This is a genomic window from Faecalimonas hominis (assembly GCF_054660755.1).
Window position 1 is genome coordinate 1 of record NZ_BAAHSH010000044.1, and the last position, 55,426, is coordinate 55,426.

The 55,426-nt window shown below is 39.4% G+C and carries 73 protein-coding genes, 1 tRNA gene, 1 other RNA gene and 1 riboswitch (1 of these 76 cut by a window edge); of the genes, 70 read left to right on the forward strand and 5 right to left on the reverse strand.

The features are described from left to right. Positions 1–92 precede the first annotated feature (92 nt). Complete coding sequence (locus ACYQ35_RS07935; RefSeq protein WP_459832017.1) at positions 93–935, reverse strand: YitT family protein; 843 nt, start codon at positions 933–935, stop codon at positions 93–95. A 123-nt stretch (positions 936–1,058) separates the two neighbouring features. On the opposite strand from ACYQ35_RS07935, the gene eno reads away from it, so the two are divergent. From eno to ACYQ35_RS07980, 9 genes are all read left to right on the forward strand, one after another. Beyond that, positions 1,059–2,354, forward strand: a complete 1,296-nt coding sequence (eno, locus tag ACYQ35_RS07940) for a phosphopyruvate hydratase (protein ID WP_459832178.1) — start codon at positions 1,059–1,061, stop codon at positions 2,352–2,354. A gap of 51 nt (positions 2,355–2,405) precedes the next feature. Beyond that, a complete protein-coding gene (gene secG / locus ACYQ35_RS07945) occupies positions 2,406–2,648 on the forward strand; it encodes a preprotein translocase subunit SecG (protein WP_009461371.1) in 243 nt (80 codons plus the stop codon). Between the two features lie 85 nt (positions 2,649–2,733). Next, positions 2,734–4,860 carry a ribonuclease R gene (gene rnr / locus ACYQ35_RS07950; protein ID WP_459832022.1) on the forward strand — a complete coding sequence of 709 codons (2,127 nt, stop codon included), beginning with the start codon at positions 2,734–2,736 and terminating at the stop codon, positions 4,858–4,860. Between the two features lie 4 nt (positions 4,861–4,864). Next, positions 4,865–5,332 (forward strand): SsrA-binding protein SmpB, encoded by a 468-nt coding sequence (gene smpB / locus ACYQ35_RS07955; protein WP_459832025.1) that lies wholly within the window; start codon positions 4,865–4,867, stop codon positions 5,330–5,332. Positions 5,333–5,340: 8 nt separating this feature from the next. Beyond that, positions 5,341–5,574 (forward strand): hypothetical protein, encoded by a 234-nt coding sequence (locus ACYQ35_RS07960; protein ID WP_459832028.1) that lies wholly within the window; start codon positions 5,341–5,343, stop codon positions 5,572–5,574. A gap of 55 nt (positions 5,575–5,629) precedes the next feature. Then, positions 5,630–5,976, forward strand: a transfer-messenger RNA (tmRNA) gene (ssrA, locus tag ACYQ35_RS07965). A 132-nt stretch (positions 5,977–6,108) separates the two neighbouring features. Beyond that, positions 6,109–6,885: a shikimate kinase gene (locus ACYQ35_RS07970; protein ID WP_009461367.1), complete on the forward strand. Its 777-nt coding sequence runs from the start codon at positions 6,109–6,111 to the stop codon at positions 6,883–6,885. A 52-nt stretch (positions 6,886–6,937) separates the two neighbouring features. Continuing rightward, entirely contained in the window at positions 6,938–7,507 is a 570-nt protein-coding gene (locus ACYQ35_RS07975; RefSeq protein ID WP_009461366.1) for a Maf family protein, read from the forward strand. Between the two features lie 17 nt (positions 7,508–7,524). Continuing rightward, positions 7,525–8,187, forward strand: coding sequence for an HAD family hydrolase (locus ACYQ35_RS07980; protein WP_459832033.1), 663 nt, complete (start codon positions 7,525–7,527; stop codon positions 8,185–8,187). 43 nt (positions 8,188–8,230) lie between these two features. Here ACYQ35_RS07980 and ACYQ35_RS07985 read toward each other — a convergent pair whose 3' ends face one another. Further along, entirely contained in the window at positions 8,231–9,091 is an 861-nt protein-coding gene (locus ACYQ35_RS07985) for a class I SAM-dependent methyltransferase (protein ID WP_459832036.1), read from the reverse strand. A gap of 177 nt (positions 9,092–9,268) precedes the next feature. Between ACYQ35_RS07985 and yedF the strand changes: the two genes are divergently transcribed. The 19 genes from yedF to ACYQ35_RS08080 all read left to right on the forward strand — a co-directional run bounded on the left by yedF (position 9,269) and on the right by ACYQ35_RS08080 (position 28,124). Further along, positions 9,269–9,871 (forward strand): sulfurtransferase-like selenium metabolism protein YedF, encoded by a 603-nt coding sequence (yedF, locus tag ACYQ35_RS07990; protein ID WP_459832039.1) that lies wholly within the window; start codon positions 9,269–9,271, stop codon positions 9,869–9,871. A 25-nt stretch (positions 9,872–9,896) separates the two neighbouring features. After that, complete coding sequence (gene selD / locus ACYQ35_RS07995; protein ID WP_084667658.1) at positions 9,897–10,937, forward strand: selenide, water dikinase SelD; 1,041 nt, start codon at positions 9,897–9,899, stop codon at positions 10,935–10,937. A 12-nt stretch (positions 10,938–10,949) separates the two neighbouring features. Then, complete coding sequence (gene selA, locus ACYQ35_RS08000; RefSeq protein WP_009461361.1) at positions 10,950–12,362, forward strand: L-seryl-tRNA(Sec) selenium transferase; 1,413 nt, start codon at positions 10,950–10,952, stop codon at positions 12,360–12,362. Between the two features lie 30 nt (positions 12,363–12,392). Further along, the gene (gene selB / locus ACYQ35_RS08005; protein ID WP_009461360.1) at positions 12,393–14,306 is read left to right on the forward strand and encodes a selenocysteine-specific translation elongation factor; all 1,914 of its coding nucleotides are present in this window, start codon (positions 12,393–12,395) and stop codon (positions 14,304–14,306) included. Continuing rightward, positions 14,306–15,205, forward strand: a complete 900-nt coding sequence (locus ACYQ35_RS08010; RefSeq protein WP_459832046.1) for a selenium metabolism-associated LysR family transcriptional regulator — start codon at positions 14,306–14,308, stop codon at positions 15,203–15,205. The genes selB and ACYQ35_RS08010 overlap by 1 nt, the downstream gene beginning before the upstream one ends. A 134-nt stretch (positions 15,206–15,339) precedes the next feature. Continuing rightward, on the forward strand, positions 15,340–16,479 hold the full coding sequence (locus ACYQ35_RS08015; protein WP_009461358.1) for an aminotransferase class V-fold PLP-dependent enzyme: 1,140 nt from the start codon (positions 15,340–15,342) through the stop codon (positions 16,477–16,479). A gap of 15 nt (positions 16,480–16,494) precedes the next feature. Next, positions 16,495–17,592, forward strand: a complete 1,098-nt coding sequence (yedE, locus tag ACYQ35_RS08020; protein WP_009461357.1) for a YedE family putative selenium transporter — start codon at positions 16,495–16,497, stop codon at positions 17,590–17,592. 53 nt (positions 17,593–17,645) lie between these two features. Then, on the forward strand, positions 17,646–17,849 hold the full coding sequence (locus ACYQ35_RS08025) for a sulfurtransferase TusA family protein (RefSeq protein ID WP_009461356.1): 204 nt from the start codon (positions 17,646–17,648) through the stop codon (positions 17,847–17,849). 1 nt (position 17,850) lies between these two features. Continuing rightward, positions 17,851–18,087 (forward strand): DUF3343 domain-containing protein, encoded by a 237-nt coding sequence (locus ACYQ35_RS08030; protein ID WP_009461355.1) that lies wholly within the window; start codon positions 17,851–17,853, stop codon positions 18,085–18,087. Positions 18,088–18,324: 237 nt separating this feature from the next. Continuing rightward, positions 18,325–19,719 (forward strand): alanine/glycine:cation symporter family protein, encoded by a 1,395-nt coding sequence (locus ACYQ35_RS08035; protein ID WP_009461354.1) that lies wholly within the window; start codon positions 18,325–18,327, stop codon positions 19,717–19,719. Between the two features lie 26 nt (positions 19,720–19,745). Then, positions 19,746–19,845, forward strand: a riboswitch (glycine riboswitch). Between the two features lie 118 nt (positions 19,846–19,963). Continuing rightward, positions 19,964–20,347, forward strand: coding sequence for a GrdX family protein (locus tag ACYQ35_RS08040; protein WP_009461353.1), 384 nt, complete (start codon positions 19,964–19,966; stop codon positions 20,345–20,347). 68 nt (positions 20,348–20,415) lie between these two features. After that, the gene (locus tag ACYQ35_RS08045) at positions 20,416–21,699 is read left to right on the forward strand and encodes a glycine/sarcosine/betaine reductase component B subunit (protein ID WP_459832055.1); all 1,284 of its coding nucleotides are present in this window, start codon (positions 20,416–20,418) and stop codon (positions 21,697–21,699) included. Between the two features lie 19 nt (positions 21,700–21,718). After that, a complete protein-coding gene (grdB, locus tag ACYQ35_RS08050; protein WP_084667657.1) occupies positions 21,719–23,023 on the forward strand; it encodes a glycine reductase complex selenoprotein B in 1,305 nt (434 codons plus the stop codon). A 24-nt stretch (positions 23,024–23,047) separates the two neighbouring features. Continuing rightward, positions 23,048–23,995 (forward strand): thioredoxin-disulfide reductase, encoded by a 948-nt coding sequence (gene trxB, locus ACYQ35_RS08055; protein WP_009461349.1) that lies wholly within the window; start codon positions 23,048–23,050, stop codon positions 23,993–23,995. 19 nt (positions 23,996–24,014) lie between these two features. Continuing rightward, positions 24,015–24,332: a thioredoxin TrxA gene (gene trxA, locus ACYQ35_RS08060; protein ID WP_009461348.1), complete on the forward strand. Its 318-nt coding sequence runs from the start codon at positions 24,015–24,017 to the stop codon at positions 24,330–24,332. 127 nt (positions 24,333–24,459) lie between these two features. Beyond that, positions 24,460–24,933, forward strand: coding sequence for a glycine/sarcosine/betaine reductase complex selenoprotein A (gene grdA / locus ACYQ35_RS08065; protein WP_084667656.1), 474 nt, complete (start codon positions 24,460–24,462; stop codon positions 24,931–24,933). Positions 24,934–25,117: 184 nt separating this feature from the next. Further along, a complete protein-coding gene (gene grdC / locus ACYQ35_RS08070) occupies positions 25,118–26,650 on the forward strand; it encodes a glycine/sarcosine/betaine reductase complex component C subunit beta (protein WP_009461346.1) in 1,533 nt (510 codons plus the stop codon). A gap of 13 nt (positions 26,651–26,663) precedes the next feature. Then, a complete protein-coding gene (gene grdD / locus ACYQ35_RS08075) occupies positions 26,664–27,815 on the forward strand; it encodes a glycine/sarcosine/betaine reductase complex component C subunit alpha (RefSeq protein WP_459832076.1) in 1,152 nt (383 codons plus the stop codon). A gap of 15 nt (positions 27,816–27,830) precedes the next feature. Beyond that, a complete protein-coding gene (locus ACYQ35_RS08080; protein WP_009461344.1) occupies positions 27,831–28,124 on the forward strand; it encodes a hypothetical protein in 294 nt (97 codons plus the stop codon). Positions 28,125–28,168: 44 nt separating this feature from the next. On the opposite strand, the gene ACYQ35_RS08085 is transcribed toward ACYQ35_RS08080, so the two are convergent. After that, on the reverse strand, positions 28,169–28,756 hold the full coding sequence (locus tag ACYQ35_RS08085; RefSeq protein WP_009461343.1) for a TetR/AcrR family transcriptional regulator: 588 nt from the start codon (positions 28,754–28,756) through the stop codon (positions 28,169–28,171). A gap of 15 nt (positions 28,757–28,771) precedes the next feature. Further along, on the reverse strand, positions 28,772–29,803 hold the full coding sequence (locus tag ACYQ35_RS08090; RefSeq protein WP_459832085.1) for a proline racemase family protein: 1,032 nt from the start codon (positions 29,801–29,803) through the stop codon (positions 28,772–28,774). A gap of 331 nt (positions 29,804–30,134) precedes the next feature. Here ACYQ35_RS08090 and ACYQ35_RS08095 point away from each other — a divergent pair. The 8 genes from ACYQ35_RS08095 to ACYQ35_RS08130 all read left to right on the forward strand — a co-directional run bounded on the left by ACYQ35_RS08095 (position 30,135) and on the right by ACYQ35_RS08130 (position 36,410). Then, positions 30,135–30,232: transfer RNA gene (locus ACYQ35_RS08095), tRNA-Sec, on the forward strand. Between the two features lie 123 nt (positions 30,233–30,355). After that, on the forward strand, positions 30,356–31,672 hold the full coding sequence (gene prdC / locus ACYQ35_RS08100; RefSeq protein ID WP_459832088.1) for a proline reductase-associated electron transfer protein PrdC: 1,317 nt from the start codon (positions 30,356–30,358) through the stop codon (positions 31,670–31,672). A 19-nt stretch (positions 31,673–31,691) separates the two neighbouring features. After that, the gene (locus ACYQ35_RS08105) at positions 31,692–32,081 is read left to right on the forward strand and encodes a hypothetical protein (protein WP_009461340.1); all 390 of its coding nucleotides are present in this window, start codon (positions 31,692–31,694) and stop codon (positions 32,079–32,081) included. A gap of 68 nt (positions 32,082–32,149) precedes the next feature. Continuing rightward, the gene (gene prdA / locus ACYQ35_RS08110) at positions 32,150–33,979 is read left to right on the forward strand and encodes a D-proline reductase (dithiol) proprotein PrdA (protein WP_009461339.1); all 1,830 of its coding nucleotides are present in this window, start codon (positions 32,150–32,152) and stop codon (positions 33,977–33,979) included. A 15-nt stretch (positions 33,980–33,994) separates the two neighbouring features. Next, on the forward strand, positions 33,995–34,282 hold the full coding sequence (locus ACYQ35_RS08115) for a CBO2463/CBO2479 domain-containing protein (RefSeq protein WP_009461338.1): 288 nt from the start codon (positions 33,995–33,997) through the stop codon (positions 34,280–34,282). Then, the gene (gene prdB, locus ACYQ35_RS08120) at positions 34,282–35,007 is read left to right on the forward strand and encodes a D-proline reductase (dithiol) protein PrdB (protein ID WP_084667655.1); all 726 of its coding nucleotides are present in this window, start codon (positions 34,282–34,284) and stop codon (positions 35,005–35,007) included. Before ACYQ35_RS08115 ends, prdB begins: the two co-directional genes overlap by 1 nt. 159 nt (positions 35,008–35,166) lie before the next feature. Further along, complete coding sequence (gene prdD, locus ACYQ35_RS08125; protein WP_459832097.1) at positions 35,167–35,931, forward strand: proline reductase cluster protein PrdD; 765 nt, start codon at positions 35,167–35,169, stop codon at positions 35,929–35,931. Positions 35,932–35,942: 11 nt separating this feature from the next. Beyond that, entirely contained in the window at positions 35,943–36,410 is a 468-nt protein-coding gene (locus ACYQ35_RS08130; RefSeq protein ID WP_459832100.1) for a glycine/sarcosine/betaine reductase component B subunit, read from the forward strand. Positions 36,411–36,427: 17 nt separating this feature from the next. On the opposite strand, the gene ACYQ35_RS08135 is transcribed toward ACYQ35_RS08130, so the two are convergent. Further along, positions 36,428–37,525, reverse strand: coding sequence for a TSUP family transporter (locus tag ACYQ35_RS08135; protein ID WP_009461334.1), 1,098 nt, complete (start codon positions 37,523–37,525; stop codon positions 36,428–36,430). A 385-nt stretch (positions 37,526–37,910) separates the two neighbouring features. Here ACYQ35_RS08135 and rpsJ point away from each other — a divergent pair, with 385 nt between their 5' ends. From rpsJ to ACYQ35_RS08305, 34 genes are all read left to right on the forward strand, one after another. Then, positions 37,911–38,228, forward strand: coding sequence for a 30S ribosomal protein S10 (rpsJ, locus tag ACYQ35_RS08140; protein ID WP_459832104.1), 318 nt, complete (start codon positions 37,911–37,913; stop codon positions 38,226–38,228). A gap of 74 nt (positions 38,229–38,302) precedes the next feature. Next, complete coding sequence (gene rplC, locus ACYQ35_RS08145) at positions 38,303–38,983, forward strand: 50S ribosomal protein L3 (RefSeq protein ID WP_009461332.1); 681 nt, start codon at positions 38,303–38,305, stop codon at positions 38,981–38,983. A 28-nt stretch (positions 38,984–39,011) separates the two neighbouring features. Continuing rightward, positions 39,012–39,632, forward strand: a complete 621-nt coding sequence (gene rplD, locus ACYQ35_RS08150; RefSeq protein ID WP_009461331.1) for a 50S ribosomal protein L4 — start codon at positions 39,012–39,014, stop codon at positions 39,630–39,632. Beyond that, positions 39,632–39,931, forward strand: a complete 300-nt coding sequence (gene rplW / locus ACYQ35_RS08155; RefSeq protein ID WP_009461330.1) for a 50S ribosomal protein L23 — start codon at positions 39,632–39,634, stop codon at positions 39,929–39,931. The genes rplD and rplW overlap by 1 nt, the downstream gene beginning before the upstream one ends. 65 nt (positions 39,932–39,996) lie before the next feature. After that, the gene (gene rplB / locus ACYQ35_RS08160; RefSeq protein WP_009461329.1) at positions 39,997–40,839 is read left to right on the forward strand and encodes a 50S ribosomal protein L2; all 843 of its coding nucleotides are present in this window, start codon (positions 39,997–39,999) and stop codon (positions 40,837–40,839) included. 29 nt (positions 40,840–40,868) lie between these two features. Continuing rightward, on the forward strand, positions 40,869–41,150 hold the full coding sequence (gene rpsS, locus ACYQ35_RS08165; RefSeq protein ID WP_009461327.1) for a 30S ribosomal protein S19: 282 nt from the start codon (positions 40,869–40,871) through the stop codon (positions 41,148–41,150). Positions 41,151–41,180: 30 nt separating this feature from the next. Continuing rightward, complete coding sequence (rplV, locus tag ACYQ35_RS08170) at positions 41,181–41,567, forward strand: 50S ribosomal protein L22 (RefSeq protein ID WP_004611887.1); 387 nt, start codon at positions 41,181–41,183, stop codon at positions 41,565–41,567. An 11-nt stretch (positions 41,568–41,578) separates the two neighbouring features. Further along, entirely contained in the window at positions 41,579–42,235 is a 657-nt protein-coding gene (gene rpsC / locus ACYQ35_RS08175; protein WP_459832113.1) for a 30S ribosomal protein S3, read from the forward strand. Between the two features lie 2 nt (positions 42,236–42,237). Beyond that, on the forward strand, positions 42,238–42,675 hold the full coding sequence (gene rplP, locus ACYQ35_RS08180; RefSeq protein ID WP_009461320.1) for a 50S ribosomal protein L16: 438 nt from the start codon (positions 42,238–42,240) through the stop codon (positions 42,673–42,675). Next, on the forward strand, positions 42,665–42,871 hold the full coding sequence (gene rpmC, locus ACYQ35_RS08185; protein ID WP_009461318.1) for a 50S ribosomal protein L29: 207 nt from the start codon (positions 42,665–42,667) through the stop codon (positions 42,869–42,871). The genes rplP and rpmC overlap by 11 nt, the downstream gene beginning before the upstream one ends. Before the next feature lie 40 nt (positions 42,872–42,911). Further along, positions 42,912–43,166, forward strand: coding sequence for a 30S ribosomal protein S17 (gene rpsQ, locus ACYQ35_RS08190; protein ID WP_009461316.1), 255 nt, complete (start codon positions 42,912–42,914; stop codon positions 43,164–43,166). A 21-nt stretch (positions 43,167–43,187) separates the two neighbouring features. Then, on the forward strand, positions 43,188–43,556 hold the full coding sequence (gene rplN, locus ACYQ35_RS08195) for a 50S ribosomal protein L14 (RefSeq protein WP_009461314.1): 369 nt from the start codon (positions 43,188–43,190) through the stop codon (positions 43,554–43,556). A 12-nt stretch (positions 43,557–43,568) separates the two neighbouring features. Continuing rightward, the gene (gene rplX / locus ACYQ35_RS08200; RefSeq protein ID WP_009461312.1) at positions 43,569–43,880 is read left to right on the forward strand and encodes a 50S ribosomal protein L24; all 312 of its coding nucleotides are present in this window, start codon (positions 43,569–43,571) and stop codon (positions 43,878–43,880) included. 23 nt (positions 43,881–43,903) lie between these two features. After that, on the forward strand, positions 43,904–44,443 hold the full coding sequence (gene rplE, locus ACYQ35_RS08205; RefSeq protein WP_009461310.1) for a 50S ribosomal protein L5: 540 nt from the start codon (positions 43,904–43,906) through the stop codon (positions 44,441–44,443). 17 nt (positions 44,444–44,460) lie between these two features. Then, the gene (locus ACYQ35_RS08210; protein ID WP_009461308.1) at positions 44,461–44,646 is read left to right on the forward strand and encodes a type Z 30S ribosomal protein S14; all 186 of its coding nucleotides are present in this window, start codon (positions 44,461–44,463) and stop codon (positions 44,644–44,646) included. Positions 44,647–44,763: 117 nt separating this feature from the next. Beyond that, positions 44,764–45,165: a 30S ribosomal protein S8 gene (rpsH, locus tag ACYQ35_RS08215; protein WP_009461306.1), complete on the forward strand. Its 402-nt coding sequence runs from the start codon at positions 44,764–44,766 to the stop codon at positions 45,163–45,165. Positions 45,166–45,444: 279 nt separating this feature from the next. Beyond that, positions 45,445–45,987, forward strand: coding sequence for a 50S ribosomal protein L6 (rplF, locus tag ACYQ35_RS08220; protein ID WP_009461304.1), 543 nt, complete (start codon positions 45,445–45,447; stop codon positions 45,985–45,987). A gap of 17 nt (positions 45,988–46,004) precedes the next feature. Then, positions 46,005–46,373, forward strand: a complete 369-nt coding sequence (rplR, locus tag ACYQ35_RS08225) for a 50S ribosomal protein L18 (RefSeq protein WP_009461302.1) — start codon at positions 46,005–46,007, stop codon at positions 46,371–46,373. Between the two features lie 14 nt (positions 46,374–46,387). Further along, on the forward strand, positions 46,388–46,897 hold the full coding sequence (rpsE, locus tag ACYQ35_RS08230) for a 30S ribosomal protein S5 (protein WP_009461300.1): 510 nt from the start codon (positions 46,388–46,390) through the stop codon (positions 46,895–46,897). A 14-nt stretch (positions 46,898–46,911) separates the two neighbouring features. Then, positions 46,912–47,091 (forward strand): 50S ribosomal protein L30, encoded by a 180-nt coding sequence (gene rpmD / locus ACYQ35_RS08235; RefSeq protein WP_009461298.1) that lies wholly within the window; start codon positions 46,912–46,914, stop codon positions 47,089–47,091. A gap of 23 nt (positions 47,092–47,114) precedes the next feature. Continuing rightward, a complete protein-coding gene (gene rplO / locus ACYQ35_RS08240; protein ID WP_009461296.1) occupies positions 47,115–47,555 on the forward strand; it encodes a 50S ribosomal protein L15 in 441 nt (146 codons plus the stop codon). Further along, complete coding sequence (secY, locus tag ACYQ35_RS08245) at positions 47,556–48,872, forward strand: preprotein translocase subunit SecY (RefSeq protein ID WP_009461294.1); 1,317 nt, start codon at positions 47,556–47,558, stop codon at positions 48,870–48,872. It begins immediately after the preceding gene. Positions 48,873–48,978: 106 nt separating this feature from the next. Beyond that, positions 48,979–49,623 (forward strand): adenylate kinase, encoded by a 645-nt coding sequence (locus ACYQ35_RS08250; protein ID WP_009461292.1) that lies wholly within the window; start codon positions 48,979–48,981, stop codon positions 49,621–49,623. A gap of 4 nt (positions 49,624–49,627) precedes the next feature. Continuing rightward, positions 49,628–50,383 (forward strand): type I methionyl aminopeptidase, encoded by a 756-nt coding sequence (gene map, locus ACYQ35_RS08255; RefSeq protein WP_009461290.1) that lies wholly within the window; start codon positions 49,628–49,630, stop codon positions 50,381–50,383. A gap of 11 nt (positions 50,384–50,394) precedes the next feature. Further along, positions 50,395–50,646: an RNA-binding protein gene (locus ACYQ35_RS08260; protein WP_009461288.1), complete on the forward strand. Its 252-nt coding sequence runs from the start codon at positions 50,395–50,397 to the stop codon at positions 50,644–50,646. 1 nt (position 50,647) lies between these two features. After that, entirely contained in the window at positions 50,648–50,866 is a 219-nt protein-coding gene (gene infA, locus ACYQ35_RS08265; protein ID WP_004607275.1) for a translation initiation factor IF-1, read from the forward strand. Between the two features lie 118 nt (positions 50,867–50,984). Then, positions 50,985–51,098 carry a 50S ribosomal protein L36 gene (rpmJ, locus tag ACYQ35_RS08270; RefSeq protein WP_003497809.1) on the forward strand — a complete coding sequence of 38 codons (114 nt, stop codon included), beginning with the start codon at positions 50,985–50,987 and terminating at the stop codon, positions 51,096–51,098. A 301-nt stretch (positions 51,099–51,399) separates the two neighbouring features. Beyond that, positions 51,400–51,768 (forward strand): 30S ribosomal protein S13, encoded by a 369-nt coding sequence (gene rpsM, locus ACYQ35_RS08275; RefSeq protein WP_009461275.1) that lies wholly within the window; start codon positions 51,400–51,402, stop codon positions 51,766–51,768. A gap of 99 nt (positions 51,769–51,867) precedes the next feature. Continuing rightward, the gene (gene rpsK, locus ACYQ35_RS08280) at positions 51,868–52,263 is read left to right on the forward strand and encodes a 30S ribosomal protein S11 (protein ID WP_009461273.1); all 396 of its coding nucleotides are present in this window, start codon (positions 51,868–51,870) and stop codon (positions 52,261–52,263) included. Positions 52,264–52,280: 17 nt separating this feature from the next. Beyond that, positions 52,281–52,874: a 30S ribosomal protein S4 gene (gene rpsD, locus ACYQ35_RS08285; RefSeq protein ID WP_009461271.1), complete on the forward strand. Its 594-nt coding sequence runs from the start codon at positions 52,281–52,283 to the stop codon at positions 52,872–52,874. Positions 52,875–52,937: 63 nt separating this feature from the next. Then, positions 52,938–53,897 (forward strand): DNA-directed RNA polymerase subunit alpha, encoded by a 960-nt coding sequence (locus tag ACYQ35_RS08290; RefSeq protein WP_009461269.1) that lies wholly within the window; start codon positions 52,938–52,940, stop codon positions 53,895–53,897. A 162-nt stretch (positions 53,898–54,059) separates the two neighbouring features. Next, complete coding sequence (locus ACYQ35_RS08295; protein ID WP_009461268.1) at positions 54,060–54,587, forward strand: bL17 family ribosomal protein; 528 nt, start codon at positions 54,060–54,062, stop codon at positions 54,585–54,587. A 79-nt stretch (positions 54,588–54,666) separates the two neighbouring features. After that, positions 54,667–54,825: a hypothetical protein gene (locus ACYQ35_RS08300; RefSeq protein ID WP_459832157.1), complete on the forward strand. Its 159-nt coding sequence runs from the start codon at positions 54,667–54,669 to the stop codon at positions 54,823–54,825. Positions 54,826–54,880: 55 nt separating this feature from the next. Beyond that, a protein-coding gene (locus ACYQ35_RS08305) for a S41 family peptidase (RefSeq protein WP_459832161.1) crosses the window boundary here: on the forward strand, positions 54,881–55,426 show its 5' end (the start). 798 nt of this gene lie beyond the right edge of the window; only the first 546 of its 1,344 coding nucleotides appear in the window; it begins with the start codon at positions 54,881–54,883; the stop codon falls past the right edge of the window.

Genomic DNA, 55,426 nt, shown 5'->3' on the forward strand with positions numbered 1-55,426 from the left:
TTTTTTTCAAGCAGAAGACGTCATACGTGTTTGGCCTTAGTCTCGTGGGCTCGGAGTTGTGGTTAAGAGACAGGTTACTGCCTCCTCTATTTTTATACATAATGAAATCCTTTACCGATAATCTCACTTGTGTTAGAAATCAGAATAAATGCTCCCGGTTCCTGCTGTTTGATAAAGTTTCTTAATTTTACCGCCTGTGACCTGTTCAGTGCAGTGAAGATGATGTAACGGTCATCTCCCGAAAAAGCGCCTTTGGCAAGACAGGTTGTCGCACTTCGGTTCAATTCGTGAACGATAAAATCACAAATCGGTTCGGGATCGCTGCACACAACATTGAAATATTTGCTTAAATTCATACTTTCAATCACGTTGTCAATCATCAGTGAACGGACAGCGAGTCCGAGAACCGAATAAAGACCGGTCTTGATATCGAAAACAAAGAAACCTAATAAGGTGATCACGATATCGCTCAGAAGAAGAGCATTTCCGATATTAAAACTCGTATACTTCTTTACAATCATGGCAAGAATATCCGTTCCACCGCTGGACGCCCCCATATTGAAAAGTGCTGCTGATGCAATCGCCGGAAGTGCGATGGCAAAAATCAACTCCAACATCGGTTGATCCGTCATCGGTTTTGTCATTGGGAAAAGTCTTTCCAGTGTTGACAGTGCTACGGAAAGAAGAATACTGCAGTAGGCGGTCATAATACCGAAATCTTTTCCTAAAATAAGAAAACCGATTAACAGAAGTACCATATTCATAATGAAGGTAAAATCACCGGCGGACATAAATCCGGTTTTTGCGACGAGAACCGCAAGACCTGTAATTCCACCAAAAGTGAAGTTGTTTGAGAATTTGAAAAAATAAATTCCCACCGCCATTAAAAGAATACTTCCGGTTAGTAAAGAGAAAGATTTTAATTTTGTTTTCATTTGTATACCCCTTGATGTTTCTGTTTCTTTTTCTTATAAAATTGTAACGCTCTGAATATCAATTGTCAACGAATTAGAACATATATCTTGGTAATAATATGATACAGAAGGAGGAAAAATATGATGTATAAAAATTTGCCAATTCAAGATATATACGCACGAGAAATTTTAGATTCAAGAGGGAACCCTACAATTGAGGTGGAAGTTCTTGTGGGAGAGAATATTGTAGGGAGAGCGTCCGTACCTTCAGGCGCTTCCACAGGGAAATATGAGGCAGTGGAACTCCGTGACGGGGACGAGCGGTATAACGGACTTGGAGTGACAAGAGCGGTTCATCACGTCAACGATGCGATTGCGAGAGAAATTATCGGGATAAATGTTTTTGAGCAGGAAAAAATAGACGGTATCCTGTTGAAAATAGACAGGACAGAGAACAAATCGAATCTGGGGGCAAATGCGATGCTGGGCGTTTCGCTTTCGGTGGCGAAGACGGCAGCGAAAGCGCTTGATATTCCCCTTTACAGATATTTGGGCGGGGTAAATGCCGACACAATGCCGATTCCTATGATGAATATTTTAAATGGAGGACGCCATGCGGACAATTTGATTGATATTCAGGAGTTTATGATTATGCCTGCGGGTGCAAAATGTTTCCGAGAAGCATTGCGGATAGGTGCGGAAGTCTATCATCGTTTGAAACAAATTTTGAAAGAGGAAAAAAAGGCAACCGCAGTTGGAGACGAGGGAGGATTTGCCCCTGAACTTTCAGATGCAAAAGAGGCGTTGTTTTTCATCGTAAAAGCGATAGAAACAGCAGGATATAAAGCGGGAAAAGATGTCGTCCTCGCGTTAGATGTGGCGGCATCGGAGTTATATGATAAAAAACTAAATAAATATGTATTTGCCGGGGAGGGAAAAGTTTACTCGGCGGAAGAAATGATAGATTATTATGAGGAACTGTTGACGGAATTTCCGATTGTTTCCATAGAGGATCCGTTGGACGAGGGGGACTGGGAAGGCTGGGAACTGCTTACGACAAGACTTGGGCAGGACATTCAACTCGTTGGGGACGATTTATTTGTCACAAATACACAGAAACTAGAAAGAGGGATCAGGCAGCATATAGCAAACGCCATTTTAATAAAGGTGAATCAGATAGGAACACTTACGGAGGCGGTAAAAGCGGTGGAAATGGCGAAAAATGCAGGGTATAAGGCTATTATTTCCCACCGTTCAGGGGAAACGGAAGACAGCACAATCGCAGATATTGCGGTGGGACTTAATGCCGGTCAGATAAAGACGGGAGCGCCGTGCCGGTCAGAGAGAACTGCCAAATATAATCAACTGTTGAGGATAGAAGAAGAACTTGCAGAAACGGGAAAATACAAGAATCTTTTTAAAGAAAATCTTGCCATTTGACGGTGTTTGTGATACACTAATCCTAGTGTTATCCGTAGGAGGTGTATTTGAATGGAAATTTTAAAGATGGTAATTACAATTTTATTTGCAATAGACTGTATCGCATTGACAGCAATCGTACTACTTCAGGAAGGTAAATCTGCAGGACTTGGAACAATCAGTGGTGCTGCCGATACTTACTGGGGACAGAATAAAGGACGTTCTATGGAAGGTGCTTTAGTAAAATCAACAAAGTTCTTAGCAATTTTATTCGTTGTATTAGCAGCAGTTTTGAACTTAAAAGTATTTGCATAATGTATGATGGAAGAAAGTGGAACACTCTATTCAGGTAGGGTGTTCCTTTTTGATTGCCATGTATACGGAGAAAGGAAGTGAAAAGATGAATGAGATTTTTGAGAAAAGAAAAAAGATGATATATGATTTTATCTGTGATGAATTTTATGTGCCGATGAAGATAAAAGAATTTGCCATTCTTTTGCAGGTGCCGAAAGAAGAAAGAGGAGAATTGAAGAAGATTTTGGATTCCCTTGAGGCAGAGGGAAAAATCAGAGTTTCCAAGAAAGGAAAATATGTAAAGGGAGAGGCGAAAAGTCTTGTCGGAACGTATCAGGCACATCAGCGCGGATTCGGATTTGTCACAGTCGAGGGAGAAGATGAGGATATTTTTATTTCAGAGGACGATATTAACGGAGCATTCCACGGCGATAGCGTAGAAGTGGTTATTAAAGCCACACCGGAAGGAAAGCGAAGAGAAGGAAAGATTACGAAGATTCTCTCCCATGGGACGACACAGTTGGTCGGATATTTTCAGAGGAACAAAAATTTCGGATTTGTTATACCGGACAATGCGAAGTTTCTGCAGGACGTGTTTGTGCCCCTTGAGAGGTCTAAAGGTGCGGTGACCGGACATAAAGTTGTAGTGGAACTGACTTCTTATGGCAAATCGGGAAAGAAACCGGAAGGAAAAGTGGTGGAGATTATCGGGCATATCAATGAGCCGGGAACGGATATCATGTCGATTGTGAAAGACTTTGATTTGCCGGTGGATTTTCCGGAAAAGGTAATGAATCAGGCCGAGCGTGTCGGAGATAAGATTATTCCTGCGGATATGGCGGGCAGAATGGATATTCGTGACTGGGACATGGTGACGATTGACGGGGAGGACGCAAAGGACTTGGACGATGCCATTTCCATAAGAAGAGAGGGAAATAACTATTTGCTCGGTGTGCATATCGCAGATGTGGCAAACTACGTGCAGGAAAAAAGCGCGTTGGACAGAGAAGCGTATAAACGGGGAACGAGTGTATATCTGGCGGACAGGGTTATTCCGATGCTGCCACACGCTCTTTCAAACGGAATCTGTTCACTAAATGAAGGTGAGGACAGGCTTGCGCTCAGTTGTATTATGACGATTACTCCAAAAGGGGAAGTGATTGATCATAAGATTGCAGAAACGGTTATTTGTGTCAACAGACGAATGAGTTATACGAGCGTGAAAAAGATTTTGGAAGACAATGATGAACAGGAGATTGAGAAATATAAAGAATTTTGCCCGATGTTTAAACTGATGGAAGAACTGGCGGGCATTTTGCGGGAGAAACGTAAGAAACGAGGTTCGATTGATTTTGATTTTCCTGAAACAAAAATGGTACTGGACGAAAACGGTAAACCGTTGGAACTAAAACCGTATGACAGAAATGTGGCAACGAAAATCATTGAAGATTTTATGCTGATTGCAAATGAGACGGTGGCAGAAGATTATTTTTGGCAGGAAATACCGTTTGTATACCGTACCCATGAAACACCGGACGAGGAGAAAATCAAGAAACTGGCTATTTTCATCAACAATTTTGGATATTCTCTTCATATTGCGAACAATGAGGTGAGACCGAAAGAAGTGCAGAAACTTCTGACGAAAGTGGAGGGAACGCCGGAGGAAATGCTGATTAGCAGACTGGCGCTTCGTTCGATGAAGCAGGCAAAATATACTCCGGACAATACGGGACATTTTGGTCTTGCCGCGCCATACTACTGTCATTTTACTTCTCCGATCAGACGTTATCCGGATTTGCAGATTCACCGCATTATTAAGGAAAATATACGGGGACGTATGAATGCAAACCGCAGGGAACATTATGAAGGAATATTGACGGAAGTGGCGAAACATTCCAGCGAAATGGAAAGACGGGCGGAAGAAGCTGAACGCGAAACGGTAAAACTGAAGAAGGCGGAATATATGGAATCGCGCATCGGAGAGACTTTTGAAGGTGTGATTTCAAGTATAACAAAATGGGGAATGTACGTTGAACTGTCCAACACGATAGAAGGTCTTGTTCATGTGACAAATATGTGTGATGACCATTATAATTATTACGAAGAGAGATATGAGATGGTGGGTGAGCATACAAATAAAGTATATAAACTTGGACAGACTGTAAATGTTCGTGTGTTGGATGTAGACAAGTTACAGAGAACAATTGATTTTGAACTTGCAGAAGGAGAGTAGAACTATGGCAAAGACAGAGGGAAAATTAATTGCAAATAATAAAAAGGCGTATCATGATTATTTTATTTTAGACACCTATGAGGCGGGAATTTCCCTTCATGGAACGGAAGTGAAATCGCTCCGTATGGGAAAATGCAGTATCAAAGAATCATTTATCCGAATTGAAAATGGAGAAATGTTTATTTACGGAATGCACATTAGTCCGTATGAAAAAGGAAATATTTTCAATAAAGATCCTCTCCGTGTGAAGAAACTTCTTCTGCATAAGTCTGAAATTAACAAATTGCTTGGAAAGACAAAGGAAAAGGGAATGGCAATCGTTCCCTTGAAAGTTTATTTTAAAGGCAGTTTGGTAAAAGTAGAAATCGGACTTGCAAGAGGTAAGAAATTATATGATAAACGTGATGATATTGCAAAGAAAGATCAAAAGAGAGAGGCGCAGAGAGAATTTAAAATTCGTAATTTGGGATAGGAGGAAAAATGGTACCGACAACGAAAGAGGCATTGAGTAAATTGGTGACGGAAACAACAGTGGAAATTTATGAAGAACTGACGCCACAGTTAATCCAGTTGATTGACCAGACAAAACATAATGACAAATTAACGGAGGTTCAGAAACAGGACGAGATTTCTTTGCATATGATGGGATATGTGAAGTCATGCACAAATGAGATTATGATAGAAGTGTTGGCAGAGATTCTCGGTTTAGATTAGGGAGAGCCTTGACAAGTGTAAAACGCTACACTATAATGAATCTGTATAAAAACCAGGGCTTGTACTGGTTTCGACGGGGGTTCTGAAGTTTGGGAAGCCATCTGCGGTGCGGGACCGCATAACAATCCGCAAATTAAAATTAAACGCAGACGAAAATTTAGCGTACGCTGCCTAGTGGCAGCAGTCGGCCTTGAGTCACTCACTGCTTAAGTAACCGGCTTCGACGAGGTGAGGCACTTCATTTCCAATGCCTTGAGGGAATGGAAGAATCCATCAGGCTACTGAAACTGACAGTTCGTCATCAGACGGTCAGCGGAGGGAATGTTAAAATGATGACTGTGATGGGAGATGCCTGAATGGACGGGCTTTCGGACAGGGGTTCGATTCCCCTCAGGTCCATTTAAGAGACAGAGAGATGAAAGATAGAGAGTATATACTCTCTATTTTTTTGTTGCAGAATATGCAAGAGTTTTGTATACTCTGTATATGATTAAGTAGTAGCAATTTCCATAAAAGAGGAAAGGAAAGAAAAGTATGAATGATTTGGAACTTTACAGAGAACAACTTGCTTTGTGTGACGAAAAGCTGATTGAGGATTTAACAGAGAGAAGTGACATTTTTGAAAAAATGTTGGAATATAAAGAAGAACACGGAATGCTGATTTTACAGCCGATGCAGAGAGAGAAGAGAGTAAAAAGACTGGAAGAAAAGTTGAAAGGCAATCCATATAAAGAAGAGATTATGAATGTATTTTCATGTATTGCATGGAATTGGAAACGTATTCAAGGGAAGAAACTTTTCCCTCATAATATTGTTTTGACAGGATTTATGGGAACAGGAAAAACCACACTGGCAGAGTATATGGGCGAGAGATTTGCCATGGACGTGGTGGAGATGGATAAAGAGATTGAAAACAGGGCGGGTATGTCAGTGGAAGAAATATTTTCTCAATATGGAGAAGAACATTTTCGCCAACTGGAAACGGAATTGCTGGAAGAATTACAATCAAGAGAACATATCGTTATTTCCTGTGGAGGAGGAATCGTACTTCGGGAGGAAAACATTGACAAACTAAAGAAACAGGGGAAAGTTGTTCTTCTGACCGCATCTGCGGAAGTGATTTTAGAAAGAGTGAAGGAGAACGGAGAACGTCCGTTACTGAAAGGCAATAAAAATATAGAATGGATTTGTAAAATGATGGAAGAGCGCGCTGACAAATATGCAGAAGTGGCAGATGTTACAGTGAATACAGATGGAAAGACAGTTCTTCAGATTTGTGAAGAAATGATTCAAAAATTAGAAGAGAGATAAAACATTGAAAACACCTGCGATGCAGGTGTTTTTTGAACAGGGAGGAAAGAAAATGAAAAAGATTATTTTGGCATCGGCTTCTCCGAGAAGGAAAGAGATTTTGGAGCAGATAGGAATGCAGTTTGAAATTTTGGTCAGTGACAAGGAAGAAATTTATGAGAGCAGTGCGCCCGAGGAGATTGTAAAAGAATTATCTCTTTTAAAAGCAAACCATGTATCGGAAATGGTGGGGAAAAATGATATAATCATTATAGGAGCGGATACAATTGTGTCCCACGAAGGAAAGGTGTTGGGAAAACCTAAAAGCAGAGCGGAGGCCTTTCAAATGATTCAGGGCATTCAGGGAAAAGTACATAAAGTTTACACGGGCATTGCTATTTTGTGTTATGATGAAAGTGGAGAGAAGAAAATGATAAACGATGCGGTGGAAACAAAAGTATTTGTTTATCCGATGAGCGAGAAAGAGATAAATAACTATCTGGATACAGGCGAATATATGGATAAGGCAGGCGCGTATGCAATTCAGGGATTGTTTGCTCCTTTTATAGAGAAGATAGAAGGGGATTATTATAATGTGGTCGGTCTGCCGGTTTCCCGTATTTATCAGGCAATAAAATCATAAAGAAGCGAGGTGGGCGTATGCTGAAAGCACTACTGTTTGATATGGACGGATTGATTTTTGATTCAGAAAAAGTTGTACAGCGTTCATGGAATATGGCGGGAAATACTCTCGGATACGGAAATATTGGGGAGCATATTTATAACACGCTTGGAATGAATGCAAAGGGAAGGGGAGAATATTTTCAAAAGGTGTTCGGTGAAGATTTCCCAAATGACAGATTTCGTGATTTGGCGAGAGAGAATTTTTACGGTATTGTGGAAAAGGAAGGGCTGTCGGTGAAACCGGGAGCAAGAGAACTGATCCGGTATGCAAAACAGTTAGGGTATCGCATGGCAGTGGTTACTTCATCGAGAAAAGAATATGTCAGGGAGATGTTTCAAAGAGCAGGTCTGTATGAATATTTTGATTTGTTTGTCTGCGGAGATATGGTGACAAAGTCGAAGCCTGCTCCGGAGATTTATGAGAAAGCGTGCAAACTTTTGGAAGTCAGACCGGAATACTGTGTTGCTTTTGAAGATGCACCTGCCGGCGTGGAATCCGCGACGAAGGCGGGCGTAGATGTGATTATGGTTCCGGATTTGGTACAGCCGGATATGGAAACGCGCCGTCGGGCGTGGAGGGTAATCCGTACACTCGATGAGGCGATTGATATATTGAGAAGAGAAGCGAGAGAACAATAAAAAGAGGAGAAACTTGACGGGTTTCTCCTCTTTTGCATATGTTTTATTTTCTTTCCCAACGGCCTGATGCACCGCAAGGAAGAACAAGTCCGTTGCCGGAAACAGGAAGTCCGATTTCCTGTGAGTCTACAACTCCGTTGAATTTTTTTAATTCTGTCGCAAGCATATAAGTGAGGACGGAAGGCGCAAGACCTGTTGTGTATGAATTAATAAGGAAAAACAGAGGATCATCAGATAAAATCTGTGTGCAGAGTTTTATCAGCGGGTGAATGGCGTCCTCGATTTTCCATATCTCCCCTTTAGGTCCCCGTCCGTAAGAAGGGGGATCCATAATGATGGCGTCATAATGGTTGCCTCTGCGTATCTCTCTTTCTACAAATTTGACACAATCGTCCACAAGCCAGCGGATAGGCGCATCTTTAAGTCCTGAGGAAACTGCGTTTTCTTTTGCCCATGTAACCATACCTTTGGAGGCGTCCACATGGGTAACACTTGCTCCCGCGCTGGCAGCCGCAAGTGTAGCGCCGCCTGTGTAGGCGAATAAATTTAACACTTTAATCGGGCGTCCGGCATTGCGGATTTTCTCTGAGAACCAGTCCCAGTTAGTCGCCTGTTCAGGGAAAAGTCCCGTATGTTTGAAACTGAATGGTTTCAGATTAAATGTAAGGTCTTTGTAATGAATCTGCCACTGCTCAGGCAAATCAAAAAATTCCCACTCTCCGCCGCCTTTTTTGCTGCGGTGATAATGCCCGTTCATTTTTTTCCAGCTTTTGTGCGTCTTCGGGGTATCCCATATAACCTGAGGATCAGGTCTGACGAGAGTATAATTACCCCAGCGTTCTAATTTTTCTCCCTTTGAGGAGTCGATGACTTCATAATCTTTCCAGCCGTCTGCTATCCACATAATATTAAAATCCTTTCGTATCAATTTCAGTTCATATAAAGTTATTATACCAAGAATTAAAAAGGAAGTATAGACATTTTTAGGTTTACCTTTTGAAAAGGGAGTGATAAAATGTTTCTATAGGTGAAGAAATGTAAGGGACATTTAAATTTATCAAACGAGAAAGGTGATATAAGAATGATAAAAGTTAATGCAATGGGAGATAACTGCCCGATTCCGGTAATTAAAACAAAGAAAGCGATGCAGGAGGTTACAGGACCTGAAGTGATCGAGGTGGCGGTTGATAATGAAGTCGCCGTACAGAATGTGACAAAAATGGCATCTTCTGCCGGTGGAACAGTTACTTCTGAAAAGATTGCCGAGAAAGAATACAGAGTTACGATACAGATGAATGGAGCAATAAAAGAAGATGCGGAAGAAGCATGTTGCCCAACACAGCCGGAAGAAAATACGGTAGTTGTAATTTCTTCAGACCGTATGGGAAGCGGAAATGATGAACTTGGAAAAGTGCTTATCAAAGGATTTATTTTTGCGGTGACACAGTTGGATACTCTTCCAAAGACAATGTTGTTCTATAACGGAGGAGCAACACTTACGGCAGAAGGATCTGACTGTCTTGAAGATTTAAAACACCTTGCAGAGCAGGGAGTAGAGATTTTGACTTGCGGAACATGTCTGAACTACTATGGTCTGACGGAAAAGTTGGCGGTCGGCTCCGTGACAAATATGTATACAATCGTAGAAAAAATGGCGGGCGCATCAAAAATTGTGCAGCCATAATAGTAAAGGGGAAAGGAGAAGACAGATGAATTCAAACATGAAATTAACACAGATGACGAAGACAGCAGGGTGAGCCGCTAAAATAGGTCCGGAGACCCTTGCTCAAGTTTTGGGTAAGTTACCTAAGTTTCACGATGACAATTTATTGGTAGGAATTGAAACCTCCGATGATGCTGCCATCTACAAAGTAACAGATGATATAGCACTGATTCAGACAGTCGATTTCTTCACCCCGATAGTAGATGACCCTTATATGTTTGGACAGATTGCGGCAGCGAATTCTTTGAGTGATGTGTATGCGATGGGAGGAGAACCAAAGATTGCATTGAACATTGTCGGGTTCCCGAATTGTCTGGATCCTTCAGTGCTGGGAGAGATATTGGCAGGCGGTGCCGACAAGGTAAAAGAGGCGGGAGCGGTCTTAGTTGGCGGACATTCCGTGCAGGACGATGAGCCGAAATACGGCTTATGTGTGTCCGGTTTTGTACACCCTGACAAGATATTCAAAAATTACGGCTGTAAACCGGGAGATGTTCTTATTTTGACAAAGCAGATTGGAAATGGAATTGTCAATACGGCAATCAAAGCGGAGATGGCATCAGAGAGAGCCGTTAAAGAAGTTACGGTTGCGATGGCATCTTTAAATAAAAAGGCAAAAGAAGTTGTGGAAAATCATCAGGTCAATGCGTGTACCGATATCACAGGTTTCGGACTTCTGGGACATTGTGTTGAGATGGCGGTGGCAAGCGATGTGACATTTGAAATTAACGTTAAAGACATTGCCTATTTTGAAGATGCGATTTCTTATGCGAAAATGGGGCTTGTACCGGCAGGAGCATATAAGAACAGAGGATATTCAGGAAAACAGGTGGATATGTCGCAGGTGGAGGAACATTATGTGGATTTACTATATGATCCACAGACATCGGGAGGACTTCTGATTAGTGTTCCGCCGGAAGAAGTGGAAAGTATCATGAAAGAATTTGAAGAAAAGAAAATGGATACGAAAGTATCGATTATAGGAAAGGTAACAGAGAAAGGCGAAAAACTCATTCGTCTTCGTTAGCAGGAAAAAACAATGAACAAAAATCTTTTATATCGCAATATACCTAAGGTAGACATTCTTTTAGAAAATATAAAGATACAGGAATTGATTGAAACTTATGGGAGAGAGACGGTTGTGGAAACCATAAGGGAAGCATTGGAGTCGCTGCGGGCATATATTAAAGAGTGCGACGCGGAAGAAAATGCTTTGGAACGCATAAACTCTCTTGTATCAGATATAGAGAAAAAGGTTATTAGTATAAATACACCCGACATACGAAGCGTTATTAACGGTACGGGAACAATTTTGCATACGAATCTGGGGCGTGCTCCAATCAGCCCGAAACATATGCAGTATGTAGCAGAGATTGCAACAGGATATTCCAATTTGGAATATAATTTGGAGGAGGGGAAACGTGGAGAACGTTACTCACATTTTGAAAAACTGTTGTGTAAGATTACCGGTGCAGAGGCTGCGATGGCGGTAAACAATAATGCGGCAGCGGTTATGCTGATTTTAAATACACTGGGAAAAGGGAAAGAAATCATCGTATCCCGCGGTGAACTCGTGGAAATCGGCGGTAAATTCCGTGTGCCTGACGTGATGGAACAAAGTGGCGCGTCCCTTGTGGAAGTGGGTACGACAAACAAAACCCATTTTGCGGATTACGAGCAGGCGATTACAGAGGAAACAGGTGCATTATTGAAAGTGCATACGAGTAACTATCGTATTGTCGGATTTACGGATACGGTTTCCATAGAGGAACTTGTTCCGCTCGGAGAAAAATATCATCTTCCGGTCATCGAGGACTTGGGAAGCGGAGTGCTTATTGATTTGAGTAAATATGGTTTGACATATGAGCCGACCGTGCAGGATTCAATCCGTCACGGTGCGGATATTGTCTGCTTTAGCGGTGACAAACTGCTAGGTGGGGCGCAGGCGGGAATTATTGTCGGAAAGAAAGCGTATATCGACAAGATGAAGAAAAATCAGATGACAAGAGCGCTTCGTATTGATAAATTTACGGCGGCAACTTTGGACGTGATTTTGCACGAATATCTTTCAGAGGAGAGGGCGATTCAAAATATTCCGGCGCTTCACATGATTACGGAATCATTGGAAGATGTGACGAAAAGAGCGAAATCATTGCAGAGAATGTTGAGGCAGATGAAGCCGAAGGCAGAAATCGTACTGGAAAAATGTGAATCGCAGATTGGAGGGGGCTCGCTTCCTCTTGAGCGCATCGAAAGTATGGCGGTTACAATTAAACCGAACTGCATTACAACGGCAGAACTGGAAGAAAGAATGAGACACCTTCCGATTCCGATTATTCCGCGCACGATGAACGACAAAATTATATTAGATGTGAGAACGATTGAGCAGCGTTTTTTCAAAACGATTGTGCAGGAATTGAAAGAATCACATATTTTTGAGGAGAAAGCCTGATGGTAAGGCGATAAGAAAGGCTATACAGATATGAAAAATATCATTATTGGAACAGCAGGTCATATAGACCACGGGAAGACAACGCTGATAAAGGCTCTCACAGGGAGAAATACAGACCGTTGGGAAGAGGAACAGCGAAGAGGAATCACCATTGACTTGGGATTTACTTATTTTGATTTAAAAAGCGGTGACAGAGTTGGAATCATTGACGTTCCGGGACATGAAAAGTTTATCAATAACATGGTGGCTGGTGTTGTCGGAATGGATTTGGTTATGCTTGTGGTGGCGGCAGATGAAGGAATTATGCCGCAGACAAGAGAGCATATGGATATTTTAGGTGAACTCGGCATCGAGAAAAGTATACTGGTATTGAATAAATGCGACCTGGTTGATGAGGAGTGGCTTGAACTGGTGGAGGAAGAAATTCAGGAAGAATTGGAAGGAACTTTTCTTGAAAATGCACCGGTTGTGAAAGTTTCGGCAGCGACGGGGCAGGGGATTCCAGAGTTGATTGAAACAATAGAACGTTTGACGGCAGATGAGGTTGTGGAGAAAGATATACACACAATCCCGCGCCTTCCGATTGACCGTGTGTTTAGTCTGTCAGGATTTGGGACGATTATCACGGGTACACTTCTTGCGGGAACAATCTGCAAAGAAGATACTCTGCAGATGTATCCGATAGGAAAAGAATGCAAGATAAGAAGTATTCAGGTACATGGGGAAAATGTAGAAAAATGTTATGCGGGACAGCGTGTGGCAATCAACATTTCCAATTTGAAAAAAAGTGAGATACACAGAGGCTGTGTCCTCGCACCTCCGAATAATATGAAAAATACGATGCTTTTGGACGTGAAGATGAATATTCTTCCGTCTTCCATGCGTATTTTGACAAATCATACAAGACTTCATTTGTTCACGGGTACAAGTGAGATTTTATGCCGTGCGGTATTGCTCGATAAGGACGAAATCGGTCCGGGAGAAAGCGGATATGTGCAATTACGTTTGGAGGAAGAGATTGCGCTCAGAAGAGGCGATAAATTTATTGTGCGTTTCTACTCTCCGATGGAAACAATCGGTGGCGGAGTTGTCCTTGAACCGAATCCGACAAAGAAAAAACGTTTTCATGAGGAGACAATAGAAGAATTAAAGAGAAAAGAATCCGGTTCAACGGAAGATATTATTGAAATGCACATTAAAAACAGCAAAGACACTATGTTGACAGTGGCAGAACTTGCCAAAATGACAGCGTTATCCTCTGATGAAGTGAAGCAAGATGCGGAGTCTTTGGAAGAAAGAGGTATCATAAAGATATTCCATATGAAAAAAGACAGTTACACATGGCATAGAGAAAACGATAAGGCTCTTCAGGAAGATATGGCAAAGACACTTCAGGAATACCATAGAAAACATTTGTACCGATACGGAATGCAGAAGGCAGAAATACATATGACTTTTCTAAAAAAAGTAAAACCGAATGTGTTTGATTTATATCTGGAAAGTCTTGTGGAGGAGGGCGTGATGAAGAGAAGAAATGAATTTCTAAGCCTGCCTCAGCACGAGATTGTGAAAGATGAAGTCTATCAGAAAGTGGAGAGTAAACTGCTTACTACTTTTGAAAAAGCGGGACTGGACTTCCCTAAAGTTTCGGAGGTGGATTTTGGAACAGTGCCGTTTGAAACGGTGGAAGATATTCTGTTACTTCTTATGGAAGAGAAAAAGATTGTCAAATTAGGAGAAGAACTCTACACGCTGACTTCCTATATAGAGCATTCAAAAGAAATTATCTGTTCCATGTTTAAAGAAAAAGATTTAATTACAATGGCAGAAATTCGAGATGCTTTAGAAACAAGCAGAAAAAATGCTAAGTTGATTGTGGAATATATGGACAGCATTAAAATAACGAAGAGAAATGGGACAGAAAGCGAAAGGGTAGCATATTAATGAATTTAAAACAGTTAGAGGCTTTTGTATATGTCGCAGAAAAGAAAAGTTTTTCTAAGGCGGCGAGAGAATTGTTTTTGACACAACCGACAATCAGTGCCCACATATCTTCATTGGAAAAAGAACTGAACGTTCGGTTGTTTGTGAGAAATACAAAGGAAGTGAATCTTTCGGCCGAGGGTGAAAAACTGTATAAATGTGCGAAAAAGATGGTGGAATTGGAAAGGGAGATTGAGGAGACGTTTTTCCGCGAAGAAGGGGAGAAAGCGTGTATTACCATCTCCGCATCTACCATACCGGCACAGTATTTACTGCCGAAAATATTGGCAAAATTTAGTGACAAATATCCGGAAGAACAATTTAAAATAAAGGAAACAGACAGCGCGCAGGTTGTGGAACAGGTAGTAAACCGAATGATCGATATAGGATTTACGGGTACGATGCTGGATAAAAAGCACTGTGTATATCTGCCGTTTTATGAAGATGAATTAATTGTGATTACGCCAAATCAGGAGCGATTCAGAAAGTTGCAGAAAGACGATGAAAATGCTGAATGGATTCAAAGAGAACCGATGATTATGAGAGAAGAGGGCTCGGGAACGAGAAAAGAGGCAGAAAAGCAGTTGAAGAAAAAAGGGCTTAGTGTGGAATCTCTTAATATTGTTGCCAGTATAGAAAATCAGGAAACAATTAAGCGTTCTGTGGAGAACGGAATGGGGATTTCCATTATTTCCAAACTGGCTGCGAAACGTGAAATGGAAAGTGGAAAACTGTTAGGTTTTCCTCTGACTGAGGGCGATAGCGTCAGAAATATTTATATGATCTATAATAAAGACATCAGATTATCTCATATAACGGAAAAATTCATCAAAATGGTAAAAGAAATGTATCACTATTAATTTAAAAGCGGTGTAATCATAGAAAGTATCTATAATTATACCGTTTTTATTATGGTTTTCAATTAGACTGGGATATACAGGAGGAGTATAATTAAAATAATGACAGAAGAACGGAAGATGAGAGGAAAATAAACATGATATATATGGATAATGCAGCGACAACGATGCAGAAACCAAGAGAAGTTATCGATGCCGTTGTGGAAGCGATGAATTCCATGGGAAATGCAGGACGCGGAGCGCACAGCGCCTCCCTTGATGCTTCGAGAACAATTTATGGGGTGCGAGACATATTGGCGCATTTTTTTGGAGCGGAAAGTCCAAAACAGATTGTGTTTACCAACAATTCGACGGAGAGTTTAAATATTGCAATCAAAGGGCTTTTACAGCCGAAGGACCATGTGATCACAACGGAGATGGAACATAATTCGGTGCTGAGACCGCTGTATGAGATGGAAGAAAAAGGCGTGGAACTGACAATTCTTCCGGCGGACAAGAAAGGCATAGTCTCCTGCGAAGATTTTGAAAAGGAAATCCGCCCGAATACAAAAGCCATTATATGCACACACGGCTCCAATCTGACGGGCAATATGTTGAATATTAAACGAATTGGGGAAATGGCAAAAGAACACGGTTTGAGATTTGTTGTAGATGCTTCTCAGACTGCGGGAGTTTACCCGATTGATGTGCAGGAAATGAACATAGATATACTCTGCTTTACCGGACATAAAGGGCTTTTAGGACCGCAGGGGACAGGAGGAATGTATGTCAGAAGCGGTTTGGAACTGAAACCTCTCAAATGTGGTGGGAGCGGAGTGGATACATACAATAAGCATCACCCGAAAGAGATGCCTACCGCACTGGAGGCGGGAACACTTAACGGTCACGGCATAGCGGGGCTTGGAGCAGGTGTATCATATATACGGAAAACAGGCATGGAAACCATTCGGGAAAAAGAACTTGCACATATGTGGCGGTTTTATCATGGGGTAAAAGACATACCAAACGTGAAAATATATGGGGATTTTGAAACGGAAAAGCGTTGCCCGATAGTAACGCTGAATATTGGAGATTATGATTCTTCTGAAGTCAGTGACGAACTGCTTATGACATACAATATTTCCACAAGGCCGGGAGCACACTGTGCACCTCTTATGCACAGGGCGCTTGGGACGGTGGAACAGGGGGCTGTCAGATTCAGTTTTTCTCACTATAACACGGAAGAAGAAATAACAGTTGCAATCAAAGCAATTGAAGAATTAGCAAAGGAAGAGTAGCGAGGAGGAATGAAAATGAATTTATCAGATTCAAAAGTGAAATTGGGGATTGCCGGTGTCGTTTGCGGAATCGTAGCAGTTGTATTGGCGATGACAGGTAATCCGGGAAACATGGCAATTTGTATTGCCTGCTTTATCCGTGATACAGCGGGAGCATTGGGCATGCATCAGGCGGCAGTGGTACAGTATGCGAGACCGGAAATTATCGGTATTGTATTAGGAGCGTTTATTATTTCGGTTGTGACAAAAGAGTACCGTTCAACAGCAGGTTCATCACCAATGATTCGATTTTTATTGGGCATCATGATTATGATTGGATCTTTATTATTCTTAGGCTGTCCGCTTCGTATGGTACTGCGTATGGCATCAGGAGACTTGAATGCATATGTGGCATTGATCGGATTTGTTGCAGGTATCATAACGGGTTCTTTGGCATTGAAAAAAGGATTCAGTCTTGGAAGAGCGCATGAGACAAATAAGACAAGCGGTGCGGTTTTACCGTTGCTTATGGTAGGAATTTTAGTGCTTATTTTAGTAGGTTCATCACTTTTAATCAGTAGCAAAACAGGTCCGGGAAGCATGCACGCACCAATTTGGATTGCATTAATCGGCGGATTAGTATTCGGAGCATTTGCACAGAAATCAAGAATGTGTTTTGCCGGAAGTATCCGTGACATCTTTTTAATGAAAAACTTTGACTTATTTACAGTGATTGCGGGATTGTTCGTTGTTATGCTTGTTTATAATGTGGCAACAGGAAACTTTGCATTTAGTTTTACGGGAAAACCGGTGGCACATTCACAGCATTTATGGAATATTCTCGGAATGTATATTGTAGGATTTGCGGCAACGCTTGCAGGAGGCTGTCCTCTCCGTCAACTTGTTTTGGCAGGACAGGGTTCTTCAGATGCGGCAGTTACGGTAGCGGGACTTTTTGTAGGAGCAGCGCTCTGCCATAATTTAAAACTGGCATCGGCAGCGGCAGCGCCTGCAACAAAAGAAGCGGCAGCAGTTATCGGTGGACCGTCTGCGGAAGGAAAAATCGCAGCAGTCATTTGTATTATCTTATTATTTGCTATTGCATTTGTAGGAAACAAGAGAAAAACACAGTAGAATGGTAGAAATAAAAAGAGAAATATGTTACTCTAGGAAAGAAGGAAAAAAATATGAAAGAAGTAGATGCAAGAGGACTTTCTTGTCCTGAGCCGTTGATGCTGACAGCAGAAGCGTTAAAAACAGCGAAAGGACCAATCAAAGTGTTGGTAAGTGAACCACATCAGAAGACAAATGTGGAAAAATATGCAAAAGACCATGGGAAAAAAGCAATTTCCACACAGAAAGGCTCAGAATTCGAAATCGTAATTGAGTAAAATGAGAAAGAAAGAATTAAAATTAGTTGTAACATTTCACACAACGGCAGATGCGATGGCTATGGAAAAGGCATGCAAAGAACATCAGGTTTCAGGAAGATTAATTCCTGTACCGAGAACGATTTCAGCAGGGTGCGGACTGTCGTGGTGCGCAGAGTTGAGTGAATTGGAAAAAATCAAAAACATGATGCAGGAAGCAGGGATTGAAGAAGAAGAAATCCATGAATGCATGGTATAAGTTTTGCAGAAGAAGGAGGTGTGCACACCTCCTTTTTTGACTATGTGCAAAGTGCATAAATATAGAAAAAATCTATAACGATAAATCCGATAAAATGGTTTTTGCTTTGAAAGATAATGAAAAAATTAACAAAAAAAAGTGAATTTATTCAAGGTTATTGAAGTTTCCTCCAAAATAAAGTATTATATATAACATAAATAATGTCTATGGAAGACATTTATAAGAGGAGGGATTTGTTTGGATTTAAACAAAATTGTATTGGCGGTTCAGGGCGTGCTTGCAGATAAGATTCTTATCATTGCGCTCGTAGGCACAGGTTTATGGTTCACCTTCAATCTTGGTTTCATTCAGATCAGAGGATTTGGTGAAGGGTGGAAGAGAACGTTTGGCGGTTTGTTTAAGAAGAGCGGAAAAGCCGGCAAAGACGGAATGTCATCTTTCCAGGCATTAGCGACAGCGATTGCGGCACAGGTTGGTACCGGTAATCTTGCAGGTGCAGCAACAGCCATTGCTATGGGTGGACCGGGAGCAATCTTCTGGATGTGGGTAAGTGCCTTTTTAGGTATGGCAACCATCTATGCTGAAGCACTCATGGCTCAGAAGTACAAACAAGTCGGTGACGATGGTGTCGTAACAGGTGGTCCTGTATACTACATCAGAGCAGCATTTAAGGGAACATTCGGAAAAGTTCTTGCAGGAATCTTCGCAGTACTTATTGTATTTGCATTAGGATTCATGGGTAACGCGGTTCAGTCAAACTCTATCAGCGATGCGTTCGGAACAGCATTCGGTATTAATCCTTGGGTTGTTGGTATCGTTATTGCAGCAATTTCTCTATTCGTATTTGTCGGAGGAATTTCAAGAATTGCTTCTTTGACAGAGAAAATTGTTCCGATTATGGCAGGGTTCTATATCATCGGTGCTTTAATTGTTATTATTGCAAATGGTGATATGCTTCCAAAAGCATTCCATGATATCTTTGTAGGAGCTTTCAGTCCACAGGCAGTTGGCGGTGGTGTCCTTGGTTGGACAGTACAAAAGGCAATGGCTCGAGGCGTTGGACGAGGATTATTCTCTAATGAAGCCGGTATGGGTTCAACACCACATGCTCACGCAGTTGCGAAGGTAGATCACCCTGTAGAACAGGGATTTGTAGCAATGATGGGTGTATTTATTGACACATTTGTTGTTCTTACACTGACAGCACTTGTTATCCTTACAAGCGGTATGGTTGGAGAAATCGATCCGCTTACAAAGGCTGCTTACACAGGAACTGCTTTAACACAGGTTGGTTTCTCAAGCGTATTTGGAAAATTCGGAGAAGTCTTTATTGCAATTTGTATGTTCTTCTTCGCGTTTTCAACAATCATCGGTTGGTATTTCTTCGGTGAAGCAAATATCAAATATTTATTTGGCAGCAAAGCCGTAAAAATTTATGCCGTACTTGTATGTGTATGTATCGTAGTTGGTTCAGCACAGAGAGTAGACCTTGTATGGAACATGGCAGATTGTTTCAACAGTGCAATGGTAATACCTAACGTTATCGGTTTGTGGGCATTGAGCGGAATGGTTAAGAAAGTACATAAAGACTACTACCAGAATTTCAGACCAAATCAGATGAAGAAAAAATAGAATAATGAAGATTTAGAAATATGGGAAGATGTTTTTTGTGAGAGAGTCAAATGACCGCCGAAGATGCAAGCCTGACAATCGTCAGTGTTGGGTGAAACTTTCAGGCAAAAGGAGCAAAAGACGGACCATACTCTGAACTGTGTGTTGATTAATCAATACAGGAACAGGTGGGACGGCTTAAAGGCAATCAAAGTAGTATTGCATTAAACCGTCCCTTTTTTATCAAACAATGACAGGTGAAGACATGAAAGCAGAATTTATTATCATAACAAACAATCCTCTTATAGTAGAAAAATTAGGTCAGGAATATACAGTGGAATACGAAGATATTTCTTATGAAGACACATTAAAAAAAGTTCGGAACTATGTTTACAAGGGACATGAACTTTTGACACACCCTCTTTCAGGGAGTGTCAAACCGAACGAAACTCCGTATAAATCGGTTATGGTTTCCGAAAAAGCAACAGCGCTTAATTCGGAATCCGTAAAAATTATAGAGCAGGCAATTCAGTCCTGTGGTAAATTTGAATTCAAATCAGATAAATATGCACTGCATGTTTATGATGATTTCCAATATATTGATTATACACTGATCAGCAGTGCATTGCCGTCAGCAACGGCATGGTAACTAATTGTACTCTGGCACACAAAAGTGCTTAAAGTAATATAAACACATATAAAAGGAGGTAATTTACAGTGAGAAGATTAGAATTAGGGCACATTAACATTAAAGATATTCAATTTGGTCCAGAATCAAAAATTGAAGACGGAGTACTTTATGTTAATGAAGACGCTGTAAAAGCAATCGTTCTTGAGGACGAAAAAATCAAAAGTTGTAAATTGGATATTGCAAGACCAGGTGAAAGCGTAAGAATTACACCTGTTAAAGATGTTATTGAACCACGAGTAAAAGTTGAAGGAAGAGGCGGAGTATTCCCGGGAGTAATCAACAAAGTAGATACAGTTGGTGAAGGAAAGACATACGCATTAAAAGGAATGGCTGTTGTAACAGCAGGTAAAATCGTTGGTTTCCAGGAAGGTATCATTGACATGACAGGTCCTGGGGCAGATTACACACCTTTCTCAAAATTAAATAACTTAGTTGTTGTTTGCGAACCTGTTGATGGAATCAAACAGCATGACTATGAACCGGCAGTAAGATTTGCGGGATTCAGAGTTGCAGTATATCTTGGAGAATTGGCACGTGAATTAACACCTGATTCAACAGAAGTATTTGAAACATACGGAATTATGGAAGGTGCTGAAAAATTACCTGGACTTCCAAGAGTTGCATATGTACAGATGTTACAGTCACAGGGATTATTACATGACACATATGTATACGGCGTAGATGCAAAGAAAACATTATCTACAATGATGACACCAACAGAAGTTATGGACGGTGCAATCGTATCAGGTAACTGTGTATCTGCATGTGACAAAAACCCAACATATGTTCATGAAAACAATCCGGTTGTACATGACTTATTTGTAGAACATGGAAAAACACTTAACTTTGTAGCACACATTTTAACAAACGAAAATGTATATTTGGCTGACAAACAGCGTTCATCTGACTGGACAGCAAAATTATGCCGTTTATTAGACCTTGACGGTGTAGTTGTATCTCAGGAAGGATTCGGTAACCCGGATACAGACCTTATCATGAACTGTAAGAAAATCGAAGCAGAAGGCGTTAAGACAGTTATCATTACTGATGAATATGCAGGACGCGACGGTAAATCTCAGTCATTGGCAGATGCAGATGCAGCAGCAGACGCAGTAGTAACAGGCGGAAACGCTAATCAGGTAATTGTTCTTCCAAAACTTGACAAAGTTATCGGAACATTAGATTATGTAAATACAATTGCCGGTGGTAATGAACACAGTTTACGTGAAGACGGAACAATTGAAGTTGAAATTCAGGCAATTACCGGAGCAACAAACGAAACAGGTTTCGGTTACTTAAGTGCAAGATAGGGAAGGAGGAAAATAGACAATGATTAAAGTAGTACATTATATTAACCAGTTCTTTGCCAATATCGGTGGAGAGGAAATGGCTCATATCCCTGCAGAACTTCACAAAGGAGAGGTAATGGGACCGGGCCTTGCATTTAAAGCAAGTTTTAAAGACGAAGCAGAAATCACAGCGACAATCGTATGTGGTGACTCATGGTTTAATGAGAACCTTGAAGAAGCAAAGAAAACAATTTTAGCATGGGTAAAAGAAGAAAATCCAGACGTATTCGTTGCAGGACCTGCATTTAATGCCGGACGTTATGGAGTTGCCTGTGGTACAATCGCTGACGCAGTTCAGGAAGAATTAGGAATTCCTGCAGTAACAGGTATGTACGTAGAAAACCCAGGTGCTGATATGTTTAAGAATAAAGTATACACAGTACCTACAAAAAACAGTGCAGCAGGTATGAGAGCGGCAGTTGCAGATATGGCTCCTTTAGCATTAAAATTAGCAAAAGGCGAAGCAATCGGTGCATCTTGCCAGGATCACTATATGCCAAACGGTGTTCGTGTAAACTTCTTTGAAGAAAAACGTGGTTCAAGACGTGCGGTAGATATGCTGTTAAAGAAATTGGCAGACAAACCATTCACAACAGAATATCCAATGCCTGCATTTGACAGAGTTCCACCAATGCCTGCAGTAAAAGATTTATCTAAAGCAACAATCGCTTTAGTAACATCAGGTGGTATTGTTCCAAAAGGAAATCCTGACCACATCGAAAGTTCTAACGCTTCTCACTACGGTGAATACGACATTACAGGTGTTATGGACTTGACAGAGGACACATATGAAACAGCACACGGTGGATACGACCCTGTATACGCTAACGAAGATGCTGACCGTGTATTACCTGTAGACGTTCTTCGCGATATGGAAAAAGAAGGCGTGATTGGAAAATTACACAATAAATTCTATACAACAGTTGGTAACGGAACAGCAGTTGCTTCTGCAAAAGCATTTTCAGAAGAATTTGCGCAGAAACTTATTGATGACGGAGTTGACGCAGTTATCTTGACTTCTACTTGAGGTACTTGTACACGTTGCGGTGCAACGATGGTAAAAGGCGTAGAAGGTGCCGGACTTCCGGTAGTTCACGTATGTACGGTAACTCCTATTTCAATGACAGTTGGAGCGAACAGAATTGTTCCTGCAGTAGCAATTCCTCACCCACTCGGAAATCCTGCATTAGAAGCAGACGAAGAAAAGAAATTGCGTAGAAACTTAGTTGAAAAAGCGCTTCATGCATTGACAGTAGAAGTTGAAGACCAGACAATCTTTGAATAATAACAACTAGAAGGAGAGAACGTTATGAGCAAGATTTATGACGTAATTATCCTTGGTGCAGGGCCTGCCGGATTAGCGGCAGGTCTGTATGCAGGGAGAGCCCGTATGTCTACGTTGATTGTAGAAAAAGGGAAAGACGGAGGACAGATTGCAATCACAGATGAGATTGAAAACTATCCGGGACAGATTGTAGAAGGAGAATCAGGTCCTTCTCTAATCGCAAGAATGACAGAACAGTGTGAAAAGTTCGGTGTAGAACGTGTTACTGATGTTATCAATGACGTAGTTCTTGAAGGCGATGTAAAGAAATTAATCAGTGCAAAAGGTGAATACTGCGGTAAAACACTTATCATTGCAACAGGTGCATTCGCAAGACCGATTGGCTGCAAAGGCGAAAAGGAATTCATGGGTAAAGGAGTTTCTTACTGCGCTACATGTGATGCAAACTTCTTTGAAGATTTTGAAGTATACGTTGTGGGCGGTGGAGATTCTGCTGTTGAGGAAGCAATGTATCTCACAAAATTTGCAAGAAAAGTTACCATTATTCACAGACGTGATGAACTTCGTGCAGCAAAATCCATTCAGGAAAAAGCATTCAAAAATCCTAAACTTCACTTTATGTGGGATACGGTTGTAGAGGAAGTCAGCGGAGACGGTATTCTTTCTGAAATGACAGTAAAAAATGTTAAGACAGGAGAACTGACAAAGATTGAAGCGGACGAAGAAGACGGTATGTTTGGTGTATTCGGATTTATCGGAACATTGCCAAGCACAAAAATCTTTGAAGGCAAAGGACTTGAATTGGACGAAAGAGGATATATTCCTACAGATGACAACATGCGTACAAATATTCCGGGTGTATTCGCAGCAGGTGATGTTCGTGTGAAGAGTCTTCGTCAGGTAGTTACGGCAGCAGCTGACGGAGCAATTGCTACTACACAGTGTGAAAAATATATTAACGAAATGGAATAGTTTTAAGGAGGACAAACCGATGTTAGATTTAGATAAAACAACATTTCAGCCTGAGGTGTTAGAGGCAGAAGGATATGTTTTCGTAGATTTCTACGGAGACGGCTGTGTGCCATGTCAGGCTTTAATGCCATTCGTTCATGAAATGGCTGACAAATATGGAGATAAATTAAAATTCACATCTCTTAATACAACAAAAGCACGTCGTCTTGCTATCGGACAGAAAGTTTTAGGACTTCCTGTTATGGCTATTTACAAAGACGGAGAAAAAATCGATGAAGTAGTAAAAGATGATGCTACACAGGAAAACATCGAAGCAATGATTCAGAAATATATTTAATTTGTATTTTTGATGAAAAGTATGTATACTTAATATGCGTATAAAGCCGAAAGGCTTTTACGGAAATGTGAAAGCATTTCAACTATAAATAATACTAAAAATAAATGGAAAGGAAGGAGAAGAAGCCATGGCAATTTTAGATGGTAAAAAAGTAATCATCATCGGCGACCGTGATGGTGTACCAGGACCTGCTATCGCTGAATGTGTTAAGACAGCCGGCGGAGAAGTAGTTTTTTCTTCAACTGAATGCTTTGTCTGAACTAGCGCAGGTGCAATGGATCTTGAGAATCAGAAAAGAGTTAAAGACTTTGCAGACGAATTCGGTGCAGAGAATTTAGTTGTTATCGTTGGAGCAGCAGAAGGAGAGGCAGCAGGATTAGCTGCTGAAACAGTTACTGCAGGTGACCCAACATTCGCAGGACCATTGACTGGGGTCGAGTTAGGACTCACGGTATATCATGTATGTGAACCAGAATTGAAAGAAGAATTCGATGAAGCAGTTTACGATGAACAGGTTGGTATGATGGAAATGGTACTTGATGTTGATGATATCGTAAGCGAGATGTCATCTATTCGTGAACAATTTTGTAAATATTTATAGAAGATAAGTATTTATAACGAAAATCTGATTTGATTTTGGGTTTTCTTTGGGCGGTGAAGTAAATGCTTACTTCATCGCCTTTTATTGTATCAGGAAGGTTCTGTGAACTTTCCCATACAATCTTTATTTTTAGTATATGTAAAAAATAATATTTAAACATCTAAAAGAAAGGTGGAACCTTCAAATGAATAGTGTAATTAAAGGAGCCAGTTATGTATTGGCACATACTCCACAGATGGTAGTATATAATGGAACAACACAGACAACAGAAAGAGTTGTAAACCCGGAATCTGAATATTTAAAAGAATTGAACAGTCATCTTCGTTCTTACGAGGAATGTGTAAACTACTGGCCAAACCAGGTATATATTGGAAATGCACACCCGGACGAACTTGCAGAAGTTGAGTTCCCTTATTATGATAAAGTGAAAGAAGGAGCGGAGAGATTTGGTAAATACGGTGAAATTATGCCGGAAAACGAATTTCTTCTCTTAGTTCAGACATGTGATATGTTTGAAGTTGTAAAATTAGACAAAGAATTTGTTGCTGCAACAAAAGAAGCGTTTGCTGCAAACCCAATTATTACAGAAGATATTGTTGAAAAAATTGAAGAAGGTGTTGAACTCAGCGAAGTAGAGCATCTTGTAAATGATGAACATGCAGAAGGACTTTACATTGACGGTAAATTAGTTGGCTGTATAAAGAGAGCGCATGACATTGATGTGAACTTATCTGCTCACGTTATGCATGAAAACATGATGAGTAAAGCAACAAGTGTGCTTGCTTTATTATATGCAGTAAGAAATACAGGAATCGACAAATCTGAAATTGAATATGTAATTGATTGTGCTGAGGAAGCATGCGGAGATATGAACCAGCGCGGTGGCGGAAACTTTGCAAAAGCAGCTGCAGAAGTTGCAGGTCTTGTAAATGCAACAGGTTCTGACTCTCGTGGTTTCTGTGCAGGACCTTCTCACGCATTAATTGAAGCAGCAGCGCTCGTAAAATCAGGCGCATATAAATGTGTTGCCGTTACAGCAGGCGGTTGTACGGCAAAACTTGGTATGAATGGTAAAGACCACGTGAAAAAAGGTCTTCCGATTTTAGAGGACTGCCTTGCAGGTTTCTGTGTAATTATTTGTGAAAATGATGGGGAAAGCCCGGAAATCAACCTTGACATTCTTGGACGTCACACAGTTGGTACAGGTTCTGCTCCACAGAACGTAATCGGAAGCCTTGTTGCCACTCCGCTTGAAAAAGTAGGTTTAAAAATTACAGACATTGATAAATATTCTCCTGAAATGCAGAATCCGGATATCACAAAACCGGCAGGTGCAGGAGATGTTCCTTTAGCAAACTATAAAATGATTGCTGCTTTAGCGGTTAAAAAAGGTGAACTTGACAGAAAAGAGTTACCTGCATTCGCTGCTAAACACGGCTTAACAGGCTGGGCTCCGACACAGGGACATATTCCATCAGGTGTTCCGTATATTGGATTTGCTGTGGAAGATATTAAAGCGGGTAAAATTAAAAATGCTATGATTGTCGGTAAGGGAAGTTTATTCCTCGGACGTATGACAAACCTTTTCGATGGAGTTTCATTTGTGATTCAGGCAAACACAGGCGCAGAAGACAATGCAGGTGTTTCAGAAGAAGAAGTAAAAGGATTGATTGCAAAAGCAATGAAAGATTTTGCGGAAACTCTTATGGCAGAATAGAGAGGTGGAAAAAATGGCAAATAGTGTAGAAAAAATGATTGCTTCCACCTTTATGGACATTGCACAGGGACTGGAAACAGGAAGTTTTGGAAAACGTCCTAAAATTGCCCTTACAGGTATGGGAAGTGAACATGGAGAAGAAAATTCTATGGCGGCAGCTGTAGAGGCGGAAAAAGATGGAATTGATGTTTACTATATAGGTACATTGGAAGCAGAAGGTGTTACAACAATTAAAGTGGCTGATGATGAAGAAGGCCACAAAAAAATGGAAGAAATGCTTAAAAACGGGGAAGTTGACGGTGCGGTAACAATGCACTTCCCATTCCCTATAGGTGTTTCCACAGTGGGACGCTGCGTGACGCCTGCGACTGCAAAAGAAATGTTTATCGCAAACACAACGGGAACATCAAGTACGGATCGTATTGAAGGCATGATTAAAAATGCCATTTACGGAATCATTACAGCAAAAGCCTGCGGTAAGAAAAATGCTACAGTCGGTATTTTAAATGTGGACGGTGCGCGTCAGACTGAAAAAGCATTAAAGCAACTTCAGGAAAACGGATACGATATTACTTTTGCAGAATCAGGAAGAGCAGATGGCGGTTGTGTAATGAGAGGAAATGACGTATTACAGGCATCTCCTGATATTATGGTAACAGACTCCCTTACAGGAAACATTCTCGTAAAAATGTTGTCTTCTTTCACTACAGGAGGAAGTTTTGAGGCGACAGGATTCGGCTATGGACCTGGAATCGGAGAAGGATATGAACAACTTGTTATGATTGTATCCCGTGCATCGGGAGCACCTGTTATTGCAAACGCAATCCGTTATGCAGGACAGCTTGTTCGCGGAAAAGTATTTGAAGTTGCCAAACAGGAATTTGAAGCGGCAAACAAAGCGGGCTTAAAAGATATTTTAAATGCACATAAAAACGCTTCAAAACCTGCAGAGGCTGAAGAAGTAAAAGAACCTCCAAAAGAAGTTGTAACAGCACAGATTCCGGGAATAGAAGTTATGGATTTGGAAGATGCCGTTAAGACACTTTGGAAAATCAATATCTATGCGGAAAGCGGAATGGGCTGTACAGGACCGATTGTTCTTGTGTCTGAAGCAAATTTAGTTAAGGCAGAAGAAAAATTAAAAAAAGCAGGATATATTAACTAGACGGGAGCGTAAAAAATGAAAGTTTATGATACAGTAAATAAAGTTGAGTTAGAGGCTACTGAAGAGGAGTTAATCAAACTCATGGCTCCGGGCGGACGTCAGGTGGATTTGTACCTGAACGGGAAGAAAACAGATGAAGACGGTTATCTCACATGGGACGTGGAACACTGGTCAAGCATTGACGGAAAAAGATTTATCCGCTGTTATTCTTTAGAAGGAAGAGTTCTTGGAGAATCTACAGGTCATAATATTTATGATTTGAGAAATGATTTTAAGCCGGAAGAGGCAAAAGAAGTTAAATTAAGTTAAAATATAAAAACAGGAGAAGACGAAAAAAAGTCTTCTCCTGTTTTTTATATTTCTTCTTTAAATCTGTCCAAAACATGGGGTAACAGTCTGTCACTGTATTCCGTAAGGGCATATTTTCCTTTGCATAAAGCCCAATCATAGAGTAAGGAACGCTCGTACATCGTATATAGTTTGACTAAATCCGATGCGCTGTTTGCCGGGTGAAATTCACCGTTTTTCAGAGCGTCCTCAATAATTTCCGTAATCCATGTGAAATAGTAGCGCTTTTTATCCAGCAAAGATTTCTTATCTTTTGTAACTAGTTGGGAAGAATATAAATAAGCAAGTAAATTCACATCTATACTCGTTTCAATCATATAAAATAATTCATGATTTAAAAAGAGTAATTTATCATATGCTGATAAATCCGGATTAATTATTCCTGTCAATTCCTCGTATTTGTCATCAAGAAGGTAGGAAAGAGAACTCAAAAGAGCGTCTTTCCCTTTGAAATAGTGATAGAATGTTCCTTTTGATGTTTTGGAAGCAGTGATAATGTCGTTTACCGTCGTCTCTTCGTAACCGTTTTTGTAAAAGAGATTCCATGCGGCTTTGACGATCCTGCTTTTTGGGGATTGGCGTTTACGTGGCACTAGCCTAAAACCTCCTTAGCCGATTGAGAAACCATATTTTAATGGGTCTGTCGGATCAATGACATATGTTCCCATACCTGTAATATAAGCGCTTCCTGTAATCTGTGGGATAACTGCTTTGAAATCACCTACAGATGCTTCTTCTTTGATTACACCTCTAAATACAGAGCCTGTGAAAGATTCGTAGCGGAATTCTTCTCCGATTTTAATTTCGTCCCAAGCGTAAAGTGTTGCAAGTTTTGCGCTTGTTCCTGTTCCGCAAGGAGAACGGTCAGCCTGCGCCTCACCGAAGATAACAACATTTCTCATATCTGCTTTTTCCGGGTTTGGTGTAGGACCGTAGAATTCAACAAGGTCTACTGTGTTAATGTCAAGCGTTGGGTGCTGAACAGATACTTCTTTATTAATCTTTTCAAGCATTTTCATTCCCAATGTCTGAAGGGCAGGTACGGCAGCAGGTCCGATATTGTATCCTAATTTAGAAGCGTCCACCAATGCGAAGAAACTTCCACCGAAAGAAATACAGTATGGAATTGTAACACCGTCAACATCTACTGTAAGGTTGTCCTTATATAAGAAAGCAGGTACATTTGTCAAAGTAACTTCAACTGCTTTTCCGTTTTCAACTTTTACCTTTGTACGGATAATTCCTGCCGGAGCTTCCAATACTACTTCTGTGTATGGTTCGGTTACGGGAACAAGACCTGTTTCAACAGCAACTGTTGCAGAACCGATAGTTCCGTGTCCGCACATATTCAAGTATCCGCCGGTATCCATGAAAATAACGCCAAGATCTGCTTCCTCGCTGATTGGTTCAGTTAAAATTGCTCCGAACATATCGTGATGTCCTCTTGGCTCAAGCATTAATGCTGTTCTGTAATCATCGCAGTGATTTACAAGAAAATTTTTGCGTTCCATCATTGTATTTCCCTCTAATTCAGGGAAACCTGATAATACGATTCGTGTAAATTCACCTACTGTGTGAGAATCCACTACAGTAAATGCTGCTTCGAATCGTTCTTTGTTAAGTGTTGGATTTAATGACATATCCGTTCCTCCTTAAAATAATGTGAATTAATTATAGAAAAAATCTATAAATGGAATGATATAGGACACATTCCGAAAAAAGAATCAGGTATATTTCCAAAGAAAAACTTTTGGAAAATCCCTAAAAATACGGCTGAAAACGATAAAAAAATAACGAATAGACCGTGTTCTAGTCCGTATTCTAGTATTGAGTTCAATTCTATATAGTTATTATGCGTGAAAACCCTTGAAAAGTCAATGTTTATTTGATTAGAATAAAAATGCAAAAAAAAGAAAAAATAACTTGAAATATATAACGAGTTATGTTAGTCTAAAAGCGTAAAATCCATGAGAGGGTAGATGGGTAACTGGTGTGCCTCCTAGTCTTCAAAACTAGTGTTGGGCGTTAAGAGCGTCCTGGGTGGGTTCGATTCCCACATGCCCTCGCCAAAAGAATGTTAAAAATAATACAAAAAAATTTAAAAAATGAATAGAACATTATAGAGAGAAGCAATAAATTACAGGACGTTATGTTCTGTAAAATTTTTATAAAGGTAAAAGGAGAATGGTGTCATGAAAGATGTACAGATTCTATTAAGACAACACGTAGGTGCACCTTGCCAGGCTACTGTGAAAAGTGGCGATAAGGTAAAGAAAGGAACACTGATTGCAGAGCCGACAGGACTTGGAGCAAATATTTTCTCAAGTGTTTACGGTGAAGTAACAGAAGTTTTGGAAGACAGAATTGTCATCAGACCGGACGAAGTGCAGAGCGAAGAGTTTGAGAAAATCGAAGAAGGTAGCAAACTTGATATGGTTAAAGCAGCCGGTATTGTAGGTATGGGAGGAGCAGGTTTCCCTACAGGAGTGAAAATCGGAACGGATTTACAGGGCGGATACATTCTCATCAATGCAGCAGAATGTGAGCCGGGACTTCGTCACAATATTCAGCAGATTGAAGAGGAATGTGACAAAGTTATCCGTGGCGTAAAATACACTATGGAAATTTCTAATGCTGCAAAAGCAATCTTTGCCATTAAGAAGAAAAACGAGAAAGCAGTACAGACATTGAAAGAGGCGCTGAAAGACGAAGAAGCAATTTCTATTCACTTACTTCCGGATATTTATCCGATGGGAGAAGAAAGAGCGGTAGTTAGAGAATGTCTTGGAATTGAATTGAAACCGGAAGAACTTCCTTCAGTGGCGAAATCAATTGTAATTAATGTAGAAACTTTAGCAAGAATTACAGAGGCGATTGAAGAAAGAAAACCTTGTTTCAGCAAGAACCTGACTGTAATCGGTAAATTAAACGGTGGAAATGAGCCACATGTATTTAAAGATGTTCCGGTTGGAACAAGCGTGGCTGAATTAATCGAGAGAGCCGGAGGAATTGACGGTGAATACGGTGAAATCATTATGGGTGGACCGTTTACAGGTAAGGCAACAACATTAGATGCACCAATTACAAAGACAACAGGTGGAATTATCGTGACAATGGAATTCCCTGATTTACACGGTGCGACAATGGGTGTTTTAGTCTGTGCATGTGGCGGAGATGAAACACGTATGCGTGACATTGCAGAGAAAATGAATGCAAAAGTTGTTTCCGTAGCGAGATGTAAACAGGCACAGGAAATGAAGAGCGGTGCTTTGAAATGTGAGAGACCGGGTAACTGTCCGGGACAGGTTAAAAACAGTATGCAGTTTAAGCAAGACAAATGCGAATATATCATCATTGGTAACTGTTCAGACTGTTCAAACACGGTTATGGGTTCTGCACCAAAGATGAATTTGAAAGTATTCCATCAGACAGACCATGTGATGAGAACAATCGGTCACCCGTTATACAGATATTTGACTGTTTCTAAACAGGTAGAGCAGGACATTTAGAGAGAGGGAGGAACGGAATATGTTAATCACAAATGAAATGGTAAAAGAATACGCAGATAAGCCGGCAGTTTTTGCGGTGAAAGTTCCTGCAGGAACAGAAATTTCAGCAGAGCATTTAGAACACCCAATGTTTTTAGATGATATGGTAAGTTCTAATTTGTTTACATTAGATACAGCACTTACAATTGGACAGGTTATCGGAGTGAAGACAGCAAAAGATTGCGATGCGCTTACACCTGTTACGGAAGAGGCAGTAGGCGGTGCGGTAAAACTTGCTGCAAAAGAAGCACCGGCAGAAGAAAATGTACAGGAAGTACAAGTACAGACAGAAGTGGCTGCACAGGACGGAAATACAATTATTATTTCCATCAAAGAAGGAAAAGATATTTATCTTGAACTTCCAATGTAGGTATTACAATCACGAAAGTGATTAGAATATATAAATGATGAAACTTGATTAAACAAGGAGGAGAAGATATGTCAATTACAGCTGAAACAGCGAAAGAGCATGCAAAAGACCCTGCAGTATTATGTTGCAGAGCAGAAGAAGGCATTATAATTGGACCAGAGAACTTAGAGGACCCAGCGATTTTTGATGATTTGGTAGACTCAGGTTTATTAAATTTAGATGGGGTATTAACAATTGAAGAAATCTTAGGTGCAAAATTAACAAAAACTTGCGATTCACTTACACCGATTACACGTGATGTAATTGATGCAGTTCAGACAGTTGCTGAAGAAGAAACAGCAGCACCTGAAGAAGCGCCGGCAGCAGCGCCTGTTGCACCGGTTGCGGCAAAATCAAACGGTGGAGTATTAAAAATCCATATTGGTGAAGGTAAAGACATTCAGATTGAATTACCTATGAATGTAGGAGCAGGTACAGCGAAAGCAGTAGAAATTCCTGCAGGAGCAGAAGTTGCTGTTCCGGTTAAAGAACAGGAACCAAAATTAATCAGAAGTTTAACAAGAAAACACTTTAAGATTACAGAAGTAAAGAGAGGACCTGAAACAAAAATCGAAGGAACAACTCTTTACATCAGAGAAGGTATTGAGGAAGAAGCTGTAGCATCTCAGGAATTAGTAAACAGTTTAAAAATTGATATTATTACACCTGCAGAATACCACACATATTCAGAAACAATTATGGACGTTCAGCCAATCGCTACAAAAGATGGCGATGATGAAATCGGTTCAGGAGCAACAAGAGTTCTTGACGGTGTTGTTATGATGGTAACAGGTACAGATGCAAACGGAGTTCAGATTGGTGAATTTGGTTCATCTGAAGGATATTTAGATGAAAACATCATGTGGGGACGTCCTGGTGCACCTGAAGAAGGTGAAATCTTCATCAAGACAGAAGTAGTTATCAAAGAAGGAACAAACATGGAAAGACCGGGTCCTTTGGCTGCTCATACTGCAACTGATGTAATTACTCAGGAAATCAGAACAGCATTAAAGAAATTGGACGAGTCTTTAGTGGTAGATACAGAAGAATTCAACCAGTACAGAAGACCTGGAAAGAAAAAAGTTGTTATCGTAAAAGAAATTATGGGACAGGGTGCTATGCACGATAACTTGATTCTTCCTGTAGAGCCTGTTGGTGTGCTTGGTGCAAAACCAAACGTAGACTTAGGAAACGTACCTGTAATGGTATCTCCACTTGAAGTATTAGACGGTTGTATCCACGCACTTACATGTATCGGACCTGCATCAAAAGAAATGTCAAGACATTACTGGAGAGAGCCATTGGTACTTGAAGCACTTCATGATGAAGAAATTGACTTGTGTGGAGTTATCTTTGTAGGAAGCCCACAGATTAATGCAGAGAAATTCTATGTATCAAAACGTGTTGGTATGATGGTAGAAGCTCTTGATGTTGATGGAGCATTTATTACAACAGAAGGTTTCGGTAACAACCACATCGACTTTGCAAGTCATCACGAACAAATCGGTATGAGAGGAGTTCCTGTTGTAGGTTTATCTTTCTGTGCTGTTCAGGGTGCTTTAGTAGTTGGTAACAAATACATGACAAACATGGTTGATAACAATAAATCTGAAGCAGGTATTGAAAACGAAGTTCTTGCTTGTAACACACTTTGCCATGAAGATGCAATCCGTGCTCTTGCAATGCTTAAAACAGCAATGGCTGGTGAAGAAGTTAAGAAACCGGAAAAGAAATGGAATCCAAACGTAAAAGCAACTAACGTTGAATTAATCTCTAACGTAACAGGTAAACCGGTTGAACTTGTGAAAAACGAACAATCATTACCAATGAGCGATAAGAGAAGAGAAAAATACAACTAATTTTAGGTGATCAATATGAAATATGGCGATAAATTGATTAGAATGGAAGGCGTAATCGTAGAAGTGCATGACGGCTGTGTGGCCGTAGATTTAAAAGGAAGACTTGGATATTTGAAAATTCCAATGAGAATGCTGATTACAGACTATCCGCTCGCAGTAGGACAGGAAGTTGCGTGGAATATGAGTTTTATCGAACAACTCGGTCCGGAAGCCAATGACAAATATGTAAGTAACCTAGATGTATATAAACGCAGACAAGAAGAAGCGCGTCTGAAAAATGAAAACAATAAGGAGGCAGAATAATGAGTTTAACAACAGTTAAAGGAATACAATCAGAAATTTTCGTTCCGATTACTCCTCCATCAGTATGGACTCCTGTGACAAAGGAAATCAAAGATATGACAGTGGCACTTGCAACTGCTGCTGGTGTTCATCACAAAGATGACAAGAGATTTAACCTTGCCGGAGACTTTACATGGAGAAAAATCACAGATACAATGAAATCAGAAGATTTGATGGTATCACATGGTGGATATGACAACGGTGATGTTAATAAAGACATCAACTGTATGTTCCCAATTGACAGAATTCATGAGTTAGCAAAAGAAGGATTCATCAAGGCTTGTGCACCTGTTCATGCAGGTTTCATGGGTGGTGGTGGAAACCAGGAAAAATTCAAACATGAAACTGGTCCTGCTATTGCTCAGATGTTTAAAGAAGAAGGCGTAGATGCTGTACTTCTTACTGCTGGTTGAGGTACTTGCCACCGCTCTGCAGTATTGGTGCAGAGAGCGATTGAAGAAGCTGGAATTCCAACAATTATTATTGCAGCTCTTCCACCGGTTGTACGTCAATCCGGTACACCACGTGCGGTTGCTCCATTAGTTCCAATGGGTGCTAACGCTGGAGAACCAAATAATAAAGAAATGCAGACTGCTATCGTAAAAGCAACATTAGAACAATTAGTAGAAATCCAGACACCTGGAAAAATTGTTCCGCTTCCATTTGAATACGTAGCTAAAGTTTAATTATAAAGTATCACCTGCGGTATTTTACTGTGGGTGATATTTTTGTGAAAAAAGTGTGAAAGGGGACGTAGTAAAGTTCAAGAAAACTACGTCCCCTTTCACACTTTTTTCACAATTTATGTTATAATAAATCAATTAGAAATAAGTGAGGTGAAGACATTGTCTCAGGAAGTGAGAGATTTAAGAAGATTGGTGATAAAGGCGTTTCATATAGAAAATATAGAAGCGGGTTCAGAAAATGAAGTTTATCCTGACGGAAAAATGAAAGTACATGCAGGGATTGAGCGAACAGATGATGAAAAATCAGCAATTGATAAGATAGAAATTTCCGTGATCAAACCGGGAGAACATAATCGTTGGACGAACAGTATAATGGATATTATTCCGATTTCCACAAAAGTACTGGGAAGAATTGGGGAAGGCATTACCCACACGCTGACAGGAGTGTATGTTATTTTGACAGGAGTAGATGTCAATGGCATACAGACCGCGGAATTTGGTTCGTCGGAAGGGAATTTGTCAGAAAAATTATATTTGGGAAGAGCGGGAACGCCTTCGCCGGGAGATTACATTATTTCGTTTGACGTAACATTTAAAGCGGGAATGGGGCAGGAGAGACACGGAGTGACTGAGGCCCATAGAAAATGTGATGAATTTATACAGAAGTTTCGCGAGCAGATGAAAAAATTCAAAGGCGAAGAATGTACAGAAAGGCATGAATATCATGATATAGTACGCCCCGGGAAAAAACGGGTTCTGATAGTGAAGCAGGTGGCAGGACAGGGAGCGATGTATGACACTCATTTATTTGGCAAAGAGCCTTCCGGAGTGGAAGGTGGACGTTCGATCATTGACATGGGGAATATGCCTGTACTTGTGACGCCAAACGAATATCGGGACGGAATTATCCGTTCCATGCAGTAGGAGGGAGAGACATGGGAATAGGACCATCGACAAAAGAAACTTCTCTACATCATTTTAGAGATCCTTTGTTGGACGTGGTATCGGCTGACGAGGATTTGGATTTGATGGGAGTTTTACTTGTAGGAACGCCGGACGGCAATGAAGAGAAGATGCTTGTGGGAAGAAGAACTGCGGTTTGGGCAGAAGGAATGCGTGCAGACGGTGTGATTATTTCTTCCGATGGCTGGGGAAACAGTGATGTAGATTTTACGAACACAGTGGAAGAACTCTCCACAAGAGGAATTGAAGTTACCGGATTGAATTTTAGCGGAACGGTTGGGCAGTTTGTAGTCGTAAATGAATATTTGGACGGAATCATAGATATAAATAAAAGCGAAAGCGGAACGGAAACGTGTGTAGTAGGAGAAAATAATGCGACAGCGCTAGATGCAAAAAAAGTGGTGGCGATGTTGAAACTCAAAATGCGAAGGAAAGAATAAAAGACCGTGAAATAAACTCACAGTCTTTTCGCATCTTTGAAAAAGGTAAATGCAGTATACAGCATAACACATATAACAATGGCGGTCAGAATATTCATTGGCAGAGCGGCGGCAACTTTGTAGGCTAGGAAAACGCCCATAAGTCCAAAAACGGTAATAACTGCGGCGGCTTTTCGGTCATATGCGCCGGATTGGATAAATTGAATGCCGGCAGATGGCATGAGGAATGCACAGGAACCCATCATAATGGGGAAAGCAGCGGATACGTTTAATCCCAAACCGCTCACCATGGCCATACATGGGGCGTAAAGCCCTACCCCGATGGTCATTAATGCACCTAAAAGAGTGTTGATGATAATGCCGATGATAAGTTTGTAACCTTTCAATCCGTAAGTCAAATGGCCGGTAATGGTGGAAGTAAGATTGCGTGCGTTGAGAGTGTAAATTCCTTCCAATTTCAGTTTTGGAATGAGGGAGGACAACTCCGATGCTGTAATGGAAGGGTTTGTGTAAATTTCTTTTTCGGTATCACTGAGATTTTGGTTGTTTTCTATCAGGTATATCCATTCCTCTCCGTTGTTGACGGTAAATCCGTTGGCTTTTAATTCTAAAACGATATCCTGAGGAGCGAGAGGTTTTTCAAATGGACCTATATGAGCCAATTTTAAAGAAAGAATAACGGCAAGTACGACTAATGCGGATCCCAGCGCCAGACGGATAATTTTTGGCGACCATTTTGAAACAAGGGAGGCGCCGTAAATTGCGCCTATAACTGCCCCTCCGATTAGAGTGATGAGAGTAATTCCTTCTATTTTAATAAGGTTTAGAAACAATAGAAATTCTGCTATTGTAGGAAGAGTGTGGGCGACGTTTAAAGTGCCGGGCATTTTTTCGTCCGGGCAGGAGTTGGTGAATTTGAAGCCTGCCTGACAGGTCGCAAAACTTCCTATACCCCATGTGTCCAGCAAATCGCTGAAGAATCCGATAATGGCAAGAGGGAAAATCTTATTTCGGGTAAATTCAGATTTATGCTTTAAGCAGTCGGTTATAAGAATAAAAGCGAAGAAGAGGGCGTAAATGAAAATGGCTATCTGCATAAAACGTACGAGATTCATCGTGTTTCCTCCTATTATAATAGATGATAATTTATTATAATCAGGAAGGGAGAATTTCATACATTTTTTGAAAAAAGGAGAAAATAAATTGTATTGAAAAAAGTACAATATTTTTCAAAAAAGACTTGAAAAAAGCAGAATGGTTTAGTATACTTAAAAAGCTGTGACATGATAGCGATGAAACGTGAGGTTGCTACTTATAATAGTAGGTGTTCCGCGGAGCGAATGTCAAGTTAGGAAACTGGCGACAAGTCACTGTACGAATCAATAACGGCCACTGAAACGTGGTAACAACGTGTGAAGAGATTAGGACACACACGGGAGAGTGTACAGTCACCGCTTGTCGTACTGAAGTTAAAAGTACGAAAAGGAGGCGACTTTTTTTATGGCAAGTCAAGTAATGAGAATTACACTTAAAGCATATGATCATCAGTTAGTTGATTCATCTGCGAAAAAAATTATCGAAACTGTAAAGAAAAATGGAGCACAGGTGAGTGGACCGGTACCACTTCCAACTAAGAAGGAAGTTGTAACAATCTTAAGAGCGGTTCACAGATACAAAGATTCCAGAGAACAGTTCGAACAGAGAACTCATAAGAGACTTATTGATATCATCACACCAACACAGAAAACTGTTGATGCATTATCAAGATTAGAAATGCCAGCAGGTGTTTATATTGATATCAAAATGAAAAACAAATAATTTAGACAGTATCAATCCTAAAATTTAGGATGAACACTTCGGTGTTCCGCTGTAAATCACAGGAGGTAATTATAATGAAGAAAGCTATTTTAGCGACTAAAGTCGGAATGACTCAAATCTTCAACGAAGACGGAGCGTTGACTCCGGTAACTGTACTTCAGGCTGGACCATGTGTAGTAACACAGATCAAAACAGTTGAAAATGACGGTTACAGTGCTGTTCAGGTTGGTTTCGTTGACAAAAAAGACAAAATTGTTAACGTAGACAAGAACGGTAAAAAAGAAATCGTGCACAGACACGGTGTAACAAAAGCAGAAAAAGGACATTTTGACAAAGCTGGTGTTTCAGGTAAAAGATTTGTAAGAGAATTCAAATTCGAAAATGCTGACGAGTACACATTAGCACAGGAAATCAAAGCGGACATCTTTGCGGCAGGAGATAAAGTAGATGCTACAGCAATCTCAAAAGGTAAAGGATTCCAGGGTGCAATCAAGAGACATAACCAACACAGAGGTCCTATGACTCACGGTTCTAAATTCCATCGTCATGCAGGTTCTAATGGTGCTGCATCTGACCCAAGTAAAGTATTCAAAGGTAAAAAGATGCCAGGACACATGGGAAGCAAGAAAATTACAATTCAGAATCTTGAAATCGTAAGAGTAGATGCTGAAAACAACTTAATCTTAGTAAAAGGCTCAGTTCCGGGACCTAAGAAATCTTTAGTAACAATTAAAGAAAGCGTAAAAGCAATCTAGTCTTTAATAGGAAAGGAGGAACACACAGATGGCAAACGTATCTGTTTATAATATCGAAGGTAATGAAGTTGGAACAATCGACTTAAACGATGCTGTATTTGGTGTTGAAGTAAACGAACACTTATTACACATGGCAGTTGTAAACCAACTTGCAAATAAACGTCAGGGAACACAGAAAGCAAAAACTCGTTCAGAAGTTTCCGGCGGTGGTAGAAAACCATGGAGACAAAAAGGAACAGGTCATGCAAGACAGGGTTCTACAAGAAGTCCACAGTGGACAGGCGGTGGAGTGGTATTTGCTCCAACACCAAGAGACTACTCTTTCAAATTAAATAAAAAAGAAAAGAGAGCAGCTCTTAAATCAGCTCTTACATCAAGAGTATTAGAAAATAAATTCATCGTTCTTGATGAAATTAACTTTGGGGAAATTAAAACAAAGAATTTCCAGAACGTATTAAATAACTTGAATGTATCTAAAGCATTAGTTGTATTAGAAGATGACAACAGAAATGCAGAATTATCTGCAAGAAATATCGCTGCTGTTAAAACTGCAAGAACAAATACAATCAATGTATATGATATCTTAAAATACAACACAGTTGTTACAACTAAAGCAGTTGTTGAAAAAATCGAGGAGGTGTACGCATAATGGCAAACATTCAGTATTATGATGTAATCCTTAAACCAGTAGTTACAGAAAAAAGTATGGAACTTATGGGAGATAAGAAATACACTTTCTTAGTTCACACAGAGGCTACAAAAAATCAGATTAAAGAAGCAGTAGAGAAAATGTTCGAAGGAACAAAAGTTAAAAGTGTCAACACAATGAACCTTGACGGTAAAACAAAAAGACGTGGAATGACATTTGGTAAAACTGCTAAAACAAAAAAAGCAATCGTTCAGTTAACAGCTGACTCAGCAGATATCGAGATTTTCGAAGGTCTGTAGGCATTGAACAATATACGGTGCAAATCCGTGAAACTATAATTAGAGTAACGAAAGGAGATAAAGTAATGGGAATTAAAACATACCGCCCATATACACCTTCAAGAAGACAGATGACTGGTTCTGATTTCTCAGAAATCACAAAGACTACACCTGAAAAATCTTTAGTAGTATCTTTGAACAAAACAGCCGGTCGTAATAACCAGGGTAAAATTACTGTAAGACACCGCGGAGGCGGAGCAAAAAGAAAATATAGAATTATCGACTTCAAGAGAAGAAAAGACGGAATTCCGGCAACTGTAATCGGAATTGAATACGATCCAAACAGAACAGCAAATATCGCGTTAATCTGCTATGCAGACGGTGAAAAAGCATATATTCTTGCACCGGAAGGATTAACAGACGGAATGAAAGTTATGAATGGACCGGAAGCAGAAGTAAGAGTTGGTAACTGCTTACCACTTTCTGAAATTCCTGTAGGTACACAGATCCATAACATTGAGTTATATCCGGGAAGAGGCGGACAGTTAGTTCGTTCAGCTGGAAACAGTGCTCAGTTAATGGCTAAAGAAGGAAAATATGCAACACTTAGATTACCATCAGGCGAAATGAGAATGGTTCCAATCGTTTGTAGAGCATCAATCGGTGTTATCGGAAATGGTGACCACAACCTGATTAACATTGGTAAAGCAGGACGTAAACGTCACATGGGATTCAGACCAACAGTTCGTGGTTCTGTTATGAACCCTAATGACCATCCACACGGTGGTGGTGAAGGTAAGACTGGTATCGGTCGTCCGGGTCCAAGCACACCTTGGGGCAAACCAGCACTTGGTCTTAAGACTAGAAAGAAAAACAAACAGTCTAACAAATTAATCGTTAGAAGAAGAGATGGTAAAGGTATCAAATAAATAGTTAGTTTACAAGGAGGTTAGAACCTATGGCTCGCTCACTTAAAAAAGGACCATTTGCAGACGAAAGCTTAATGAAAAAAGTGGAAGCTATGAACGCTGCAGGTGATAAATCAGTTATAAAAACTTGGTCACGTCGTTCTACAATCTTCCCACAGTTCATCGGACATACAATCGCTGTTCATGACGGAAGAAAACACGTGCCTGTATATGTAACAGAAGATATGGTTGGACACAAACTTGGAGAGTTTGTTGCAACTAGAACATATAGAGGACACGGAAAAGACGAAAAGAAATCAAGAGTTCGTTAATTAATTGTAATTTGAAAGGAGGGTTCATCCATGGCAAAAGGACATAGATCCCAAATCAAAAGAGAGAGAAATGCAAACAAGGACACTAGACCGTCAGCGAAATTATCTTACGCTAGAGTTTCTGTTCAGAAAGCATGTTTCGTATTAGATGCCATCAGAGGTAAGGATGTACAAACAGCACTTGGTATTTTAACTTACAATCCAAGATATGCTTCAAGCTTAATAAAGAAATTATTAGAATCAGCAATCGCAAACGCTGAAAATAACAACGGAATGAATGTTGAAAACCTTTATATTGAAGAATGCTACGCAAATAAAGGACCAACAATGAAGAGAATTAAACCGAGAGCACAGGGTAGAGCTTACAGAATCGAAAAGAGAATGAGCCACATCACTTTAGTGCTTAATGAAAGATAAGGAGGGCAATAATGGGACAGAAAGTTAATCCTCATGGCTTAAGAGTCGGTGTTATCAAAGAATGGGACTCTAAATGGTATGCAGAAGATAAATTTGCAGATTATTTAGTAGAAGACCATAAAATTAGAACATTTCTTAAAAAGAAATTATACAGTGCAGGAGTTTCTAAAATCGAAATCGAAAGAGCTTCTGACCGTGTTAAAATCATTATCTATACAGCAAAACCTGGTGTAGTAATCGGTAAAGGCGGAGCTGAAATTGAAAAAGTAAAAGCAGAACTTCAGAAATTTACAGATAAGAAATTAGTTGTAGATATTAAAGAAATCAAAAGACCGGATAAAGACGCTCAGTTAGTTGCTGAAAACATTGCTTTACAGTTAGAAAACCGTATTTCTTTCAGACGTGCAATGAAATCTTGCATGTCAAGAACAATGAAATCAGGAGCGCTTGGAATTAAAACTTCTGTATCAGGACGTCTTGGCGGAGCGGATATGGCTCGTACAGAATTCTACAGTGAAGGAACTATTCCACTTCAGACACTTAGAGCAGACATCGATTATGGATTCGCAGAAGCAGACACAACTTACGGAAAAGTTGGTGTTAAAGTATGGATTTATAAAGGTGAAGTTCTTCCAACAAAAGAGACTAAGGAAGGGAGCGATAAATAGTTATGTTAATGCCAAAAAGAGTAAAACGTCGTAAACAATTCCGTGGTTCTATGAAAGGAAAAGCTTTACGCGGAAATAAAATCACAAATGGTGAATATGGTATCGTAGCAACAGAGCCATGCTGGATTCGTTCAAATCAGATCGAAGCTGCCCGTATTGCGATGACTCGTTATATCAAACGTGGTGGTAAAGTATGGATTAAAATATTCCCAGATAAACCAGTAACTACAAAACCAGCTGAAACACGTATGGGTTCAGGAAAAGGAACTCTTGAATACTGGGTAGCAGTTGTAAAACCAGGACGCGTTATGTTTGAACTTGCTGGAGTACCTGAAGAAACAGCACGTGAAGCTTTACGTCTTGCAATGCACAAATTACCTTGTAAATGTAAGATCGTTTCTCGCGAAGATTTAGAAGGCGGTGATAACAGTGAAAATTAATACATTTGTAAAAGATTTAAAAGCAAAATCAGTTGCAGAATTAAACGAAGAATTAGTAGCTGCTAAAAAGGAACTTTTTAACTTAAGATTCCAAAACGCAACAAATCAATTAGATAACACAAGCAGAATTAAAGAAGTTAGAAAAAACATTGCTAGAATTCAGACAGTAATTACAGAAGCTTCTAAAGCAGAGTAAGAACTGAGCCTTGTGTAAAAATTGTGAAAGGAGCAAAACTGTGGAAAGAAATTTAAGAAAAACACGTGTTGGTAAAGTTGTCAGCAACAAAATGGATAAAACTATCGTAGTTGCAGTTGAAGACCACGTAAAACACCCTCTTTACAACAAAATCGTAAAGAGAACATATAAATTGAAAGCACATGATGAAGCAAATGAATGCAACATCGGTGACAAGGTAAAAGTTATGGAAACAAGACCATTATCAAAAGATAAGAGATGGAGACTTGTTGAAGTTATGGAAAAAGTAAAATAGTATTTAAGGAGGTTTACCTGCATGATACAGCAAGAAAGTAGACTTAAAGTAGCAGATAATACAGGTGCTAAAGAATTACTTTGCATTCGTGTATTAGGTGGTTCTACTAGAAGATATGCAAGCATTGGTGATGTAATTGTTGCTTCTGTTAAAGACGCAACACCAGGTGGCGTTGTTAAAAAAGGTGATGTAGTTAAAGCTGTAGTTGTTCGTACAGTAAACAAAACACGTCGTAAAGACGGTTCTTACATCAGATTTGATGAAAACGCTGCTGTAATTATTAAAGATGACAAGAATCCAAAAGGAACTCGTATTTTTGGACCAGTAGCGAGAGAGCTTCGTGAAAAACAATTTATGAAAATTGTTTCATTAGCTCCAGAAGTACTATAAGGAGGTACCTGTATGTCAACAATGAAAATTAAAAAAGGTGATACAGTTAAAGTAATCGCCGGAAAAGATAAAGACAAAGAAGGCAAAGTAATTGCTGTAAACAGAAAAGATAATACAGTATTAGTTGAAGGTGTCAATATGTTGACAAAGCACACAAAACCAAGTGCAACTAATCAGAATGGTGGAATTATTCATCAGGAAGGACCTATTGATGCTTCTAACGTAATGTATCTTCACAAAGGAACAGCCACAAGAGTAGGTTTCAAAATGGACGGAGATAAAAAAGTACGTTTCGCAAAATCAACAGGCGAAGTTATCGACTAATTCAGGGAAGGAGGAAAATCACTTTGAGTAGACTTAAAGAAACATACCAGAATGAAATCGTTGACGCAATGATTAAAAAATTCGGTTATAAAAATATTATGGAAGTGCCAAAACTCGATAAAGTTGTTATCAACATGGGTGTTGGTGAAGCAAAAGACAATCATAAAGTGTTAGAATCTGCTGTAGCAGATCTTGAAAAAATTGCAGGACAGAAAGCAGTTCTTACAAAAGCAAAAAAATCAGTAGCAAACTTCAAACTTAGAGAAGGAATGGCTATCGGTTGTAAAGTTACTTTAAGAGGAGAAAAAATGTATGAGTTTGTTGATCGTTTAATCAACCTTGCATTACCTCGTGTACGTGACTTTAGAGGTGTAAATCCTAACGCATTTGATGGAAGAGGTAACTATGCTCTTGGAATTAAAGAACAATTAATTTTCCCTGAAATCGAATACGATAAAATCGATAAAGTAAGAGGTATGGATATTATCTTTGTTACAACAGCCAAAACTGACGAAGAAGCTCGTGAATTATTGACTCAGTTCAATATGCCATTTACAAAATAGTAGGGAGGAACAATTTCATGGCAAAAACATCTATGAAAATTAAACAACAACGTAAACAAAAATTCTCTACTAGAGAGTATAATCGTTGTAAAATTTGTGGACGTCCACACGCATATTTAAGAAAATACGGAATCTGCAGAGTATGCTTCCGTGAATTAGCTTATAAAGGCCAGATTCCAGGAGTTAAAAAAGCAAGCTGGTAGGTCGGAAACACTTCGCGAGGTTTTTTGAACTTAGTGAAAAGAACTACCACGCAATTCGTTCTCTAAATATAACGAAGAGAACTCCCGTATGCAATAGTAAAAAAGGAGGAAAAACTCATGACAATGTCAGATCCAATTGCAGATATGCTTACAAGAATCCGTAATGCAAATACTGCTAAACATGATACAGTAGATGTTCCGGCGTCTAAAATGAAAATCGCTATCGCTGATATTCTTTTTAACGAGGGATATATTGCAAAATATGACATCGTAGAAGATGGAAGTTTTAAAACAATCCACATCACATTAAAATACGGTGCTGATAAAAACGAAAAAGTTATTTCAGGTCTTAAGAGAATTTCAAAACCTGGTCTTCGTGTATACGCAAACAGGGAAGAACTTCCAAGAGTATTAGGCGGACTTGGAACAGCAATTATTTCAACAAATCAGGGTGTTATCACAGACAAAGAAGCTAGAAAACTTAACGTAGGTGGAGAAGTTTTAGCATTTGTTTGGTAGACCGAAAGCAACTTAGTGAAGCCGAGTGTGAACGATGGCTGAACTTAGTGCGAGGTCGTTCTTTGAGATTAGTGAGGTATTGTCGAACTTAGCGAAAAGAACTTCCTTAGATAATCAATGTAACATCATCGCCACTAGGTTCGAAAGAACCTCACCAAGTGGCCGAGATGTACTTTCGTACTAAACTCGTGGGAAACCTAGTTAAGTGCGAAAAACACGCAACTGAAAACAGAGCGGCCAAGCCGCCGCTCCGAAAATTTAAGTGTAGGAGGTAAAGGTATGTCACGTATAGGAAGACTGCCAGTAGCAATTCCAGCAGGTGTAACTGTTGAAATCGCTGAAAACAACAAAGTGACTGTAACAGGTCCTAAAGGAACTCTCGTAAGAGAACTTCCTGTAGAAATGGAAATCAAAAAAGAAGGCGAAGAAGTTGTAGTAACAAGACCAAGCGACTTAAAGAGAATGAAAGCTTTACATGGTCTTACAAGAACACTTATCAACAACATGGTTGTTGGTGTTACTCAGGGATATGAAAAAGTTCTTGAAGTAAACGGTGTTGGTTACAGAGCAGCAAAATCAGGAAACAAATTAACATTAAACTTAGGATACTCTCACCCGGTAGAAATGACTGATCCGGAAGGCGTTGAAACAGTGCTTGAAGGACAGAACAAAATTACTGTAAAAGGTATCGATAAAGAAAAAGTAGGCCAATACGCAGCTGAAATCAGAGATAAGAGAAGACCTGAACCATATAAAGGTAAAGGTATTAAATATGCTGATGAAGTTATCAGACGTAAAGTTGGTAAGACTGGTAAAAAATAATTAAGGAGAGTGTGAAGATGGTTAGTAAAAAATCAAGAAGCGAAGTTCGTGTAAACAAACATAGAAAATTACGTAACCGTTTCAGCGGTACAGCTGAAAGACCACGTTTGGCTGTGTTTAGAAGTAATAATCATATGTATGCTCAAATTATTGACGATACAGTTGGAAATACTCTAGTTTCAGCATCTACTCTTCAGAAAGAAGTAAAAGCAGAATTAGAAAAAACTAACAACGTTGATGCAGCAGCATACTTAGGAACAGTAATTGCTAAAAGAGCAATTGAAAAAGGTATCAATACTGTTGTCTTTGATAGAGGCGGCTTTATATACCAGGGAAAAATCAAAGCGTTAGCAGATGCAGCTAGAGAAGCTGGATTAGAATTCTAGGAGGAGGAACACACATGAAACAAAATCGTATTGATGCTAGTCAATTAGAACTAACAGAAAAAGTGGTATCAATCAAACGTGTAACCAAAGTTGTTAAAGGTGGTCGTAACTTCAGATTCACAGCTTTAGTAGTTGTTGGCGATGGAAATGGCCATGTTGGTGCAGGTTTAGGAAAAGCAGCAGAAATTCCTGAAGCAATCCGTAAAGGAAAAGAAGATGCAATGAAGAAAATGGTTTCAGTTGCATTAGATGAACACAATAGTGTAACACATGATTTAATCGGTAAATTTGGTAGTGCATCTGTATTACTTAAAAAGGCTCCGGAAGGTACTGGAGTTATCGCCGGAGGTCCGGCGCGTGCGGTAATCGAACTTGCAGGTATCAAAAATATCCGTACAAAATCATTAGGTTCTAACAATAAACAAAACGTAGTACTTGCTACAATTAATGGGTTAAGTCAGATTAAAACTCCAGAAGAAGTAGCTAAGCTTCGCGGTAAATCTGTTGAAGAAATCTTAGGCTAAGGAGGAGATTGAAAATGGCAAATTTAAAAATTACATTAGTAAAATCTACAATCGGTGCTGTACCAAAACACAAAAAAACAGTTGAAGCGTTAGGATTAAAGAAATTAAACAAAACAGTTGAATTACCTGACAATGCTGCAACAAGAGGAATGGTACAACAGGTAAGACATTTAGTAAAAGTAGAAGAAGTTTAATATTTGGATAAGGAGGTGTCACGATGAACTTATCAAACTTAAGACCTGCAGACGGGTCAAAACACAGTGATAATTTCAGAAGAGGTCGTGGACATGGTTCTGGAAACGGCAAAACAGCGGGCAAAGGACACAAAGGTCAGAAAGCACGTTCAGGCGGCACAAGACCAGGCTTTGAAGGTGGACAGATGCCATTATACAGAAGAATACCAAAAAGAGGTTTCACTAACAGAAACACAAAAGAAATTATTGGTATTAATGTAGATGCTTTAGAGGCATTTGATAACGATACAGTAGTTTCAGTTGAAACACTTATCGAAGCAGGGATTGTAAAAAATCCTAGAGATGGAGTAAAAATTCTTGGTAATGGAGAATTAACTAAGAAGCTTACAGTTCAGGCAAATGCTTTCAGTGCATCTGCAGTAGAAAAAATTGAAGCTCTTGGTGGAAAAGCAGAGGTGATCTAATTGCTTAAGACATTCCGTAGGGCTTTTCAGATTGACGATGTTAGAAAACGTATTTTTTATACGTTTCTAATGTTAATCGTCGTTAGAATAGGATCAATTTTACCGACTCCGGGAGTTGATCCAACATATATTCAAAATTTTTTCAAAAGCCAAACAGGTGAAGCATTTAACTTTTTCAGTGCATTTACAGGTGGTTCTTTAGAAAGAATGTCAATTTTTGCGTTGAGTATTACACCATACATCACTTCATCTATTATCATGCAGCTTCTTACAATTGCTATTCCAAAATTGGAAGAGATGCAAAAAGATGGAGAAGACGGAAGAAAGAAAATTGCTTCAATTACACGTTATGTGACAGTAATACTTGCTTTAGTTGAATCAACAGCAATGGCAGTTGGATTCGGAAGAAGCGGATTACTTGTAAAATATAACTTTGTAAATGTTGCAGTTGCTGTATTAACATTGACAGCAGGTTCTGCATTTCTTATGTGGGTTGGTGAAAGAATCACGGAAAAAGGAATCGGAAACGGTATTTCGATCGTGTTATTAATTAATATTATTTCACGTATGCCTAGTGATTTCATGACACTTTACACAAAATTTATGAAAGGCAAATCACTTGCTAAAGCAGGTCTTGCAGGATTAATTATTTTAGCAATTTTACTTGTTGTAGTTATTTTTGTAATTGTTCTTCAAGACGGACAGAGAAAAATTTCAGTACAGTATTCACAAAAAGTACAGGGAAGAAAAAGCGTAGGCGGACAGACTACATTTATTCCTTTAAAAGTAAATACTGCCGGTGTAGTTCCGGTAATCTTTGCTTCTTCATTAATGCAGACTCCGGTTGTTATTGCCGGATTCTTAGGAAAAGGTAACGGAAGCGGAATTGGAAGTGAAATTTTAAAAGGATTATCTTCAAACAACTGGTGTAATCCGGAGAATTTGAAATATTCTTGGGGATTAGTCCTTTACATCGTACTTACTATTTTATTTGCTTATTTCTATACATCGATTACATTCAATCCGTTAGAAATTGCAAACAACATGAAGAAGAGCGGTGGATTTATTCCGGGAATTCGTCCTGGAAAACCAACAGTTGAATATCTGACAAAGATTTTGAACTACATTATCTTTATCGGAGCAGTAGGACTTGTAATTGTTCAGGTAATTCCATTCGTATTTAACGGCTGGTTAGGAGCAAACGTTTCTTTTGCAGGAACATCACTTATCATTATTGTAGGTGTTGTATTGGAAACTTTGAAACAGATTGAATCTCAGATGCTTGTACGTAATTACAAAGGTTTCTTAAATAATTAATGATTTAGTGTCCTGTGTCAGCCTGTTTAACGGGTTGATGCAGAACACTAAAATGCTATACAGACATTTTTATAAAACCATGTAACTCACAGTGAGGAGGAAAATAATGAAGATTATTATGCTGGGTGCTCCAGGAGCAGGAAAAGGTACACAGGCAAAGAAGATTGCTGAAAAATATGGGATTCCGCATATTTCTACAGGAGATATTTTTAGAGCAAATATCAAAAACGGAACAGAATTAGGTAAAAAAGCAAAAACATATATGGACGAAGGACTTCTTGTGCCGGACGAATTAGTTGTTGACTTAGTAGTAGACCGTGTACAGCAGGAAGACTGTAAAAACGGATATGTGTTAGACGGATTTCCAAGAACAATCCCACAGGCAGAGGCGTTAGACAAAGCACTTGCTGAATTGGGAGAAAAAATGGACTACGCAATTAATGTGGAAGTGCCTGATGAGAATATCGTAAACCGTATGTCAGGAAGAAGAGCGTGCGTAGGCTGCGGAGCAACATATCATATCGTACATGCACCGACAAAAGTAGAAAATATTTGCGATACTTGCGGTGGAGAGTTGATTTTAAGAGACGATGACAAACCGGAAACAGTTTTAAAACGTCTTGGTGTATACCATGAACAGACACAACCACTTATCCAGTATTACACAGATAAGGACATTCTTGTGGAAGTAGATGGAACAGTGGATTTAGAAGATGTATTCAAAGCAATCGTAAACATTCTGGGAGAATAAGAATATGCCTGTATCAATAAAATCAGCCAGAGAAATAGAATTGATGACGGAGGCGGGAAGAATACTCGCAATCGTACATGAGGAAATTGAAAAGGCATTACGTCCGGGAATGACGACTTTGGAAATTGATAAGTTGGGAGAAGAGGTAATCAGAAGTTATGGCTGTATTCCTTCTTTTCTGGACTATAATGGATATCCGGCGTCTATATGCGTATCCGTGAACGATGAAGTTGTACACGGGATTCCAAGCGGTAAACGTATACTGAAGGAAGGCGATATTGTAGGAATCGATGCCGGCGTTATCTATAAGGGATATCATTCCGATGCGGCAAGGACACATGGTATCGGAGAGATAAGTAAAGAGGCAGAAGAATTAATCAAGGTAACGAGAGAGTCTTTCTTTGAGGGCATAAAATATGCAAAAGAAGGGCATTACCTATTTGAAATTTCGGCAGCGATAGGCAGATATGCACAGGAGAGAGGGTTCGGTGTTGTCCGTGATTTGTGCGGACATGGAATAGGAGTAAATCTGCATGAGGCACCTGAAATCCCAAATTATGAGATGAACAGAAAAGGAATGAAGTTACGTGCCGGAATGACGTTGGCGATAGAGCCGATGATAAATGCAGGAGGTTATCAGGTGGATTGGCTTGATGATGACTGGACGGTAGTGACAAGAGACGGTTCCTTGTCTGCGCATTATGAGAATACGGTGCTGATTACAGAAAATGAACCGAAGTTATTGACCTTATTAAAGTAAAGGAAATTACTATGGAAAGATTTGAAGTAGGAATGCTGGCGAAGTCGGAAGCAGGGCATGACAAAGATAATGTATATGTGATAATCGCCATGGACGATTCATATGTATATTTGGCAGACGGAAGAGTAAAGACAGTAGAGAAACCAAAAAAGAAAAAATATAAACATATACAGATTATCAGAAAGATAAATGAAGATATTCCTGTAACAGACAATGTAGCCATTAAACGAATTTTAAAATTATATAATAGGGAGGAAGCATAATATGTCAAAAGCTGATGTAATTGAAATTGAAGGAACAGTAGTAGAAAAATTGCCAAACGCAATGTTTCAGGTAGAATTGGAAAACGGACACCAGGTGTTAGCGCACATTAGCGGTAAACTCCGTATGAATTTTATTAAGATTTTACCGGGAGACAAAGTAACATTGGAGTTATCTCCATACGATTTATCAAAAGGAAGAATTATCTGGAGAGATAAATAAAAAGGTATTGACTTTTAGAGAAACATAATGCTATAATATAGAGCGAACTGTTTTGAGAGAGTTGCAAATAAACGGTAATCAATGTAGGCAGAGCAGTGGAGTGAAAGGAGGATTTGACGTGAAGGTTAGATCATCAGTTAAACCAATTTGCGAAAAATGCAAAATCATTAAAAGAAAAGGAAGCATCAGAGTAATCTGTGAAAATCCTAAACACAAACAAAGACAAGGATAATTATCGTTGTCGATTTTGTGCGTAGAAGCACAAACTTAATTAGGCGGCTGTAGTATGGACACACCAGGCGGTGTGTAGATACTATTAATATACAAGGAAATCATTCTCCGATGTATATTGCTTATAATACCCGGTGTCATTTCCGGGAAAGGCTACTACTATAGTAGCTGGAAGTAGAGATACTTCCCAATTTGAGACAATATTAACCAATGGGAATAGGTATATACACAACATTTCAGACAGTGCAGAGCATTGGGCTGTATATATTTATTTACTAAGATTCAAAATGGAGGAAAATTACATGGCTCGTATTGCTGGTGTAGACTTACCAAGAGACAAACGTGTAGAAATCGGATTAACTTACATTTACGGAATCGGTAGAGTAAGTGCAAATAACATTTTAGAGAAAGCTGGAGTAAATCCGGATACTCGTTGTAGAGATTTAACAGACGAAGAAGTAAAAGTAATCAGTGCTGTAATCGATGAAAACTATCAGGTAGAAGGTGATTTACGTAGAGAAATCGCTTTAAACATTAAGAGATTACAGGAAATCGGTTGCTATCGTGGTATCCGCCACAGAAGAGGACTTCCGGTTCGTGGACAGAAAACAAAGACAAACGCAAGAACAAGAAAAGGTCCTAAGAGAACAGTAGCAAATAAGAAAAAATAGGCCAAAAGCAATTTGACAAATGCGTAGCATGAGTTTAGTTGAGTGAACAGGCGAAACAACAAAGAAAATAGAAAGAAAAAAGAAAGTAGGTTAGTTTAAATGGCTAAAAAAGTTACAAAAAAAGTGACAAAAAGACGTGTCAAGAAAAACGTTGAACGCGGACAAGCACATATCCAATCATCTTTTAATAACACAATCGTAACATTAACAGATGCACAGGGAAATGCTTTATCATGGGCAAGTGCTGGTGGTCTGGGATTTAGAGGTTCAAGAAAATCTACTCCTTATGCAGCACAGATGGCGGCTGAAACAGCAGCTAAAGCAGCATTAGTACATGGACTTAAAACAGTAGATGTATTTGTAAAAGGACCGGGATCAGGAAGAGAAGCAGCGATTCGTGCGCTTCAGGCATGCGGAATTGACGTAACAAGTATTAAGGACGTAACACCGGTTCCACATAACGGATGTCGCCCACCAAAACGTAGAAGAGTCTAATAGGAGGATAATCGAACATGGCAGTAAATAGAGTTCCAGTTCTTAAAAGATGCCGTTCATTAGGTATGGACCCAATCTATTTAGGAATTGACAAAAAATCTAACAGACAGTTAAAAAGAGCAAATAGAAAAATGAGCGAGTATGGTCTTCAGTTACGTGAAAAACAGAAAGCAAAATTTATCTACGGTGTTTTAGAAAAACCTTTTAGAAACTACTTTGCAAAAGCTTCTAAAATGAACGGTATGACAGGTGATAACCTTATGATTCTTCTTGAATCAAGATTAGACAATGTTGTATTCCGTATGGGTCTTGCTAGAACAAGAAGAGAAGCAAGACAGATTGTTGACCACAAACACGTTTTAGTAAACGGAAAACAGGTTAACATTCCTTCTTACTTAGTAAAAGCCGGAGATACAATCGAGATTAAAGAAAAACACAAAGGTTCTCAGAGATACAAAGACATCTTAGAAGTAACAGGCGGAAGATTAGTACCTGAATGGTTAGATGTTGACGCTGAAAACTTAAAAGGTAGTGTAAAAGAACTTCCACTTCGTGAAGCAATTGATGTTCCTGTAGACGAGATGTTGATTGTCGAATTATATTCTAAATAATCCATAAGGATTATTTAGAAATTCACCCTCAATATTTTAATAACCCAAAGGAGGGACTTTGTAGTGTTTGATTTTAATAAACCAAATATTGAAATTACAGAAATTTCAGAAGATAAAAAATATGGAAGATTTGTTGTAGAGCCTCTTGAAAGAGGGTATGGAACAACTCTTGGTAACTCTTTAAGAAGAATCATGCTTTCTTCTTTACCGGGGTCAGCAATCAGTTATGTGAAAATCGATGGAGTTTTACATGAATTCAGTTCTATTCCGGGTGTGAAAGAAGACGTTACTGAGATTGTAATGAATCTGAAATCTTTAGCAATCAAAAACACTTCTGAGACAGACGAACCAAAAACTGCATATATCGAGTTTGAAGGTGAAGGTGTTGTAACAGGTGCAGACATTCAGGTGGATTCAGACATTGAAATCATGAATCCGGAAACTGTAATTGCTACATTGAATGGTGGAGCAGACAGTAAATTATACATGGAACTCACTATTACAAATGGAAGAGGATATGTAAGTGCAGATAAGAATAAAAGCAGTGAATTGCCAATCGCGGTAATCCCAATTGATTCTATCTACACACCTGTTGAAAGAGTAAATCTGACAGTAGAGAATACTCGTGTAGGTCAGATTACTGACTTTGATAAATTGACACTTGACGTTTATACAAACGGTACATTAGCACCGGACGAAGCGGTAAGTTTAGCAGCAAAAGTTCTTAATGAACATTTGAAATTATTCATCGACTTATCAGAAGTTGCTCAGGCAGCGGAAGTTATGATTGAAAAAGAAGACGATGAAAAAGAAAAAGTATTAGAGATGAGTATTGACGAATTAGAACTTTCTGTTCGTTCATACAACTGCTTAAAGAGAGCAGGCATCAATACTGTTGAAGAATTAACAAACAGAACTTCAGAAGATATGATGAAGGTGCGTAACCTTGGTCGCAAATCTTTAGAAGAAGTATTAGCTAAATTAAAAGAACTTGGCTTAGAGTTAAGTCAAGGCGAAGAATAGAATTCTTTGCCTTGACGCTGCTTCTTGAACTGCTAATGTTCAAGAGGATTCAAATTTTAGGCGAAGAATAGAGTGTTGTTGATAAATCCGAAGTGTACAGCAACAGCACATGGCTAGTAAGCCCGAAGAAGCATAACCACGTGTTTATTGGAGGAAATGAAAATGGCAAAATATAGAAAACTTGGCAGAACATCAAGCCAGAGAAAAGCATTAATCAGAAACCAGGTAACAGCATTACTTAATAACGGTAAAATCGTTACTACAGAAGCAAAAGCAAAAGAAATCCGCAAAGTTGCAGAAGGTCTTATCGCTTTAGCAGTAAAAGAAAAAGATAACTTTGAAGAAGTTAAAGTTATGGCAAAAGTTGCTCGTAAAGACCAGAACGGTAAAAGAGTAAAAGAAGTTGTAGATGGTAAAAAAGTTACTGTTTATGATGAAGTTGAAAAAACAATCAAAAAAGATATGCCTTCTAGATTACACGCAAGAAGAGAAATGCTTAAAGTTCTCTATCCTGTAGTAGAAGTAAAAGACGGCAAAAAAAGAAGCGCTAAAGAAGTTGATTTAGTAGCAAAATTATTTGATGAAATTGCTCCTAAATATGCAAACCGTAACGGTGGTTACACAAGAATCGTAAAAATCGGTTTACGTAAAGGTGATGCCGCTATGGAAGTTCTTCTTGAATTAGTATAAGAATAATAAATATAAGCCTCGACAGAGTTGTTCTGTCGGGGCTTTTGTCATATAATGAAGAAAAAGGCAGGTGTCTCAAATGAAGAAGAAAAAGGTGATATTTTTAGGTGTAATCGGTGTCAGCGTTGTGATTTTGTGCATTGGTCTTATCTTATCCCAAGATAAAAATAAATTGGAAAGAGATAAAGATAAAGAATTTGCTTCAGGAACGAAAATAGATAAAGAAGTTTCCTTTTGAGGAGAAAACGGATAAAAAAGCAAAAGAATATTTAACATATCCTCAAAAAGATAATGTGGGAGAGCCGGAGAGTAAGTGGATATATGATGAGCAGTTTCTCGATAAAGATGTGGGTAACTATTTGCAGAAGTTGTCCAAGACATTTATCGGGGAGAGAAAAAATGCATATGCTTCTTTTTATGATAATCAGCCACTTACATTTTTTACAAATGAAAAAAACTATCCTCTTCGGGAAGATGACGACGGAATGAAGTTACTTTCTCTTTTTAGATTTTGGAATATATATGAATATTATTCTCCAAATGTTCAAATTGCAAGGAAAGATTGGGACGAAGTATTAAAAGAGGAAATTCATAGAATGGTTCAAACGAAAACATATAGGGAGTATGCACTTGTTATAGCAGAAATGGCGGCACAGACAGGGGATCCGCATTTAGAAGTAATAGATAATGAAGATATATTAATAAACTTTTATGGAAAATACTATTTACAATGTGAATTCATGTATGTGGAAAATAAAGTGATTATCAATCAGGTGGGAAAAGATGAGAAAAATTTAAAAGTGGGTGATATACTTCTTTCCATTGACGAAATAGAGCTA

What these genes read in the sequence shown, in the direction of transcription:
- map (WP_009461290.1), top strand. Translation starts at nt 49,628, where the DNA reads ATGCCTGTATCAATAAAATCAGCCAGAGAAATAGAATTGATGACGGAG.
- rpsK (WP_009461273.1), top strand. Translation starts at nt 51,868, where the DNA reads ATGGCTAAAAAAGTTACAAAAAAAGTGACAAAAAGACGTGTCAAGAAA.
- selB (WP_009461360.1), top strand. Translation starts at nt 12,393, where the DNA reads ATGAAAAATATCATTATTGGAACAGCAGGTCATATAGACCACGGGAAG.
- ACYQ35_RS08080 (WP_009461344.1), top strand. Translation starts at nt 27,831, where the DNA reads ATGAAAGTTTATGATACAGTAAATAAAGTTGAGTTAGAGGCTACTGAA.
- ACYQ35_RS07975 (WP_009461366.1), top strand. Translation starts at nt 6,938, where the DNA reads ATGAAAAAGATTATTTTGGCATCGGCTTCTCCGAGAAGGAAAGAGATT.
- ACYQ35_RS08010 (WP_459832046.1), top strand. Translation starts at nt 14,306, where the DNA reads ATGAATTTAAAACAGTTAGAGGCTTTTGTATATGTCGCAGAAAAGAAA.
- rpsJ (WP_459832104.1), top strand. Translation starts at nt 37,911, where the DNA reads ATGGCAAGTCAAGTAATGAGAATTACACTTAAAGCATATGATCATCAG.
- eno (WP_459832178.1), top strand. Translation starts at nt 1,059, where the DNA reads ATGTATAAAAATTTGCCAATTCAAGATATATACGCACGAGAAATTTTA.
- smpB (WP_459832025.1), top strand. Translation starts at nt 4,865, where the DNA reads ATGGCAAAGACAGAGGGAAAATTAATTGCAAATAATAAAAAGGCGTAT.
- ACYQ35_RS08300 (WP_459832157.1), top strand. Translation starts at nt 54,667, where the DNA reads ATGAAGAAGAAAAAGGTGATATTTTTAGGTGTAATCGGTGTCAGCGTT.
- rplV (WP_004611887.1), top strand. Translation starts at nt 41,181, where the DNA reads ATGGCAAAAGGACATAGATCCCAAATCAAAAGAGAGAGAAATGCAAAC.
- rplO (WP_009461296.1), top strand. Translation starts at nt 47,115, where the DNA reads ATGAACTTATCAAACTTAAGACCTGCAGACGGGTCAAAACACAGTGAT.
- ACYQ35_RS08090 (WP_459832085.1), bottom strand. Translation starts at nt 29,803, where the DNA reads ATGTCATTAAATCCAACACTTAACAAAGAACGATTCGAAGCAGCATTT.
- ACYQ35_RS08105 (WP_009461340.1), top strand. Translation starts at nt 31,692, where the DNA reads ATGTTAATCACAAATGAAATGGTAAAAGAATACGCAGATAAGCCGGCA.
- trxB (WP_009461349.1), top strand. Translation starts at nt 23,048, where the DNA reads ATGAGCAAGATTTATGACGTAATTATCCTTGGTGCAGGGCCTGCCGGA.
- ACYQ35_RS07935 (WP_459832017.1), bottom strand. Translation starts at nt 935, where the DNA reads ATGAAAACAAAATTAAAATCTTTCTCTTTACTAACCGGAAGTATTCTT.
- ACYQ35_RS08040 (WP_009461353.1), top strand. Translation starts at nt 19,964, where the DNA reads ATGAAAGCAGAATTTATTATCATAACAAACAATCCTCTTATAGTAGAA.
- ACYQ35_RS08295 (WP_009461268.1), top strand. Translation starts at nt 54,060, where the DNA reads ATGGCAAAATATAGAAAACTTGGCAGAACATCAAGCCAGAGAAAAGCA.
- rplF (WP_009461304.1), top strand. Translation starts at nt 45,445, where the DNA reads ATGTCACGTATAGGAAGACTGCCAGTAGCAATTCCAGCAGGTGTAACT.
- rplR (WP_009461302.1), top strand. Translation starts at nt 46,005, where the DNA reads ATGGTTAGTAAAAAATCAAGAAGCGAAGTTCGTGTAAACAAACATAGA.
- rplW (WP_009461330.1), top strand. Translation starts at nt 39,632, where the DNA reads ATGGCAAACATTCAGTATTATGATGTAATCCTTAAACCAGTAGTTACA.
- rplN (WP_009461314.1), top strand. Translation starts at nt 43,188, where the DNA reads ATGATACAGCAAGAAAGTAGACTTAAAGTAGCAGATAATACAGGTGCT.
- ACYQ35_RS07970 (WP_009461367.1), top strand. Translation starts at nt 6,109, where the DNA reads ATGAATGATTTGGAACTTTACAGAGAACAACTTGCTTTGTGTGACGAA.
- ACYQ35_RS07960 (WP_459832028.1), top strand. Translation starts at nt 5,341, where the DNA reads ATGGTACCGACAACGAAAGAGGCATTGAGTAAATTGGTGACGGAAACA.
- grdD (WP_459832076.1), top strand. Translation starts at nt 26,664, where the DNA reads ATGGCAAATAGTGTAGAAAAAATGATTGCTTCCACCTTTATGGACATT.
- selA (WP_009461361.1), top strand. Translation starts at nt 10,950, where the DNA reads ATGAACAAAAATCTTTTATATCGCAATATACCTAAGGTAGACATTCTT.
- rplC (WP_009461332.1), top strand. Translation starts at nt 38,303, where the DNA reads ATGAAGAAAGCTATTTTAGCGACTAAAGTCGGAATGACTCAAATCTTC.
- ACYQ35_RS08015 (WP_009461358.1), top strand. Translation starts at nt 15,340, where the DNA reads ATGATATATATGGATAATGCAGCGACAACGATGCAGAAACCAAGAGAA.
- prdC (WP_459832088.1), top strand. Translation starts at nt 30,356, where the DNA reads ATGAAAGATGTACAGATTCTATTAAGACAACACGTAGGTGCACCTTGC.
- trxA (WP_009461348.1), top strand. Translation starts at nt 24,015, where the DNA reads ATGTTAGATTTAGATAAAACAACATTTCAGCCTGAGGTGTTAGAGGCA.
- rpsD (WP_009461271.1), top strand. Translation starts at nt 52,281, where the DNA reads ATGGCAGTAAATAGAGTTCCAGTTCTTAAAAGATGCCGTTCATTAGGT.
- yedF (WP_459832039.1), top strand. Translation starts at nt 9,269, where the DNA reads ATGATAAAAGTTAATGCAATGGGAGATAACTGCCCGATTCCGGTAATT.
- grdC (WP_009461346.1), top strand. Translation starts at nt 25,118, where the DNA reads ATGAATAGTGTAATTAAAGGAGCCAGTTATGTATTGGCACATACTCCA.
- ACYQ35_RS07985 (WP_459832036.1), bottom strand. Translation starts at nt 9,091, where the DNA reads ATGTGGATAGCAGACGGCTGGAAAGATTATGAAGTCATCGACTCCTCA.
- rpsM (WP_009461275.1), top strand. Translation starts at nt 51,400, where the DNA reads ATGGCTCGTATTGCTGGTGTAGACTTACCAAGAGACAAACGTGTAGAA.
- ACYQ35_RS08130 (WP_459832100.1), top strand. Translation starts at nt 35,943, where the DNA reads ATGGGAATAGGACCATCGACAAAAGAAACTTCTCTACATCATTTTAGA.
- ACYQ35_RS07980 (WP_459832033.1), top strand. Translation starts at nt 7,525, where the DNA reads ATGCTGAAAGCACTACTGTTTGATATGGACGGATTGATTTTTGATTCA.
- rpsS (WP_009461327.1), top strand. Translation starts at nt 40,869, where the DNA reads ATGGCTCGCTCACTTAAAAAAGGACCATTTGCAGACGAAAGCTTAATG.
- rpsH (WP_009461306.1), top strand. Translation starts at nt 44,764, where the DNA reads ATGACAATGTCAGATCCAATTGCAGATATGCTTACAAGAATCCGTAAT.
- ACYQ35_RS08135 (WP_009461334.1), bottom strand. Translation starts at nt 37,525, where the DNA reads ATGAATCTCGTACGTTTTATGCAGATAGCCATTTTCATTTACGCCCTC.
- rnr (WP_459832022.1), top strand. Translation starts at nt 2,734, where the DNA reads ATGAATGAGATTTTTGAGAAAAGAAAAAAGATGATATATGATTTTATC.
- rplP (WP_009461320.1), top strand. Translation starts at nt 42,238, where the DNA reads ATGTTAATGCCAAAAAGAGTAAAACGTCGTAAACAATTCCGTGGTTCT.
- ACYQ35_RS08210 (WP_009461308.1), top strand. Translation starts at nt 44,461, where the DNA reads ATGGCAAAAACATCTATGAAAATTAAACAACAACGTAAACAAAAATTC.
- rpsE (WP_009461300.1), top strand. Translation starts at nt 46,388, where the DNA reads ATGAAACAAAATCGTATTGATGCTAGTCAATTAGAACTAACAGAAAAA.
- rpmD (WP_009461298.1), top strand. Translation starts at nt 46,912, where the DNA reads ATGGCAAATTTAAAAATTACATTAGTAAAATCTACAATCGGTGCTGTA.
- rplB (WP_009461329.1), top strand. Translation starts at nt 39,997, where the DNA reads ATGGGAATTAAAACATACCGCCCATATACACCTTCAAGAAGACAGATG.
- infA (WP_004607275.1), top strand. Translation starts at nt 50,648, where the DNA reads ATGTCAAAAGCTGATGTAATTGAAATTGAAGGAACAGTAGTAGAAAAA.
- rplD (WP_009461331.1), top strand. Translation starts at nt 39,012, where the DNA reads ATGGCAAACGTATCTGTTTATAATATCGAAGGTAATGAAGTTGGAACA.
- prdA (WP_009461339.1), top strand. Translation starts at nt 32,150, where the DNA reads ATGTCAATTACAGCTGAAACAGCGAAAGAGCATGCAAAAGACCCTGCA.
- ACYQ35_RS08260 (WP_009461288.1), top strand. Translation starts at nt 50,395, where the DNA reads ATGGAAAGATTTGAAGTAGGAATGCTGGCGAAGTCGGAAGCAGGGCAT.
- ACYQ35_RS08025 (WP_009461356.1), top strand. Translation starts at nt 17,646, where the DNA reads ATGAAAGAAGTAGATGCAAGAGGACTTTCTTGTCCTGAGCCGTTGATG.
- secG (WP_009461371.1), top strand. Translation starts at nt 2,406, where the DNA reads ATGGAAATTTTAAAGATGGTAATTACAATTTTATTTGCAATAGACTGT.
- ACYQ35_RS08115 (WP_009461338.1), top strand. Translation starts at nt 33,995, where the DNA reads ATGAAATATGGCGATAAATTGATTAGAATGGAAGGCGTAATCGTAGAA.
- yedE (WP_009461357.1), top strand. Translation starts at nt 16,495, where the DNA reads ATGAATTTATCAGATTCAAAAGTGAAATTGGGGATTGCCGGTGTCGTT.
- ACYQ35_RS08030 (WP_009461355.1), top strand. Translation starts at nt 17,851, where the DNA reads ATGAGAAAGAAAGAATTAAAATTAGTTGTAACATTTCACACAACGGCA.
- rpsC (WP_459832113.1), top strand. Translation starts at nt 41,579, where the DNA reads ATGGGACAGAAAGTTAATCCTCATGGCTTAAGAGTCGGTGTTATCAAA.
- rplX (WP_009461312.1), top strand. Translation starts at nt 43,569, where the DNA reads ATGTCAACAATGAAAATTAAAAAAGGTGATACAGTTAAAGTAATCGCC.
- ACYQ35_RS08250 (WP_009461292.1), top strand. Translation starts at nt 48,979, where the DNA reads ATGAAGATTATTATGCTGGGTGCTCCAGGAGCAGGAAAAGGTACACAG.